The 54,931-nt window shown below is 69.1% G+C and carries 53 protein-coding genes (1 of these 53 cut by a window edge); 20 read left to right on the top strand and 33 right to left on the bottom strand.

Translation table 11 applies throughout. The features are described 5' to 3' along the window. Positions 1 to 791, top strand: the 3' portion of a protein-coding gene (locus DA1_RS25785; protein ID WP_034389913.1) for a LysR family transcriptional regulator. 106 nt of this gene lie to the left of the window's left edge; 791 of the gene's 897 nt are visible here — the last part of the coding sequence; its start codon lies beyond the left edge, outside the window; it ends in the stop codon at positions 789 to 791. 9 nt (positions 792 to 800) lie between these two features. Here DA1_RS25785 and DA1_RS25780 read toward each other — a convergent pair whose 3' ends face one another. After that, a complete protein-coding gene (locus tag DA1_RS25780) occupies positions 801 to 1,712 on the bottom strand; it encodes a LysR substrate-binding domain-containing protein (RefSeq protein WP_034389911.1) in 912 nt (303 codons plus the stop codon). A gap of 96 nt (positions 1,713 to 1,808) precedes the next feature. Between DA1_RS25780 and DA1_RS25775 the strand changes: the two genes are divergently transcribed. Further along, a complete protein-coding gene (locus tag DA1_RS25775) occupies positions 1,809 to 2,615 on the top strand; it encodes an aminotransferase class IV family protein (protein WP_034398093.1) in 807 nt (268 codons plus the stop codon). Between the two features lie 63 nt (positions 2,616 to 2,678). Here the strand turns inward: DA1_RS25775 and trxA are convergent, their stop codons facing one another. Next, positions 2,679 to 3,635, bottom strand: a complete 957-nt coding sequence (gene trxA / locus DA1_RS25770; RefSeq protein ID WP_012202925.1) for a thioredoxin — start codon at positions 3,633 to 3,635, stop codon at positions 2,679 to 2,681. Positions 3,636 to 3,910: 275 nt separating this feature from the next. Between trxA and DA1_RS25765 the strand changes: the two genes are divergently transcribed. From DA1_RS25765 to DA1_RS25745, 5 genes are all read left to right on the top strand, one after another. Beyond that, positions 3,911 to 4,897 (top strand): ABC transporter ATP-binding protein, encoded by a 987-nt coding sequence (locus DA1_RS25765; protein ID WP_034389909.1) that lies wholly within the window; start codon positions 3,911 to 3,913, stop codon positions 4,895 to 4,897. Then, positions 4,894 to 6,282 (top strand): hypothetical protein, encoded by a 1,389-nt coding sequence (locus tag DA1_RS25760; RefSeq protein WP_034389907.1) that lies wholly within the window; start codon positions 4,894 to 4,896, stop codon positions 6,280 to 6,282. Before DA1_RS25765 ends, DA1_RS25760 begins: the two co-directional genes overlap by 4 nt. An 83-nt stretch (positions 6,283 to 6,365) precedes the next feature. After that, entirely contained in the window at positions 6,366 to 6,863 is a 498-nt protein-coding gene (gene purE, locus DA1_RS25755) for a 5-(carboxyamino)imidazole ribonucleotide mutase (RefSeq protein WP_012202922.1), read from the top strand. Then, a complete protein-coding gene (locus DA1_RS25750; protein WP_034389905.1) occupies positions 6,860 to 8,023 on the top strand; it encodes a 5-(carboxyamino)imidazole ribonucleotide synthase in 1,164 nt (387 codons plus the stop codon). The genes purE and DA1_RS25750 overlap by 4 nt, the downstream gene beginning before the upstream one ends. Before the next feature lie 11 nt (positions 8,024 to 8,034). Beyond that, positions 8,035 to 9,033: an L-threonylcarbamoyladenylate synthase gene (locus DA1_RS25745; protein ID WP_034389903.1), complete on the top strand. Its 999-nt coding sequence runs from the start codon at positions 8,035 to 8,037 to the stop codon at positions 9,031 to 9,033. 15 nt (positions 9,034 to 9,048) lie between these two features. Here DA1_RS25745 and DA1_RS25740 read toward each other — a convergent pair whose 3' ends face one another. Beyond that, positions 9,049 to 9,945, bottom strand: coding sequence for a MurR/RpiR family transcriptional regulator (locus DA1_RS25740; protein WP_034389901.1), 897 nt, complete (start codon positions 9,943 to 9,945; stop codon positions 9,049 to 9,051). Positions 9,946 to 10,045: 100 nt separating this feature from the next. Here DA1_RS25740 and DA1_RS25735 point away from each other — a divergent pair, with 100 nt between their 5' ends. Genes DA1_RS25735 through DA1_RS25720 form a run of 4 tightly spaced genes read left to right on the top strand, consistent with a single transcriptional unit; the run spans position 10,046 to position 14,906 of the window. Then, positions 10,046 to 12,019: a bifunctional 5-dehydro-2-deoxygluconokinase/5-dehydro-2-deoxyphosphogluconate aldolase gene (locus DA1_RS25735; protein WP_034389897.1), complete on the top strand. Its 1,974-nt coding sequence runs from the start codon at positions 10,046 to 10,048 to the stop codon at positions 12,017 to 12,019. Continuing rightward, positions 12,016 to 12,819 (top strand): 5-deoxy-glucuronate isomerase, encoded by an 804-nt coding sequence (gene iolB, locus DA1_RS25730; RefSeq protein WP_034389896.1) that lies wholly within the window; start codon positions 12,016 to 12,018, stop codon positions 12,817 to 12,819. Before DA1_RS25735 ends, iolB begins: the two co-directional genes overlap by 4 nt. 44 nt (positions 12,820 to 12,863) lie before the next feature. Beyond that, the gene (locus DA1_RS25725) at positions 12,864 to 13,883 is read left to right on the top strand and encodes a Bug family tripartite tricarboxylate transporter substrate binding protein (protein ID WP_034398091.1); all 1,020 of its coding nucleotides are present in this window, start codon (positions 12,864 to 12,866) and stop codon (positions 13,881 to 13,883) included. A 42-nt stretch (positions 13,884 to 13,925) separates the two neighbouring features. Beyond that, positions 13,926 to 14,906, top strand: coding sequence for a Bug family tripartite tricarboxylate transporter substrate binding protein (locus DA1_RS25720; RefSeq protein WP_034389895.1), 981 nt, complete (start codon positions 13,926 to 13,928; stop codon positions 14,904 to 14,906). A gap of 10 nt (positions 14,907 to 14,916) precedes the next feature. Here the strand turns inward: DA1_RS25720 and DA1_RS25715 are convergent, their stop codons facing one another. Further along, positions 14,917 to 15,891, bottom strand: coding sequence for a LysR family transcriptional regulator (locus DA1_RS25715; RefSeq protein WP_034398090.1), 975 nt, complete (start codon positions 15,889 to 15,891; stop codon positions 14,917 to 14,919). Positions 15,892 to 15,973: 82 nt separating this feature from the next. On the opposite strand from DA1_RS25715, the gene DA1_RS25710 reads away from it, so the two are divergent. Beyond that, positions 15,974 to 17,512: a CoA-acylating methylmalonate-semialdehyde dehydrogenase gene (locus DA1_RS25710; protein ID WP_034389893.1), complete on the top strand. Its 1,539-nt coding sequence runs from the start codon at positions 15,974 to 15,976 to the stop codon at positions 17,510 to 17,512. A gap of 64 nt (positions 17,513 to 17,576) precedes the next feature. Here DA1_RS25710 and DA1_RS25705 read toward each other — a convergent pair whose 3' ends face one another. The 3 genes from DA1_RS25705 to dacB form a co-directional block, all read right to left on the bottom strand. Next, a complete protein-coding gene (locus DA1_RS25705; protein ID WP_034389891.1) occupies positions 17,577 to 18,248 on the bottom strand; it encodes an OmpW/AlkL family protein in 672 nt (223 codons plus the stop codon). A 31-nt stretch (positions 18,249 to 18,279) separates the two neighbouring features. Continuing rightward, complete coding sequence (locus tag DA1_RS25700) at positions 18,280 to 19,413, bottom strand: SGNH/GDSL hydrolase family protein (RefSeq protein WP_034389890.1); 1,134 nt, start codon at positions 19,411 to 19,413, stop codon at positions 18,280 to 18,282. Between the two features lie 252 nt (positions 19,414 to 19,665). Next, a complete protein-coding gene (gene dacB / locus DA1_RS25695; protein ID WP_373861126.1) occupies positions 19,666 to 21,138 on the bottom strand; it encodes a D-alanyl-D-alanine carboxypeptidase/D-alanyl-D-alanine endopeptidase in 1,473 nt (490 codons plus the stop codon). A 165-nt stretch (positions 21,139 to 21,303) separates the two neighbouring features. Here dacB and tsaB point away from each other — a divergent pair, with 165 nt between their 5' ends. The 4 genes from tsaB to corA all read left to right on the top strand — a co-directional run bounded on the left by tsaB (position 21,304) and on the right by corA (position 24,681). Beyond that, entirely contained in the window at positions 21,304 to 22,044 is a 741-nt protein-coding gene (tsaB, locus tag DA1_RS25690; RefSeq protein ID WP_034398089.1) for a tRNA (adenosine(37)-N6)-threonylcarbamoyltransferase complex dimerization subunit type 1 TsaB, read from the top strand. Next, entirely contained in the window at positions 22,041 to 22,571 is a 531-nt protein-coding gene (gene rimI / locus DA1_RS25685) for a ribosomal protein S18-alanine N-acetyltransferase (protein ID WP_034389888.1), read from the top strand. The genes tsaB and rimI overlap by 4 nt, the downstream gene beginning before the upstream one ends. Next, a complete protein-coding gene (locus tag DA1_RS25680) occupies positions 22,562 to 23,521 on the top strand; it encodes a uracil-DNA glycosylase family protein (RefSeq protein ID WP_034389887.1) in 960 nt (319 codons plus the stop codon). Before rimI ends, DA1_RS25680 begins: the two co-directional genes overlap by 10 nt. A gap of 173 nt (positions 23,522 to 23,694) precedes the next feature. Beyond that, positions 23,695 to 24,681, top strand: a complete 987-nt coding sequence (gene corA / locus DA1_RS25675; protein WP_013804498.1) for a magnesium/cobalt transporter CorA — start codon at positions 23,695 to 23,697, stop codon at positions 24,679 to 24,681. 33 nt (positions 24,682 to 24,714) lie between these two features. Here corA and DA1_RS25670 read toward each other — a convergent pair whose 3' ends face one another. The 3 genes from DA1_RS25670 to DA1_RS25660 are packed head-to-tail and all read right to left on the bottom strand — an operon-like array spanning position 24,715 to position 26,945. Next, positions 24,715 to 25,110, bottom strand: coding sequence for a RidA family protein (locus DA1_RS25670; RefSeq protein ID WP_034389886.1), 396 nt, complete (start codon positions 25,108 to 25,110; stop codon positions 24,715 to 24,717). Next, a complete protein-coding gene (locus DA1_RS25665; RefSeq protein ID WP_034389885.1) occupies positions 25,100 to 26,242 on the bottom strand; it encodes a DSD1 family PLP-dependent enzyme in 1,143 nt (380 codons plus the stop codon). The genes DA1_RS25670 and DA1_RS25665 overlap by 11 nt, the downstream gene beginning before the upstream one ends. Before the next feature lie 28 nt (positions 26,243 to 26,270). Then, complete coding sequence (locus DA1_RS25660; RefSeq protein ID WP_034389884.1) at positions 26,271 to 26,945, bottom strand: HAD family hydrolase; 675 nt, start codon at positions 26,943 to 26,945, stop codon at positions 26,271 to 26,273. Between the two features lie 72 nt (positions 26,946 to 27,017). Here DA1_RS25660 and DA1_RS25655 point away from each other — a divergent pair, with 72 nt between their 5' ends. Continuing rightward, positions 27,018 to 27,926: a LysR family transcriptional regulator gene (locus DA1_RS25655; RefSeq protein ID WP_012202900.1), complete on the top strand. Its 909-nt coding sequence runs from the start codon at positions 27,018 to 27,020 to the stop codon at positions 27,924 to 27,926. A 6-nt stretch (positions 27,927 to 27,932) separates the two neighbouring features. On the opposite strand, the gene DA1_RS25650 is transcribed toward DA1_RS25655, so the two are convergent. From DA1_RS25650 to DA1_RS25590, 12 genes are all read right to left on the bottom strand, one after another. After that, positions 27,933 to 29,228, bottom strand: coding sequence for an MFS transporter (locus tag DA1_RS25650; RefSeq protein ID WP_034389883.1), 1,296 nt, complete (start codon positions 29,226 to 29,228; stop codon positions 27,933 to 27,935). A 29-nt stretch (positions 29,229 to 29,257) separates the two neighbouring features. Next, positions 29,258 to 30,325, bottom strand: coding sequence for a porin (locus DA1_RS25645; protein WP_013804504.1), 1,068 nt, complete (start codon positions 30,323 to 30,325; stop codon positions 29,258 to 29,260). 81 nt (positions 30,326 to 30,406) lie between these two features. Continuing rightward, positions 30,407 to 31,366 (bottom strand): PDR/VanB family oxidoreductase, encoded by a 960-nt coding sequence (locus tag DA1_RS25640; RefSeq protein WP_012202897.1) that lies wholly within the window; start codon positions 31,364 to 31,366, stop codon positions 30,407 to 30,409. After that, complete coding sequence (locus DA1_RS25635; protein WP_034389882.1) at positions 31,363 to 32,388, bottom strand: Rieske 2Fe-2S domain-containing protein; 1,026 nt, start codon at positions 32,386 to 32,388, stop codon at positions 31,363 to 31,365. Before DA1_RS25635 ends, DA1_RS25640 begins: the two co-directional genes overlap by 4 nt. 24 nt (positions 32,389 to 32,412) lie before the next feature. Further along, entirely contained in the window at positions 32,413 to 32,634 is a 222-nt protein-coding gene (locus DA1_RS25630; protein ID WP_012202895.1) for a recombinase-like helix-turn-helix domain-containing protein, read from the bottom strand. A gap of 184 nt (positions 32,635 to 32,818) precedes the next feature. Then, a complete protein-coding gene (locus DA1_RS25620) occupies positions 32,819 to 33,796 on the bottom strand; it encodes a Bug family tripartite tricarboxylate transporter substrate binding protein (RefSeq protein WP_034389881.1) in 978 nt (325 codons plus the stop codon). Between the two features lie 52 nt (positions 33,797 to 33,848). Beyond that, complete coding sequence (locus DA1_RS25615) at positions 33,849 to 34,811, bottom strand: VOC family protein (RefSeq protein WP_013804506.1); 963 nt, start codon at positions 34,809 to 34,811, stop codon at positions 33,849 to 33,851. 11 nt (positions 34,812 to 34,822) lie between these two features. After that, positions 34,823 to 36,298: an aldehyde dehydrogenase gene (locus tag DA1_RS25610; RefSeq protein WP_034389880.1), complete on the bottom strand. Its 1,476-nt coding sequence runs from the start codon at positions 36,296 to 36,298 to the stop codon at positions 34,823 to 34,825. A 35-nt stretch (positions 36,299 to 36,333) separates the two neighbouring features. Further along, a complete protein-coding gene (locus DA1_RS25605; protein WP_034389878.1) occupies positions 36,334 to 38,040 on the bottom strand; it encodes a thiamine pyrophosphate-binding protein in 1,707 nt (568 codons plus the stop codon). Between the two features lie 34 nt (positions 38,041 to 38,074). After that, entirely contained in the window at positions 38,075 to 38,872 is a 798-nt protein-coding gene (locus DA1_RS25600; protein WP_034389877.1) for an SDR family oxidoreductase, read from the bottom strand. Then, positions 38,865 to 39,752: an IclR family transcriptional regulator gene (locus DA1_RS25595; protein ID WP_034389876.1), complete on the bottom strand. Its 888-nt coding sequence runs from the start codon at positions 39,750 to 39,752 to the stop codon at positions 38,865 to 38,867. The genes DA1_RS25600 and DA1_RS25595 overlap by 8 nt, the downstream gene beginning before the upstream one ends. A 12-nt stretch (positions 39,753 to 39,764) precedes the next feature. Next, positions 39,765 to 40,535: an SDR family oxidoreductase gene (locus DA1_RS25590; protein WP_012202888.1), complete on the bottom strand. Its 771-nt coding sequence runs from the start codon at positions 40,533 to 40,535 to the stop codon at positions 39,765 to 39,767. A 653-nt stretch (positions 40,536 to 41,188) separates the two neighbouring features. On the opposite strand from DA1_RS25590, the gene DA1_RS25585 reads away from it, so the two are divergent. Beyond that, the gene (locus DA1_RS25585) at positions 41,189 to 41,437 is read left to right on the top strand and encodes a hypothetical protein (protein WP_034389875.1); all 249 of its coding nucleotides are present in this window, start codon (positions 41,189 to 41,191) and stop codon (positions 41,435 to 41,437) included. Between the two features lie 392 nt (positions 41,438 to 41,829). Here the strand turns inward: DA1_RS25585 and DA1_RS25580 are convergent, their stop codons facing one another. The 9 genes from DA1_RS25580 to DA1_RS25540 form a co-directional block, all read right to left on the bottom strand. Then, entirely contained in the window at positions 41,830 to 42,585 is a 756-nt protein-coding gene (locus DA1_RS25580) for a 5'-methylthioadenosine/adenosylhomocysteine nucleosidase (RefSeq protein ID WP_034389873.1), read from the bottom strand. A gap of 111 nt (positions 42,586 to 42,696) precedes the next feature. Continuing rightward, positions 42,697 to 43,494 carry an aspartate dehydrogenase gene (locus DA1_RS25575; protein WP_034389872.1) on the bottom strand — a complete coding sequence of 266 codons (798 nt, stop codon included), beginning with the start codon at positions 43,492 to 43,494 and terminating at the stop codon, positions 42,697 to 42,699. Positions 43,495 to 43,548: 54 nt separating this feature from the next. Beyond that, a complete protein-coding gene (locus DA1_RS25570) occupies positions 43,549 to 44,355 on the bottom strand; it encodes an IclR family transcriptional regulator (protein ID WP_012202883.1) in 807 nt (268 codons plus the stop codon). Between the two features lie 22 nt (positions 44,356 to 44,377). Further along, entirely contained in the window at positions 44,378 to 45,232 is an 855-nt protein-coding gene (locus DA1_RS25565) for an alpha/beta fold hydrolase (RefSeq protein WP_034389871.1), read from the bottom strand. Positions 45,233 to 45,246: 14 nt separating this feature from the next. After that, on the bottom strand, positions 45,247 to 45,777 hold the full coding sequence (locus DA1_RS25560; protein ID WP_012202881.1) for a cupin domain-containing protein: 531 nt from the start codon (positions 45,775 to 45,777) through the stop codon (positions 45,247 to 45,249). A gap of 182 nt (positions 45,778 to 45,959) precedes the next feature. After that, complete coding sequence (locus DA1_RS25555) at positions 45,960 to 47,156, bottom strand: MFS transporter (protein WP_034398088.1); 1,197 nt, start codon at positions 47,154 to 47,156, stop codon at positions 45,960 to 45,962. A 22-nt stretch (positions 47,157 to 47,178) separates the two neighbouring features. After that, positions 47,179 to 48,063 carry an NAD(P)-dependent oxidoreductase gene (locus DA1_RS25550; protein ID WP_016449823.1) on the bottom strand — a complete coding sequence of 295 codons (885 nt, stop codon included), beginning with the start codon at positions 48,061 to 48,063 and terminating at the stop codon, positions 47,179 to 47,181. Between the two features lie 136 nt (positions 48,064 to 48,199). Further along, positions 48,200 to 48,790: a TetR/AcrR family transcriptional regulator gene (locus DA1_RS25545; RefSeq protein WP_013804518.1), complete on the bottom strand. Its 591-nt coding sequence runs from the start codon at positions 48,788 to 48,790 to the stop codon at positions 48,200 to 48,202. 81 nt (positions 48,791 to 48,871) lie between these two features. After that, entirely contained in the window at positions 48,872 to 49,363 is a 492-nt protein-coding gene (locus DA1_RS25540) for an Lrp/AsnC family transcriptional regulator (protein WP_016449824.1), read from the bottom strand. Positions 49,364 to 49,506: 143 nt separating this feature from the next. Between DA1_RS25540 and DA1_RS25535 the strand changes: the two genes are divergently transcribed. Further along, positions 49,507 to 50,952: a hypothetical protein gene (locus DA1_RS25535; protein WP_034398085.1), complete on the top strand. Its 1,446-nt coding sequence runs from the start codon at positions 49,507 to 49,509 to the stop codon at positions 50,950 to 50,952. 68 nt (positions 50,953 to 51,020) lie between these two features. On the opposite strand, the gene DA1_RS25530 is transcribed toward DA1_RS25535, so the two are convergent. Together DA1_RS25530 and dkgB are read right to left on the bottom strand one after the other, a co-directional pair. Beyond that, entirely contained in the window at positions 51,021 to 52,700 is a 1,680-nt protein-coding gene (locus DA1_RS25530) for a long-chain-fatty-acid--CoA ligase (protein WP_034389869.1), read from the bottom strand. Positions 52,701 to 52,859: 159 nt separating this feature from the next. Then, positions 52,860 to 53,681 (bottom strand): 2,5-didehydrogluconate reductase DkgB, encoded by an 822-nt coding sequence (dkgB, locus tag DA1_RS25525; protein ID WP_034389868.1) that lies wholly within the window; start codon positions 53,679 to 53,681, stop codon positions 52,860 to 52,862. Between the two features lie 141 nt (positions 53,682 to 53,822). Here dkgB and DA1_RS25520 point away from each other — a divergent pair, with 141 nt between their 5' ends. Then, positions 53,823 to 54,716, top strand: coding sequence for a LysR family transcriptional regulator (locus tag DA1_RS25520; RefSeq protein ID WP_034389866.1), 894 nt, complete (start codon positions 53,823 to 53,825; stop codon positions 54,714 to 54,716). The last annotated feature ends 215 nt before the right edge of the window (positions 54,717 to 54,931 follow it).

Genomic DNA, 54,931 nt, shown 5'->3' with positions numbered 1-54,931 from the left:
GCCTGCACATCCAGGAGCTGGAAGCGCGCCTGGACACACCGCTGCTGGTGCGCGGCAAGCGAAAGGCGCAGCTGACGCCCGCAGGCGCTCTGCTGGCCGAAGGCGGACGCCGCCTGCTGGCCGACAGCGAGGCCCTGCTGCGCCAGGTGCGCAAGCGTGCCGAGGGCTTTGGCGCCAGCGTGCGCATAGGCGCCTCGGCCGGCGTCAGCCCCTTGCTTTTGCCCGAACTGCTGCAATGGCTGGCCGAGCACGCGCCCGGCGTGGAACTGCGCCTGGAAGTCGTGAGCTCCGCCCAGGCCATGCAGCGCCTGGCGACTGGCCACCTGGACCTGGCCCTGGTCGGGCTGCCCCAGCCCGTGCCTTCAGGCCTTGAAATGCGCGCCTGGCGCAACGACCCCATGGAGCTGTTCGCCCCGCCGCAGATGCCGCTGCCCGACCAGATCACGCCCGAATGGCTCAACGCCCAGCCCTGGATAGGCTTTGCCGCCGGCACCCAGATGCACCGCCTGCTGTCCCAATGGTTCGCCCAGGCGGGCCTGCTGCCCCAGCCACGCATGGAAATGAGCTTTCCCGAAGGCATACGCGCCCTGGTCGCCGCCGGCCACGGCCCCACGGTCCTGCCGCGCGAGGAGCCCATGGACGCCGTCAGCCGCACCCTGCAGCAGCGCGGACTCAGCCCCGCCCTGACACGCCCGCTGGGACTGGCCTGCCGCAGCGCCGCGCAACAAGACCCGGCCGTGCAGGCCGTGGTGCGCGGGTTGATGCGATTTGCCGATCCCGTACGGCAGTAGGCGTAGGCGCTACAGCCCGGCCTCCTGCAGCACCCACGCACGCAGCGCCTCGATGGCCGGCTGGCCCTGGCTGCGCCGGGGGTAAAGCAGGTGGTAGGCGTAGGCCGGGCCCAGGCCCACGGCGATGTCGAACAGGCGCATCAGGCGGCCACGGGCCAGGTCTTCGGCCACCAGGTCCTGCTCGACCAGGCCCACGGCGCCGCCGTCCAGCACGGCCTGCACGACGTGGCTGGAGTCGGTGAAGGCGATGCAGCGGCCTGCGTCCAGGCCCTCCACGCCGGCCGCCGCCATCCACATCGGCCAGTTCGGCCAGACCTGGCTGTCCACCCTGCAATCGACATGGCACAGCGTGTGCGCCAGCAGGTCAACAGGCCGCGCCAGCGGCGGGCCGGACTGCAGCAGGGCCGGGCTGCAGACGGGGATCACCCTGGCATCGAGCAGGCGCACCGCCAGGGTGTGCGGATCACGGCCGGTGCCGAAGCGGATGGCGGCGTCGATGTCATCGGCGTCGAAGTCGCGCACCTCGTCGCAGATGTCGAAGCTCAGTTCGATCTGCGGATGCGCGGCGCGAAAGCGCGGCAGCCGGGGCAGCAGCCACTGCGTGGCAAAGCGCGCGCCCAGCGACAGGCGCAGCCGCGTCTCGCCCCGGGCCAGCTGGCGGGCACGGCCGGTGGCGCGCCGCAGCAGGCCCAGCGCCTCGGCCGTGGCCTCCAGCAGCACGCTGCCTGCGGGCGTGAGCTGCATGCTGCGGCTGTTGCGCGTGAAGAGGACTAGGCCCAGCTGTTCCTCCATCTCCTTGATCTGGTGGCTGACCGCCGCCGGGGTCAGCCCCAACTCGTCGGCCGCGCGCGTGAAGTTCAGGTGGCGCCCTGCAGCCTCGAAGCTGCGCAGGGCGCGCGTGCCGGGTGGAAGCTGGCGCATGGATCTTCAAATTTTTCTTGATAAAGCCCCGAATACTACTTGCTTCCTCTTTTGGGACCGCCATCGAACAATCAAGAAAACTGGATGGATGAACCCATGGAAACCGCCTCTTTCTTCACCAGCCTTATCGATGGGCAGCCCGCTACGGCGGCCGAACTCGCCGCCCTGGCCTTTGCCGGCCATGCCCATTTCACGGCCATGCAGGTGCGCGGCGGCCGGCTGCGCGGGCTGGACCTGCATCTGCAGCGTCTGCGCCAGGCCTCGCTGGAGCTGTACGGCCAGGCCTTGTCCGATGACGATGTCCAGGCACAGCTGCGGGCGGCGCTTGCCAACGGTCCGCAGGATGTGTCGCTGACCGCCACGGTGTACTCGCCTGCCGGTGAATTCACGGCCGCCGATGCACGGCCGCGCATGCTGGTGCGCACCTCGGCACCCGCCTCGGGCCCCGCCGCGCCCTTGAGCCTGGCGCTGTTCGAGCATGAGCGCATGCTGCCCCACCTCAAGCATGTGGGCGAGGTGGCCAAGACGCATCTGCTGCGCCGCGCCGTAGCCCAGGGCTTTGACGACGCCGCATTTGCCGACCGCCACGGCCGCATTGGCGAGGCCACCATCTGGAACCTGGCCTTCTGGGATGGAGATGCCGTGGTCTGGCCGCGCGCCCAGGTGCTGCCGGGCACGACCGAGTCCATGCTGCGGCGCCAGTTGCAGCGCCTGGGCGTGGCGCAACGCCAGGCCGTGCTGACCCGGGCCGACCTGCCATCCCTGGCCGGCGCCGTGGTGATGAATTCGTGGTCCCCGGGCATTCCGGTCAGGCGCCTGGCCGATGTGCATCTGCCCGATGCGCCCGGCTTCGTGCAGTTGCTGCACCGCGCGCATGCGGCCGAGGAACCGGTTGCGCCCTGAGCCCTCGCCATGAAAAAGGGAGCCGCAAGGCTCCCCCGTCTCTTCACCCGTGCAGCGCCGGTCTCAGTTCAGCGCCATGCTGAGCTTGCGGCGGTAGCTGTTGACCAGTTGCGTGGCTTCGTCCTGCTCGGCGCCAGCCTTGCCCAGCAGCTCGATGCCGCCGCTGCTCTTGCCGGGGATGGCGTCCTGCTTCTTGGGCTTCGGGGGCGTGAGCAGCTCCAGGATGCCCACGTAGAGCTTGCGCGCGGCCTGGCCGTTCCAATCCTTGTCGCGCATGATGATTTCCAGCAGTTCGTCCATGCTGGCGGCCCATTGGCCTTCGGCGGCCAGGGCCCGGGCCTTGCCGAAGCGGGTGTCGAAGTCGCGCTTGTTCTGCGCGATGACGGCGTCGAACTGCGCAAACTCCCAGTTGCCACGCTCGTCGTTGTGCACGAACAGCATGCACTGCAGCCACTGGTTGAGCGCCTCGAAGCGCGTGGCCTGGGGAATGCGCTTGAGCGGCTCGGCCAGCAGGGCGCCGGCCTCTTCGTAGCCGCCCGTGGCGATCAGCAGGCGCACGTAGTCGAAGCGCGCATCGTCGTTGGCCGGGTCGGCGGCCAGGGCGTCGGCCAGCTTTTGCAGGGCGGCCTGGGTGTCGCCGGCTTCCAGCAACTGGTGGGCCTCGTCGGCTTCGGCCTCGGCGGCCAGCTCGCCTTCCGAGGGCAGGTGCTTGTCGAGGAACTCGCGCAGCTTGCCTTCGGGCTGGGCGCCCATGAAGCCGTCCACGGGGCGGCCGCCCATCATCAGAATGCAGGTCGGGATGGAGCGGATGCCGAACATGCCGGCCAGTTGCTGCTCCTGGTCGGAGTCGATCTTGACCAGCTTGAAGCGGCCTTCGTAGGCCACTTCGAGCTTTTCCAGGATGGGGCCCAGCGTCTTGCACGGGCCGCACCAGGGCGCCCAGAAGTCGACGAGCACCGGCACCTGCATGGAGGCGGCGACGACTTCGGCTTCGAAATTCTCAATGGTGACATCAATCATGTGATCAGACCCTGTGGCAAGGCGCGCGGCCAGGGCGCGCGGACTGTGGCGGTTCGGAGTTCGGCGGCCGAATGCCTCCGATACGGACCGTGTGATTCTCCAGCAATTCCAAGGCCCAGGGCGTGAACGCCCTGGGCGGCAGCCACCCCAGATGGGAGCAGGCTGCGCGCATTTCAAGCCGCCCGGCCGAGGGCGCGGCGCGGCAGCGCTGGGCTATATTGGCGCGCTGTGCCGCCATTGCGGCCTGCCATCAACGCAATGAGGGAGGGCTCGCCTTGATCAAGGTTTCGCAGCTGGTGTTCGAGTACCCAGGCCACCGCGCGCTCGATGGCGTCAGCGTCCATATCGCCGCAGGCACCGTCACGGCCCTGGTGGGGCCCAACGGCGCCGGAAAATCCACGCTGATGCGCTGCATCGCCGGGCTGGACCAGCCGCTGTCGGGCCAGGTCGAGGTGCATGGCATTGCGGTGCAGGAGCAGCCCCGCGAAGTGCACCGGCACCTGGGCTATCTGTCGGATTTCTTCGGCCTCTATGACCGCCTGAGCGTGCGGCGCTGCCTGCAGTACGCGGCCCTGTCCATGGGCGCGCCCCCGTCCGAGGCGCCCCAGCGCGTGGCGCACGTGGCCGGGCAGCTGGGCCTGGCCGATCTGCTGGAGCGCCTGCCCACCGAGCTGTCTCGCGGCCAGCGCCAGCGCGTGGCCATTGGCCAGGCCATCGTCCACCAGCCGCGCGTGCTGCTGCTGGACGAGCCGGCCAGCGGCCTGGACCCCGAGGCCCGCGCCAGCCTGTCCCAGCTGATGCGGGCGCTGCAGGCCCAGGGCATGACCCTGATCGTCTCCAGCCACATCCTCAGCGAACTCGACGAGTACTGCACCCACATCCTGAGCCTGCGCGGCGGCCGCGTGGAAAGCCACGAGGCCCTGCACGGCGGCATTCAGGCGCCGGCCGCCGGCGGCGATGTGCCGCTGGCGCTGTACGCGCTGGAGCTGGCACCGCCCCCGGGCGCCTCGGCCGGGTCGCTGGCGCGGCAGCTGCACCAGGTCCTTCCCGACACCCCTGTGCCGCCGCCCGATGACCAGGGCCTGGTGCATCTGCAGCTTTGGCTGCCCACGCCGCCGCGCGAACGCGCCGATCTGCTGGCACGCCTGGTTGGCGCCGGCCTGCCCGTGGCCAGCCTGGCGCCTGTGCGCGAGCGCCTGCAGGACCGCTACGCACGCGGCCTGCAGGCCGCAGCCCCCCTCACCCCTGCGGAGCAGCCATGACGCACAACCCGGAATTCCAGCGCCAACTCTGGCTCAACTGGCGGCCCGCCCAACTGGGCTGGAGCCTGCTGCTCACCGCCTTGCTGCTGGCCACGCCAATGGTTCTGGTCCAGCCCGAAGACCGCCTGCATGCCCTGCTGGTCGCTGCCCTGATCGGCATGTGGATCGCCGCGGCCGGCCTGGGCAGCGTGCTGGCCGGGCGCGGCCTCAACGAAGAGGCGCACCAGCACACCTGGGACTGGCAGCGCCTGTCGGCCCTGACGCCCTGGCAGATGGCCTGGGGCAAGCTGCTGGGCGCCCCGCTGGCGGCCTGGCTGTACATGCTGTGGTGCGCGCTTGCCGTGCTGGCCACCTCGGCGGGCCAGCCGGGCGGGCTGGCCTGGGGCGTGCACGCCGTGCTGCAGGCCGTGCTGTGGGGCCTGGCCCTGCAGGCCTGGAGCATGCACTCCGTGCTCATGGGCTGGGGGCCGAAGGAGCAGCCCGCGCGCCGCATCCGCTTCGTGCTGGTGCCGCTGCTGTTCGTGATGGTGCTGCCCGGACCCATCCTGGGCCGGTTGACCGAGCAGCTGGGCCGCGAAGAAGGCCGCCCTGTGCTGTGGTGGTCCGTGCCGCTGCACGGGCGCGGCGCCATCTACCTGTTCGGCGCCATCGCGCTGGGGCTGGGCCTGCTGGCCCTGTGGCGGCTGCTGTGCACGCGGCTGGATGTGCGCACCCTGCCCTGGGCCTGGCCGCTGGGCCTGTGCGTGGCGGGCCTGGCCTTTGGAGGCATGCACCTCGATGCAATGCAGTTGCAGGGCCCCGGCCCGGCCTCTTTCTTCGCTTGGACCACCGGGCTGGCGCTGGCGGGCACGGCCTATGTCTGCCTGCACGGCATGGACGAGGGCCTGCGCAGCTGGCGCCAGGTGCAGTGGTGCGTGCTGCAGGGGCGCTGGCGTGGCGCGCTCGAAGCGCTGCCGCTGTGGCCCGTGAGCTGGCTGCTGGCCGTGCTGGCCTGCGCGCTGTGGCTGCTGTGGCCCGCGGGCGGCCAGCCCATCGTGCCGGGCGCGGCCCAACTGGCGGCGCTGGCCACGGCGCAGTTGCTGCGCGATGCCGCGCTGGCCACGGGCTTTTCCCTGCTGGCCGGGCGCATCAAGTCGCCGCTGGCCGCGTTTGCCGTCACCTGGCTGCTGGTCAACATCGTGCTGCCGCTGCTGGCCTTTGGCCTGGCCGGGGCCGATGCCGCCGTGCTGGCCCAACCGCTGGCAGCCGGCCTGACAAAGCCCGTCACCAGCGGAATGTGGCTGTCGCTGGCCGTGCAGGTGGGGCTGGCCCTGGCCTGGCTGACCCATGTGTTTCGCCAGCGCGTGCTGGGTTTTGCGCGCGAGCAGCACACGGCTGTGCGGTGATTTGGCGCATGGATTACGCGAATTAGGACTAAAAAAGTAAAATCGCGGGTTCCACTAGGCCGGGCCGCAGGCGCCCTCACGACATGAACTCCATCCAGATCGGTGTGGTCATGGGCTCCAGCAGCGACTGGGAGACCATGCAGCACGCAGTTGCCATTCTTCAGCAATTTGGCATCGCCCATGAAGCCCAGGTCGTCTCGGCCCACCGCATGCCCGACGACATGTTCGCCTACGCCGAGGCCGCTGCCGGCCGGGGCCTGAAGGCCATCATCGCGGGTGCGGGGGGCGCTGCCCACTTGCCCGGCATGATTGCCGCCAAGACCGTGGTGCCCGTGCTCGGCGTGCCCGTGGCCAGCCGCCACCTGCAGGGAGTGGACTCGCTGCACTCCATCGTGCAGATGCCCAAGGGCGTGCCCGTGGCCACCTTCGCCATCGGCGCGGCCGGTGCGGCCAATGCGGCCCTCTTCGCCGTGGCCCTGCTGGCCAATGAGGACCCGGCCCTGCGCACCAGGCTCGAAGCCTTCCGCGCCGAGCAGACCGCCGCAGCGCGCGCGATGACGCTTCCCCCGGTGGCCGTATGAGCGCAGATGTGATCCTGCCGGGCGCCACGCTGGGCGTGCTGGGTGGCGGCCAGCTGGGCCGCATGTTCGTGCAATCGGCCCAGGCCATGGGCTATTTCACGGCCGTGCTCGACGCCGACCCGACCAGCCCTGCCGGCCTGGTCAGCCACCACCACATCCGTACCGGCTACGAAGACCCGCAGGGTCTGGCCGAACTGGCGCGCCTGTCGGCCGCCGTCACCACCGAATTCGAGAACGTGCCCGCCGCGGCGCTGAACCTGCTGGCCGCCCAGCGGCCGGTCTCGCCGGCTGGCTCCTCCGTGGCCATTGCCCAGGACCGCGCCCAGGAGAAGGCCCACTTCGTGCGCTGCGGCGTGCCCTGCGCGCCCTATGCGGTGATCGAGACGCCCGCCCAGCTGGCGGCCGTGCACGCCAGCCTGCTGCCCGGCATCCTCAAGACCGCCCGCATGGGCTACGACGGCAAGGGCCAGGTGCGCGTGAAGAACGCCGCCGAGCTGGCCACCGCCTGGGAGCAACTGGGCCGCGTGGCCTGCGTGCTGGAAAAAATGCTGCCGCTGGCCCATGAATGCTCGGTCATCGTGGCGCGCGGCCGTGACGGCTCCATGGTCAACCTGCCCGTGCAGCGCAACCTGCACCGCGAAGGCATCCTCTCCGTCACCGAGGTCTACGAAGGCAACCTGCCGCAGGCCCAGGTCGAGCAGGCGCTGGCCGCCGCGCGTTCCGTGGCCGACGGCCTGGACTACGTGGGCGTTCTCTGCGTCGAATTCTTCGTGCTGCAGGACGGCATGCTCGTGGTCAACGAGATCGCGCCGCGCCCGCACAACAGCGGCCACTACAGCCAGAACGCCTGCGATGTCTCGCAGTTCGAGCTGCAGGTGCGCTGCATGACCGGCCTGCCGCTGACGCAGCCGCGCCAGCACAGCCCGTCCATCATGCTGAACCTGCTGGGCGACCTGTGGTTCAAGGACGGCGAACAGGCCAAGGCGCCGGCCTGGGACCAGGTCCTGGCCCTGCCCGGCTGTCACCTGCACCTGTACGGCAAGCACGACGCCAAGCGCGGCCGCAAGATGGGCCACCTGAACGTCACCGGACCCACGCCCGAAGCGGTGCGCGCTGTGGCGCTGCAGGCCGCTGCCATCCTGGGCATAGAGCCGTTCTGAAGGCCCACGCGATGATTCTTGATGGAACGCTGGCGGCCTCTGTCCAGGCCGCCGCACAGGCGCTGCAGCGCGGCGAACTGCTGGGCCTGCCCACGGAAACCGTCTACGGCCTAGCGGCCGACGCCGACAACGACGCGGCCGTCGCGCAGATCTTCACCGCCAAGGGCAGGCCGCCCAACCATCCGCTCATCGTGCATGTGGCCGACAGCGGCGCCATCACGCGCTACGCACGTGAAGTGCCGCTGTTCGCGCAGCAGCTGATCGACGCCTTCTGGCCCGGCCCGCTGACCCTGATCCTGCCGCGCCTGCCCCAGGCCGCCCGGGCCTCGACCGGCGGCCAGGACAGCGTGGGCCTGCGCTGCCCCTCCCATCCCGTCGCCCATGCCGTGCTGGCCGCCTGCCAGCAGCTGCAGCCGCCCGTCTGGGGCGTGTCGGCGCCCAGCGCCAACAAGTTCGGCCGCGTCAGCCCCACCACGGCGGCCCATGTGGCCGGCGAGTTCGGCGACACGCTGCTGGTGCTGGACGGCGGCGCCTGCGAAGTGGGGATTGAATCGACCATCGTGGACTGCACGCGCGGCGTGCCCGTGCTGCTGCGCCCCGGCGCCATCACGCGCGACGATATCGAGCGCGCCTGCGGCCAGCGCCCCCTGTCCAAGGAAGAGCTGCAGGAAAACACGCCACGCGCCTCCGGCACCCTGCTGGCCCACTACGCGCCCAACGCCCAGGTGCGCCTCATGGACGCAAAGCAGCTGCAGGCCGGGCTGGACGTGCTGGGCGCCGACGCCAGGAACCTGGCCGTCTACCACCGCACACCGCTGCGCACTGCATCGCGCGCCGTCACGCTGCGCGCCATGCCCGCCGACGCCGCCGCCACCGCGCGCGAGCTGTTCGGCGCCCTGCGCGACTTCGATGAAGTCGGCGCCAGGCTGATCTGGATCGAGACCCCGCCCGACACGCCGGACTGGGAAGGCGTGCGCGACCGGCTGCTGCGCGCGGCGGCGGCCGGCTGACACCAACACCCTCTTCTAAGGCTTGCGGGACGGCTCGTACGCCAGCTCCATCCGGTAGGCCAGCGCCAGGAACAGCGACTGCGCCAGGGTCAGCGTGCTGGTCAGCGAGCGAAAGCCGAAAGTGGCTGCGTCCTGGGCCAGCAAGGTGACGGTGGCGCGGGATGCCAGGGGGCTGAGCTGGCTGTCGGTCAGCGCCAGCAGGCGCGCGCCGCGTGCCAGGGCCGCGTCCACCATTTCCAGCGTTTCGGGCGCATAGGGCTCGAAGGAGACGGCCAGCATCACGTCGCCGGGCGCCAGCGCGCGCAGCTCGCCCTTTTGCATGGCGCCCAGGCCGTGCAGCCAGTGCACGGGCTTTTCGGTGTGCTGCAGCGCATAGGCCAGGTAGGCGCCGACGGGGAAGGCCCGGCGCGAGGCGGCCAGCCACAGCGAGGGGGCATCCAGCATGAGGTCCACCGCCGCCTCGAACTGCTCGGGCGGCAGACCGCGCTGCAGGGCCTGCAGGCTTTCGATGCTGCCTTCGATGACCTCGTGCGCCAGGCGCGCGCTGCTGCGTGGCTCGTTGCCCGAGGCGATCAGGCCCCGGATGCGATCCTGGTAGTCATGCTGGGCCGAGAGCTGGCGCGCCGCATCGGCGCGGAACAGCGCCTGCAGTTCCGAGTACCCCGAGAACCCGAAATGCTTGGCAAAGCGCACCACGGCCGAAGGCTGCACGCCACATTGCTCGGCCGTGGCCTGGATGCCGTCGAAGGCCAGGCGATCACCCTGCATTTCCACATGGCGGCCGATGGCCTTGAGCTGGCGGCTCAGGGCCTCGAAGCCTTCGCGCAGCACGGTGAGGAAGGCGGCGCGGTCAGCGTAGGGGCCGGCCAGCGAGGGGGCGCCTGCATCGCCAAGGGTTTTTCTATTTTTCATATATATGGAAAACTTTTTCTATTTCGATCTATGATCGCATGCACGCAACGATTATGGACAGGCCCGCACGTGGGTGTCCGCAACGCACAGGCCTATGACGATGAGCATGCTGAACTTTCCCTCCGACCGGCCGCTGGACGTGGCCTGCCTGGGCCGACTGGCCGTGGACCTTTACGCGCAGCAGATCGGCTGCAGCCTGAAGGAGGCCAGCAGCTTTGCCAAGTACCTGGGCGGCTCCTCGGGCAACATGGCTTTCGGCACGGCGCGCCTGGGGCTGCGCTCGGCCATGATTTCGCGCGTGGGCGATGAACAAAATGGCCGCTTCCTGGTCGAGACGCTGCGCCGCGAGGGCTGCGACACCAGCCAGGTGCAGGTCGATGCCCAGCGCCTGACCGGCATGGTGCTGCTGGGCATCAAGGACCAGGAGACCTTCCCCCTGCTCTTCGCCCGCGAGAACTGCGCCGACATGGCCCTGGACGCCGCAGCCATCAGCGAGGCGTTCCTGGCCCGCTGCCGCTGCCTGGCCATCACGGGCACCCACCTGAGCGCACCCGGCGTGCTGGCCGCCAGCCGCAAGGCACTGGAGATGGCTGGCCGCCACGGCCTGGTGCGCGTGCTGGACATCGACTACCGGCCCGTGCTGTGGGGCCTGGCCGGACGGGGCGATGGCGAGACACGCTATGTGGCCAGCGCCGAGGTCAGCCGCAGGCTGCAGGCCGAGCTGGGCCAGTTCGAACTCATCATCGGCACCGAAGAGGAATGGCTGATCGCCGGCGGCGTGGAGGGCGACCTGATCGCCAGCCTGCGCCGCGTGCGCGAATGCAGCCGCGCCGTCTTCGTGGTCAAGCGCGGGCCGCTGGGCTGCTCGCTGATCGAGGGCGAGGTGCCCGATGCGATCGCCGATGCGCCCACGGTGCTGGGCGAGCGCGTGGAAGTGCTCAATGTGCTGGGCGCGGGCGATGCCTTTGCCTCGGGCCTGCTGTCCGGGCTGCTGCGCGGCAAGAGCCTGGAGGAATCTGCGGCGATTGCCAACGCCTGCGGAGCCATCGTGGTCTCGCGCCATGGCTGCGCGCCGGCCATGCCCACGCAGGCCGAGCTGGCGCACTGGTTCTCGGGCCACCGCCATCCGCGTCCCGACCAGGACCCCGAGCTGTCCCACCTGCACCGCGTCAGCCGGGCGCGGCCGCAGTGGCCCGCGCTGTGCGTGCTGGCCTATGACCACCGCAGCCAGTTCGACGATCTGGCGCGCGAGGCCGGCGCAGCGCCCGCGCGGCTGCGCCCGCTCAAGCGGCTGATCAACGAGGTGGTCGCCCAGGTCGAGCGCGATCCGGGCAACGCGGGCCGCATGGGCGTGCTGATCGACGGCCGCCATCACCTGGGCGAGGCCGCGCTGCACGACGCCACGGGACGCGGCTGGTGGATAGGCCGGCCCATCGAGCTGCCGGGCTCGCGCCCGCTGCGCTTTGACGGCACGGACTCGCTGGCTTCCGAGCTGCTGCACTGGCCGCAAAGCCATACCGTCAAATGCCTGGTCTTCTACCACCCCGACGACACGCCCGCACTGCGCGCCGAGCAGGATGCCTGGCTGCAGCAGGTCTGGACCGCCACGCGCGCCAGCGGCCATGAGCTGCTGCTGGAAGTGATCCCGCCAAAGGACACCCTGGCACCCGACGACCGGGGCGAGGCCGTGCTGCGCGCCATACGCCATTTCTACGACCTGGGCCTCAAGCCCGAATGGTGGAAGGTCGGCACCATGGCGCGCGAGAACTGGGAGGCGCTGGACGCCCTGGTGAACGAACGCGATCCCTGGTGCCGGGGCGCCGTGATCCTGGGCCTGTCCCAGCCCGTGGAGCAACTGGTGCAGGGCTTTGCCCAGGCGCGGGCGCCCGTGGTCAAGGGTTTCATGATCGGCCGCAGCGTCTGGGCCGGACCCGCGCTGCAGTGGCTGCGCAACGAGCTGGACGACGCCGCGCTGCGCGATGCCGTCGCCGCCAACTTCCGCGCGCTGATCGCGGGCTGGGATGCCAGCCGCGTGGCCGCGCGCCAGGACATCACCGAAGGAGCCGCGGCATGAGCCTTCTCGTCAAGGCCGCGCCCGGCCGCGTCGTCACAGACATCACGCCCGCCAGCGCGGGTTGGAAGCACATCCACTTCAAGGCCCTGCGGCTGCAGGCAGGCGAGGTGGAGGCACTGTCCACCGGCCCGCTCGAATACTGCATCACCGTGCTCACCGGCCAGGTGGATGTGCAGGTCGGCAGCCAGGCGTTCAGCGCCCTGGGCAGCCGCGCCAGCGTGTTCGAGGAGGGTGCGCCCACGGCCGTCTACGTGCCGCCCGGCCAAAGCCTGCGCATCACGGCGCGCGGCCCGGCCGACATTGCCTTGAGCGCCGCACCCGCCACGGGCCGCCACGCCACGCGCGTGATCGCGCCCGAAAGCATGCGCCGCAGCGTGCGCGGCCAGGGCAGCAACACGCGCCATGTCTGCGACATCCTGCCCGAGACCGAGGCGGCCGAGTCCCTGCTGGTGGTCGAGGTCATCACGCCCGCAGGCAACTCGTCCAGCTATCCGCCGCACAAGCACGACAGCGCCGACCCCGCCGCGCCGGACGCCGAGACCGTGCTGGAGGAAACCTACTTCCACCTGCTCAACCCCAGCCAGGGCTTTGCCTTCCAGCGCGTCTACACCGATGACCGCAGCATCGACGAAGCCATGGCGGTGGAGCACCGCGACACCGTGATGGTGCCGCGCGGCTACCACCCCTGCGTGGCCCCGCACGGCTACGACCTCTACTACCTCAACACCATGGCCGGGCCCGAGCGGCGCTGGGCCTTCCGCAACGACCCCGCGCACGAATGGATGCTGCGGCCGCGCTGAAGCACGGCGCAACAGACACCCATAAAAACCACCGGAGACAAAAAATGCTGTTCAACCCAATGGCCCTGCACCGCCAGGCCTGGCTTTCCTGCGCCCTGCTGACGCTGGGCATGGGCACCGCCCAGGCGCAATCCACCCCAGCCCCGTCCTCCCAGAGTGCGCCAGCCTGGCCCACCCAGCCCGTCAAATGGGTGGTGCCCTACGCACCGGGCGGCACCACCGACGTGATCGCCCGCCAGCTGGCCGTGCAGATGGGCAAGGACCTGGGCCAGCCCGTGGTGGTGGACAACCGTCCCGGCGCGGCCAGCATCATCGGCGCCACGCTGATCGCACGCGCCCCGGCCGATGGCTACACGCTGGGCACGGCCGACTCAGGCACGCTGGCCTTCAACCCCGCCATGTATGCGCGCCTGAGCTATGACGCGGGCAAGGACTTCAGCTACATCGGCGGCCTGGGCCGCATGCCGCTAGTGCTGGCCGTGCATCCGTCCTTCCCTGCGAAGAATGTGCAGGAATTCCTGGCGATGGCGCGCAAGGAGCCGGGCGGCATCTCCTCGGCCTCGTCGGGCCCGGGCTCGCCGCTGCACGTGGCACTGGAGCTGTTCAAGCAGCGCACGGGCACCCAGATCCTGCACGTGGCCTACAAGGGCTCGGCCCCGGCGCTGCAGGACCTTATGGCGGGACAGATCCAGTCCATGTTCGTGGACCTGCCGCCCAGCATCTCGGCCATCCGCGCGGGCAAGCTGCGCGTGCTGGCCGTGGCCACGCCCCAGCGCCTGCCCATCCTGCCCGACGTACCCACCATGGCCGAAGCCGGCGTGCCCGGCTTCGAAGCCTATGCCTGGCAGGGCTTCGTCGGCCCCGCCCACCTGAGCCCCGCGCTCACCGAGCGCCTGAACAAAAGCCTGGCCACCGCCCTGCGCCACCCCGAAACGCGTGCCAAGCTCGAAGAGATCGGCATACAGCCCATGGAGATGACGCCGCAGCAGTTCGCAGGCTTCGTGCGCTCGGAACAGGCGCTGTGGAGCGGCGTGATCAAGGCCGCCAACATCAAAATGGATTGAAGCACAGACATCGCCACATAACAAAGATCCCGGAGACAAGCCATGACCCTCGCATCCCGCCGCCAATTCATCCACTCGCTGGCCGCCCTGGCCGCAACGCCGGTCCTGCCCGCCATGGCGCAGGCACCGGCCGGCGCCTGGCCCCAGCGCCCCATTGAACTCATCGTGCCCTTTGCCGCTGGCGGCGGCACCGACGTGCTGGCACGCGCGCTGGCCGAGGTGGCGCGCAAGCACCTGCCGCAGGACCTGATCGTGCTCAACCGCGCAGGCGCCAGCGGCGCCGTGGGCTGGACCGAACTGGCCAATGCCCGGCCGGACGGCTACAAGATCGGCATCATCACCGTCGAGCTGACCATGATCCCGCACATGGGGCTGACCAAGATCAGCTCCGACGCCGTGCTGCCCGTGGCACGCCTGAATGCCGACCCCGCCACCATCGCCGTGCGTGCCGACTCGCCCTATCGCAGCATCGAGGAACTGATCGCCGCCGCGCGCAAGGACGAGGCCGCCGTGCGCATCGGCAATGCCGGCCCGGGCTCGCTGGGCCACCTGGCCGCCGCCGCGCTGCAGGACAAGGCGGGCGTGAAGTTCAACCACGCGCCCTACCGCGGCGCCAACCCTGCCGTGCTCGACCTGCTGGGCGGCCACATCGAGGCCGTGGCCGTCACGCCCGTGGAGGTGGCCACCTATGTGGCGGCCGGCAAGATCCGCCCGCTGGCCATCATGGCCGAGCAGCGCATACAGGCCGGCTGGGAAGCCGTGCCCACGCTCAAGGAGCGCGGCATCGACCTGCTCATCGGCGGCTGGCGCGGCCTGGCCGTGCCCCGCAACACGCCCGACGCCGTGGTCCAGACCCTGCGCAAGGCCATGGCCCTGACCCTCAAGGACCCCGCCCTGCGCGAAACCATGGCCAAGCAGAACATGGGCGAGGGCTACCTGGACCAGCCCGAATTCAAGGCCGTGATCGACCGCGACAACGCGGTGTTCAAGCAATTGGTGGACAAGCTGGGGATCAAGGCCTGAGGGGCCACCCTCAGCGAATGAACCCCGCCGCAAACGACGCCCGCAGGAACTCCACGAACACCGCCACCGCGCGCGGCACGTGGCTGGCGTAGGGGCGTATCGCGAACAGGTGTTCGCCGAAGGCATCAACGGGCCGCCAGCCGGGCAGCACCTCGCGCAGATGGCCGGAGGCCAGGCCCGATTGGGCGCTGAAGTCGGGCACCAGGGCGATGCCCAGGCCTGCCATGGCGGCGTCGCGCAGCATTTCGCTGTTGTTGGCGGCAAAGCCGCCGGCCACGGGCACGACGGTGCGTACTGCGTCTGCACTGGCGTCTGCACCGGCGTCCGCACCGGCATCGGCGGGCACGAAGCTCCAGGCCATGGCGCCCTGGGTGCGCGGGTAGTGCAGGCACTGGTGCGCGGCCAGGTCCTGCGGGGTGGCCGGGGTGCCGTGCGCGGCCAGGTAGTCCGTGCTGGCCACCAGCAGCGAGCGCGTGGGCGCCAGCGCCCAGGCCACATGGGTTTCGGGCGGGGTGGAGGCATGGCGCACGGCGATGTCGAAGCCCTCCATCGCCAGCGAGCGCAGGTGGTCAGACAGGTCCAGCTCCAGCCGGATCTGCGGATGGGCGCGCAGGAAGGCCGGCAGCCGGGGCATGAGCTGCTGGCGCGAGAAGGCCACGGGCGCGGTCACGCGCAGCAGGCCGCGCGGCTCGGCAGCCAGGTCGCGCACGCCCGCAAAGCTGTCGGCGATGTGCTCGAAGGCGCCGCGCGTCTCGTCCACCAGGCGCTGCCCCGCTTCGGTCAGGCGCACGCTGCGCGTGGTGCGTGTGACCAGGGCCACGCCGGCCGCGCGCTCCAGCTCGGCCACGCGCTGGCTCATGGCCGCCTTGCTCACGCCCAGGCGCGCGGCGGCCGAGGTGAAGCTGCCTTGCTGCTCCAGCACGACCAGCCAGTGCAGGTGGCTCCACAAGGCCTCGGCCTTGGCATCGGGTTTTTCATTTGCCATGCAGGGATTGTTCAGCAAAATGAACAATCAATTCAAGCGCAGCGCCTAGGCAGGCCGAAGGCGCACTCCTAGACTGGCTGGCATGAACACCGCAAACACCTCCTTCGCTTCCATCGTCCATTACGTCAACGGCCAGCGCACGGCAGGTGCCAGCGGCCGCGAGCAGGACGTGACCAACCCGGCCACCGGCCAGGTCACGGGCCGCGTGGCCCTGGCCTCGCGCGCCGATGTCGATGCCGCCGTGGCGGCCGCCCAGGCGGCCTTCCCCAAGTGGGCCGACACGCCGCCGCTGCGCCGGGCGCGCGTGATGTTCCGCTTCCTCGAACTGCTCAACCAGCACAAGGACGAACTGGCCCACGCCATCACGGCCGAGCACGGCAAGGTCTTCACCGATGCGCAGGGCGAGGTCAGCCGCGGCATCGACATCGTGGAGTTCGCCTGCGGCATCCCGCAGCTGCTCAAGGGCGATTTCACCGACCAGGTCTCCACCGGCATCGACAACTGGACGCTGCGCCAGCCGCTGGGCGTGGTGGCGGGCGTGACGCCGTTCAACTTCCCCGTGATGGTGCCGATGTGGATGTTCCCGGTGGCCATTGCGGCGGGCAACACCTTCGTGCTCAAGCCCAGCCCCATCGATCCCACGCCCTCGCTGCTGATCGCCGACCTGCTCAAGCAGGCCGGCCTGCCCGACGGCGTGTTCAACGTGGTCCAGGGCGACAAGGAAGCAGTGGATGCGCTGATCGAGCATCCCCAGGTGAAGGCCGTGAGCTTTGTCGGCTCCACGCCCATTGCCAACTACATCTATGAGACGGGCGCGCGCCACGGCAAGCGCGTGCAGGCCCTGGGCGGCGCCAAGAACCACATGGTGGTCATGCCCGATGCCGATATCGAGCAGGCCGTGGACGCACTGATCGGCGCCGGCTACGGCTCGGCCGGCGAGCGCTGCATGGCCATCAGCGTGGCCGTGCTGGTGGGCGATGTGGCCGACCAGCTGCTGCCGCGCCTGATCGAGCGCACCAAGGCGCTGAAGGTGCTGGACGGCGAGGACCTGGCCGCGGAAATGGGCCCCATCGTGACGCGCGCCGCGCACGAGCGCATCAGCGGCTACATCGACCTGGGCGTCAAGGAAGGCGCGCAGTTGCTGGTCGATGGCCGGGGCTTCGACGGCAAGGCGGCCGGCGCCGCCACGGGCACCGACACCTCGGGCGGCTTCTGGCTGGGCGGCACGCTGTTCGACCATGTCACGCCCGACATGCGCATCTACAAGGAAGAGATCTTCGGCCCCGTGCTGGCCGTGGTGCGCGCCAAGGACTTCGCCGAGGCCGTGCAGCTGGTCAACGACCATGAGTTCGGCAACGGCGTGGCCTGCTTCACACGCGACGGCAATGTGGCGCGCGAGTTCGGCCGCCGCATCGAGGTCGGCATGGTCGGCATCAACGTGCCGATTCCCGTTCCCATGGCCTGGCACGGCTTCGGCGGCTGGAAGCGCAGCCTGTTCGGCGACATGCACGCCTACGGCGAGGAAGGCGTGCGCTTCTACACCCGCCAAAAGAGCATCATGCAGCGCTGGCCCGAGAGCACGCCCAAGGGCGCGGAATTCGTGATGCCCACGGCCAAGTAGGCGCAGGCCCGCTCCATGAAAAAACCAGCCCGCGGGCTGGTTTTTCTTTGGGGACTGCGACCTGTCAGAAGCGGTATCCGATGCCGATGGCGTAGACGTTGGGATTGAGCTTGAGCGACACGCTCTGGCCCGAGGACAGGTGTGCCGTGGTCTTCAGGAAGCTTTTGTAGTAGGCCACGTCCAGGAACCAGCGCTCGTTGAAGTTGTAGACGAAGCCGATCTGCGGCGTCAGGCCCCACTTGCTGTCCACCGAGGCCGTGGTGGGGTTGGCCAGCGTGCCGCCGGTCAGGCCGTTGAGGGAGGCCGTGGTGCGCTCGCCGAAGAACTTGGCATAGGTCACGCCCAGGCCCAGGTAGGGGCGGAAGGCGGAGTTGGCCTCGCCGAAGCGGTACTGCGCGAACACGGTGGCGGGCAGCACCTTGGTGCGGCCGAGCTTGCCCGTGCCGGAGATGGCGCCATCGCCCACGAAGTCGTGCTTGAACGGCAGGCCCACGGGCACGTCGATGGCCCAGTTGTTGGTGACCATGTAGGTCACGCCGCCCGTGAGCTGGCTGTTGGCCTTCACGTCCACGCGGGTGTCGGGGAAGCTGGGCGTGCTCAGCCAGCCGCTGCTGGTCTGGGGATCGATGCGCGTGGCGCCCAGGCGCACGCTCCAGGTGCCGGCGGACTGGGCGGTGGCGGCCATGCAGGCCGTGGCCATGGCCACGGCGGCGGTGATACGCAGGAATGTCTTCATGGATGTGTCTCCTCGTGCTGCGTGTCTGCTATCACAGCCAGCCTGCGCGGGCCAGGGTGCGGGAGGCCAGCTGGCTCATTTGCTGGTGGCCATAGGGCGTGGGGTGGAAGCTGTCGGCAAAGGCATAGCTCTTCCACCAGTTGGCGCTGGTCTCGCCCACGGGAATGGAGGCGGACAGCGCGGCCTCGGTGCAGGTCGGGAAGCTGTAGGTGGGCAGGCCGTCGGCGCCCACGCCGGTGGCAGGGCAGGCCGCCTTTTTCACGTTGGTGTAGGCGTACTGGGCGGGGTCAGCCATCTGCTGGCGGAACTCGCTGTAGAAGTCGATGATGGCCACGCGGCTCTCGCCCGCGAAGCCGGCCGCGACCTGCTGGTTGAAGGCCTTGACCCAGCCGTCGAACACGGTCTCCAGCTGCGCGGCGGCGGCCGAGCCCTGCTGCTGGGCCACGGACTGCAGCACCAGCTGGAAGCGCGGCGTCAGCGTGATGGCGGGCACGTTGAGGATGGCCACGCGCGTGGCGCCCTTGCCCAGCACATTGGTCTGGATGCTGGAGACAAAGCCCTTGGCCAGGTTCTGCATGTATAGGCCACCGGCCTGGGCCATGCCGGTCTGGCCCTGCTGCAGCAGCGCGCCCAGCGTGGCCGCGTCGATCTTGGTGGACAGCAGCGCCTTGAAGTTGGCGCCCTGGTCCCTGGAAGCGGCCAGGAAGGCGCCGATCACATCGGCCGCGTCATTGGCGCCACCGTCGATCACGGCCAGGTCATCGGCCGTGAAGCCTGCCGCGCCGGCCAGCAGGATCTGCTGCGTGATGGAGATGGGCGCCGTGGGCGCGCTGGTGTAGTTGATGCGGCCGCCGCCCACGGCGTAGTTGTTGCACGAGGTGTTGGGCGTGAAGGCCGTGCCGTTGAAGCGCGGGCACAGGGAGATGTTGTACAGGCCCGCCACGCGCTCGGCCCAGACCTGGTTGGAGCCTGCGCCCGTCAGCGTGGCGTTCTGCACGGTGAACTTGTAGCCGAAGGTGCCGCTGTCGGAGAGGCTGTCGCCCATCACCTTGACGGAAGTGATCTTGGCGCGGGGAGTGGTGTCGGCGCCGCTGCCGCCGCCGCAAGCGGCCAGCAGGCCGGCCGTGGCCAGAGCGGCCGCGAGGATTCGATAACGATTTGCCAAGATGGAATCTCCGTGAAGTGTTATGAATAGCACGACCGTGCTTTTTTGCTAAAGCCATCGTAACGACACTTGCGCATTGGCGACACCGGGCAACTACGGATAGAAATCGCACGCCGACAAGGCAATTCGCACGCGGGCGAACAGACGATAAGGACCGCCGCATGGCCCGTGGGTAGGACAACGTCCTTGCTGGAAAAACAATGAAAAAGGGCCTGCGAAAGCAGGCCCTGCACAAGACGCGAAGGCGCCCGATCAGCGGTCGCGCGCCGTCCAGTCCACCAGCGCATCCCAGGCCGCGCGCGCGGCCGGGGCGTTGGTGTGGTTGGCCATGGCCACCAGCACGTAGCGGCGGCCGCTGGCCCCGTCCACATAGCCGGCCAGGGCCGAGGCATCGCGCAGCGTGCCGGTCTTCAGATGCGCCATGCCCTGGGCCCGGCTGAGGCTGCGGCGCAGCGTGCCATCCACGCCGACGATGGGCATGGAGGCCACGAACTCCGGCATCACCGGCGAGGCCCAGGCCTGCTGCAGCATGCGGCCCAGGCCGGAGGCGGTGATGCGCGCCTCGCGGCTCAGGCCGGCGCCGTTGTCGGCCACGGGCTGATCGGCCGCGCCCCAGCGCGCCTGCCACCACTGGCCCAGGGCCTGGCGCGAGGACTCGAAGCTGGCCACGCCCGTACGCTGCATGCCCATGGTCAGGAACACCTGCTGGGCCATGACGTTGTTGCTGTACTTGTTGATGTCGCGCACCACCTCGGCCAGCGAAGGCGATTCGCTCTGGAATGCTGGCTGCAGCCCGGTCGGCACGCGGCCGTCGTGCACGGTGCCGGTGAGCTTGCCGCCCAGCTCGCGCCACATGCCCTCGATGGCGCGGGCCGCGAAGGCCTCGGGCTGGGCCGGCGCCAGCGACCAGCTCTTGTCGCCGCAACTGGCCGGGAACGGGCCGGCAAAGGCGATGCGCAGCGGGTCGGCCATGTCCAGCTGCAGCCGGGCGCGCCAGTCGCCGCATTCGCTGCCGGCCGGCGCCAGTGGCACGGTTTCCTGCTGCTGGATGCCGGCCAGCGGCGGATCGTATTGCAGCCGCGCCACGCCCGCCGCCGCGTCGGGCGTGAAGCCCACGGTCACGGCCTTGTAGTTGACCAGCAGCGCGTCGGGCGCCACGTTGTAGGGGCGCCAGGGTTCGTTGTCGAAGGTGGCCGCGTCATGGCCGCTCACGGAAAACGCGCTGCGGTCCAGCACGATGTCGCCCACGATGACCTTGATGCCCATGCCCTGCAGGCGGCGCAGCATCAGCCACAGCCGCTCCATCACGAGCTTGGGATCGCCCTGGCCCTGGATGTACAGCGGCCCGCGCAGCACGCCGTCCTGCACCGGCCCGCCCAGGAAGACGGGCGTGCGCCAGACATGTGCGGGACCCAGCTGGTCCAGCGCCGCATAGGTGGTGACCAGCTTCATGACCGAGGCGGGGTTCATGGCCACATGGCTTTGCCAGTCCAGGCGCGGGGCAGCCCGGCCATCGACCTCGACCACCAGGGCCGAGACCGCGTCGCGCGGCAGCTTGGCGCGCGCAAGCGCCGCCTCCACGGCCGGGGGCAGCCGGCTTTCGCGTGCAGTCTTGGTGGACAGCGAGGCCGGCGAAGTGGGCGCATCTGCCTGGGCGCTTGCCACGCCGGGCAGGACAGACGCCGCCAGCAGCGCGGCCGCCAAGCCCCGGCGTGAACGCGGCATTCCGAGTGAGAAGGCGGAGGAAATCGAGGAAATAAGGGAAGAAGACGGCGAAAGATGCAACATGGCCGGCAAGTCTACGCCGGTCATTGCAGCCCTGCCGGGCGCGGGACGGGCGGGGCACCGATAATCCTGCACTTGCTGCGGCACCGCCGCCTGCCCCAAGCCATGAATCTTCTTGCCCTAGACACCAGTACCGACACCCTCTCCATCGCCGTGCAGCGCGGCGATGCCGTCTGGGAGCACAGCGGCCCCGGCGGCCCGCAGACCTCGACCGAGCTGATCCCCGCCATCCTGGCGCTGATGGCCCAGGCCGGCCTGGAATTCGCCGAGCTGCAGGCCATCGTCTTCGGCCGGGGTCCGGGCTCGTTCACGGGCCTGCGCACGGCCTGCTCCGTGGCCCAGGGGCTGGCCTTTGCCGCCCGCGTGCCCGTGCTGCCCATGGACAGCCTGCTGGCCGTGGCCGAGCAGGCCCGCATGCAATACGGCTGCACCGACCTCATCGCCGTGATCGATGCGCGCATGAACGAGGTCTATCACGCCGCCTATCACTGGAGCGACGGCCGCTGGAACGACATTGGCGAGCAAAGCGGCGACTTCGGCCTGTGCGCGCCCGAGGCCCTGCAACTGCCGCCCGGCACCGTGGTGGCCGGCAACGCCCTGGCCGCCTACGGCGAGCGCCTGGCGCCCCAGGCCAGCCACCTGGCCGCCCTGCCCACCGCCGCCGCCATGCTGCGCCTGGCCCCGGCCCTGCTGGCGGCCGACCGCGCCTTGCCGGCCGACCAGGCCCTGCCGCGCTACATCCGCGATAAAGTCGCGCAGACCACGGCCGAGCGGGAGGCTGCCAAGGCGGCCGCCGCGCTGGCCCTGGCCACGCCCACCCCAGAGGCCACCCCGCCCGCACCATGAGCACGCACACGCCACAGCCCTCGCGGCCGCAGCCGCCCCTGACCGACGCCCCGGCTCCGGCGCCGGAGCGGGACAGCGTGCGCTTCGAGCCGCTGAACGTGCTGTGGCTGGACATGCTGCTGCCTGTGGAGCAGCAGGCCTACTCGCATCCCTGGTCCCGTGGCAACTTCATCGATGCCATGGCGGCCGGCAATGAAGCGCAGCTGCTGGTCGATGCCCGGGGCGAACTGGTGGGCTACTTCGTCGCCATGATCGTGCTCGACGAGGTCCACCTGCTCAACATCACCGTGGCCCCGTCGCGCCAGCGCCAGGGCTGGGCCCGCATCCTGCTGGACGCGCTGGCCCTGTGGGCGCGCCAGCGCAAGGCCCAATGGATCTGGCTGGAAGTGCGCGAGAGCAATGTCCGCGCACGCAGCATCTACGCCGCGCATGGCTACCAGGAGGTGGGCCTGCGCAAGAACTACTACCCCATGCACGACGGCCCGCGCGAGCATGCCGTGCTCATGAGCCTCAAGCTATGGCCCTGAATCTAGACACCCGCCAGCGGGCCATGCTGCACGCCATGGGCATCACCGTCTGGCTGCCCGAGCCCGAGACCGCACCCGCCGTGCTGTCCGAGGCCCTGGCTGCGCCCGCCGATGCGCCTGCAGCGGCGCCCCTGGCAGATCCGCTGGCGGCCCGCCCCGTGCCGCCGCCCGTGCAGGAGGCGCCCTCCCCGGCGCCTGCTGCACCGGCGCCTGTCGCCGCGCCAACGCCCGCACGCGTTCAGGTGCCTGTTCAGGCGCCTGTCCAGGCGCCACCGCCTCCCGCACCCGTGCATGCCTCTCCCGCCCCCGTCATTCCCGAACGCGAACGCCCGCCGCGCCGCTACGTGCAGCAGCCCGTGGCCGGCGCCCCCGGGCTGGGCTGGCGGCTGGGCCCCGTACGGCCCGTGTATGCGGCAACCCCGCCTGCCGGTGATGGCGGCGAAGGCGGCTGGCTGATCCTGCTGGAGCCGCCCGCCAACTCGCTGCCCCTGCCACCCGCCCAGCGCCCCGGCCCCGACTGCGCGCGCACCGCGCTCGAAGGCGACGCGGCCCGGCTGCTGGACAACATGCTGCGCGCGCTGAACCTGCAGGACCATCCGCGCCTGTACAGCGCCGCCCTGCACCGCGTGCAGCCTGCGGCCGAAGGACAGGAGGCGCCCGAGGTCCCGGCGCTGCAGCCATCGCTGGAGGCGCTGCTGCGCGATCTGCGCCCGGCCTGCGTGCTGGTGCTGGGGCTGGCCACGGCGCGCGCCGTGCTGCAGCGCCAGGAGGCGCTGGGCCGCCTGCGTGCCGAGCCGCACCGCATTGCGGGCGTGCCCGCCGTGGTCAGCTACGACCCCAACTACCTGCTGCGCGCCCCCCAGGCCAAGGCCGGCGCCTGGGCCGACCTGTGCCATGCCCAGGCTTTTGTGACAGGCCGCCAGATGCCCCCTGGAGCCGCTTCCGAATAGCGCAGCCGGCCCGCATGCTGCAGCGCAACGCTGCATAATCCAACGCTTTGCATCTTGGAGAAAGCTCCGTGGAAACCTACCCCAGTTGGTAGCTTTCAACTCCCGGTTGGCCTGTGGGGTTGAAAGCACCTCCGATACCCCGCACGCCTGAGAAGAACACCTGGAGTGAGCCTATGCTCAACATCTTTACGCTGGCCAATGGCCGCCTGGTTCAAGAAGAGATCGAGTCGCTGGAGGAGCTGTCCCGCTTCAAGCCGATCTGGGTGGACCTGGAGTCGCCCACGGTCGAGGAAAAGCGCTGGATCAAGCAGCACTACGAGCTGTCCATCCCCGAGGATGCGATGGACGACGACATCGAGGAATCCGCCCGCTTCTACGAGGAAGACAACGGCGAGCTGCACATCCGCAGCGACTTCCTGATCGACGATGACGAGGACCCGCGTTCGGTGCGCGTGGCCTTCATCGTCAACGAGCACAACAAGAACCTGCGCAGCTGCGGCGTGCTTTTCTCCATCCACGACGAGGACGTGCCCGTCTTTCGCCTGCTGCGCATGCGCGCGCGCCGCGCGCCGGGCCTGATCGACGAGGCCAAGGACGTGCTGCTCAAGCTCTTCGACGCCGACGCCGAATACTCGGCCGACACGCTGGAGCGCATCTACGACGACCTCGAAAAAGCCAGCCAGATGGTGCTGTCCGGCGACGTGACCGACGACGTGGCCCGCGAGGTGCTGGGCGCCATTGCGCGCCAGGAAGACTTGAACGGCCGCATCCGCCGCAACGTCATGGACACGCGCCGCGCCGTCAGCTTCATGATGCGTTCCAAGATGCTCAATGCCGAGCAGTTCGAGGAAGCGCGCCAGATCCTGCGCGACATCGAATCGCTGGACAGCCACACGGCCTTCCTCTTCGACAAGATCAACTTCCTGATGGATGCCACGGTCGGCTTCATCAACATCAACCAGAACAAGATCATCAAGATCTTCTCGGTGGCCAGCGTGGCCCTGCTGCCGCCCACGCTGATCGCCAGCGTCTACGGCATGAACTTCAAGTTCATGCCCGAGCTGGAATGGGAGTTCGGCTACGTCTACGTCATCGGGCTCATGGTGCTCAGCGCCGTGGGGCCCATGCTCTACTTCCGCAAGCGCGGCTGGCTGAAGTAGCGGCAGCCGGCCCCCCCGGGCCGGAACGCCTTCTCAGGCCAGCGCCACGGCCTCGATCTCCACCTTCAACCCGAAATGCAGCGCCCCCGTGGGCACCACGGCGCGCGCGGGCCGGTGCGCGCCGGCCCAGTCCGCGTAGATGCGGTCAAAGGCCGGCCAGTGCGCCATGTCGTCCAGGTACACGCGCACCTGCAGCAGCCGCGGCACGCCGCTGCCGGCCAGCTCCAGCGCCGCTGCCAGGTTGGCCAGCGCCTGCCGGGCCTGGTCCTCGAAACCGGCATCCACCAGGCGCGTGCCGTCGGGCCGTATGGGCAGCTGCCCTGACACGAAGACCAGCCCCTGGCCCGTGGCCGTGTGGCTGTAGTGGCCGCCCGGCGCAGGCAGGTTCGGCGATGCATGGCGCAGATCTATCCCGCTTTCACCAGCCATGGAGCCGCTCCCAGGTTTGCACCGAGCCATCTGCCGCCAGCGCCTGGTAGGCCGGGAACTGCGCGCCCGTGGCGCAGGCATGGTTGGGCAGGATGCGCAGCCGCGTGCCCAGGGGAAAGCGCGTGGCGATGTCGGCCTCCGCCGCGCCATCGGCCCGGGCCAGAATGCCGTGCTCCTGGTTGGCGCCCGTGAGCACGAAGCCCGGCATCACCAGCCCCTGCAGGTCGCAGACCTGGCCGTAGCCGAAATCCTGTTTCTGCCGGGCCGTTCCGCGGTCGCGGCTCATGGCCATCCAGCCCGCATCCACGATGGCCCAGCCCTTGTCGGCCTGGTGGCCGATCACGGTGGCCAGCACCGACAGCGCCACGTCCTCGGCCGTGCACACGCCGATGTTGCGCATCACCAGGTCGAAGAACACGTAGACGCCTGCGCGCACCTCGGTCACACCGTCCAGCCGGCTGGCCGCCAGCGCCGTGGGCGTGGAGCCCACGCTGACCACGGGGCACGGCAGGCCGGCCGCGCGCAGGGCCTCGGCGGCCTGCACGCAGCCGGCGCGCTCGCGCTCGGCCAGCGCCTGCAGCGCCTCGGGCGTATCCAGCTCGTAGCTGGAGCCCGCATGCGTGAGCACACCGCCCAGGCGCATGCCGCCGTCGTGCAGCGTGCGGCCAATGGCCAGCAGCAGCGGCGTGTCGTCTGCGCCCACGCCGGAGCGGTGGCCGTCGGTGTCGATCTCTATCCACACCTCGAAGGCCTCGCCCTGCTCGCGGCCGAACGCGGCAATGGCCTGGGCCGCCGCCACGCTGTCCACGATGAGCTTGAGGTCGCAGCCGCGCCGGCGCAGTTGCAGGGCCTGCGGCAGGCGGTGCGGCGCCATGCTCACGGCATACAGGATGTCGGTGGTGCCTGCCGCAAAGAACTGCTCGGCCTCCTTCAGGGTGGAGACCGTGATGCCCGAGGCCCCGGCCGCACGCTGCGCGGCGGCCACGGGCACGCTCTTGCTGGTCTTCACATGGGGGCGCAGGCGCACGCCCTGCGCGTCCATGCGCTGCTGCATGCGGGCGATGTTGCGCTGCATGCGGTCGAGGTCGATCACGGCAGCGGGCGTGTCCAGCGTCAAAAGAGTGTCTTGCATGGCGGCTCCTGAAAGAGACTTGGCACAGTCAGCGGCCTGCGGCAAAGCCGCGCAGCCAGGGCAAGGCGGGGGCCAGCGTGGAAGCTTCAGCTTCGGCGGCAGGCGCTCCATCGGGCCGCGACAGACCCACGCGGTTGTGCCAGAAGGTGCGCAGGCCCACGGCCGAGGTGCCGAACAGGTCATAGCCCGAACCGGCCACAAAGGCGGCCTGGTCCGCAGGCAGCCCCAGCCGGTCCAGCGCCAGCTGGTAGGGCCGGGGGTCGGGCTTGTAGAAGCCTGCTGCTTCCGAGGTGACCACCACATCCCAATCCACGCCCAGCAGCGCGGCGGCACGCTGACCCAGGCGCTCGGAGCAATTGGTCACCACGGCCAGGCGGCAGTGCGGGCGCAGGGCGGCCAGCAACTCGCGCGCGCCATCCCAGGGCTGCAGCTGGTCCCATTGCGCCTCCAGCCGGTCGGCGGCCGAGGCGGGCAGGCCCCGGTTGCGGGCCGCCTCGCGCACCAGGTCTTCATAGGGCTGGTAGGCGCCGCAGCCATAGGTCAGGCGCAGGTACTCGGCGCGCCAGTCGCGCCCTGCGGCCTCGCTGCCGGCAGCGCTGTTCCATACCGTCCAGGAGTCGAGCAAGGCGGTCAGCAGGTCGAAAAGCACGGCACGGGGCCAGGCGGCGGCGGTCGGTTCCGTCAGTGGGGCTGGGGTGTTCATGGCCTGGAACTGTACGGATGGAACCTGTGCCCGTGGTTAAATCCGCCGTCATCAATCGTTAAGGCAAATTGAATGATTGCCATCGAAGACCTGCAGCTTGCCGCCGCCCTGCTGCGCGAAAGCTCGCTGAGCGCCGCAGCCCGTGCGCTCGATGTGACGCCGCCTGCCCTGTCCATGCGGCTGCGCCGGCTGGAGGCAGAACTGGGCCTGTCCCTGGCCAACCGCAGCGCGCGGCGCCTGGCGCTGACGCCCGAGGGCGAGCGCTTCGCCCGCGAGGCCGTGCGGCTGCTGGGCCAGATCGAGGAGCTGCGCGACTCGCTGCACGGCGATGCCCGCCAGCTGGGCGGCACGCTGCGCATTGCCGCGCCCTTTGGCTACGGGCGCAGCCGGCTGGCCCCGGCCCTGGTGCCCTTCACGCGCCAGCACCCGCAACTGAAACTGCAGCTGGACCTGCGCGAAACGCCCTTCCCCGACCGCCACGATGCCGACGCCGTGGTCCACATCGGCGCGGTGCGCGACTCCTCCTGGGTGGCGCGCGAACTGGCCGCCAATGACCGCTGGCTGTGCGCCAGCCCCGACTACCTGCGCCGCCACGGCACGCCCGCCACGCCGCGCGAATTGCTGGAGCACGCCTGCATCTGCATCCGCGAGAACGAGGAAGACGTGACGCTGTGGCACCTGCGCCCGGCCGCCAGCCGGCGTGCCGCGGACGGCCAGACCCTGCGCGTGACGCCGTCCTACGTCACCAACGACGGCGGCGTGGCCCGCCACTGGGCCGAGCAGGGCCTGGGCCTGGTGCTGCGTTCGCAATGGGACATGGAGCAGGCCGTTGCCGAGGGCCGGCTGGTGCGCGTGCTGCCGGACTGGCATTTCGGCAGCGCGCCCGTCACCCTGCTGGTGCCCACGCGCAAGGGCCGCACGGCGCGCGTGCAGGCCCTGGTGACGTTTCTGGAGCAGTGCGCCGCAGCGGGTGCGCTGTAGTGCAGGTCAGGCCGTGCGCGCGGACCTGTCCCGGGCATCGCTGGCACTGTCGGCGCCCTGGCGGCGCTCGCGCAGCCACAGCACCAGGCCGCAGACCATGACCACCAGCTGCGTGCCCACCAGCAGGCTGAAGCCTGCGACGAACCCGCCACCGGCCGAATGCGAGGTCCAGCCGATGACGGCCCCCATGAGCGCAGGCATGAAGCCCGCCACCAGGGTCGCCGTGCCGTTGACGACGCCGTAGGCGCTGGCCACATGCTCGGGCCGCGCGCAGTACTGCACGGTGCTGGGGATGGCCGGGCTCATCAGGCCCCAGCAGAAGTTGGCGGCGATCAGGCAGTAGGCCGCCGCGTAGCGGTCTTCCATGTGGATGGCCAGCCAGATGGCCAGCGCCAGGCCCAGGCTGCCGCCGACGAAGATCAGCGGCACCTGGCGGCGCGGCAGGCGGTCGATGACGATGCCGCCGACCAGCACGGCCAGCACCGTGGCGTACTGCGGCAGCGAGGCCAGCCAGCCCATCTCGCGCAGCGAAAAGCCGCGCGACTCCAGATAGGCCGGCAGCCAGTTGCTGCTGCCCCAGAGGTAGGAGAAGAAGGCCGCCGACAGCACGGCCACCAGCACCAGATAGCGCGTGTGCATGGCGCCGCGCACGATCTGGCCGACCTGTCCCACCGCCTCGCCCAGCGAGCGCGGGCGCGGCATGCCGGTGTCCACGCGGGGCATGCGGATGAAGGCCAGCACCAGCGGGATGCCGATGGCCACATTGATCAGCCCCAGCACGTGGAACGAGGTCTGCCAGTCATGGCCGGCCACCAGGTAGCCGATCAGCGGGTAGCCCACCGCCAGCCCCAGTCCCGTGCCCATGTTCACGAAGGAGTTGGGCAGGCCGTTCTCGTGGCTCTGGAAATGCGCCTTGATGTAGCTGCCCGCCAGCGAGTACAGCGGCCCTTCGGAGATGCCCAGCAGGATGCGCGAGGCCAGCAGCAGGCCATAGCTGTTCATGGCCGGGGACAGAAAGGACACGGCGCCCCACAGCAGCAGGCCGACCACCAGGCTTCGGCGCACGCCGAAGAGCGCCGCGCAAAACGGCGTCAACACGAAGGAAGAAACGCCGTAGCCCACCATGAAGGCCGTGGCCAGCAGGCCCTGGCGCGTGCGGTCGTCGTGCGTCAGCCCGATGTGGTCCAGGAATCCCTGGTCGAGGATGAGGATCGAAAGGTTGATCCGGTCCACATAGGAGATGGCGACGATGATGAAGAGGCTGATCACCCCCCACCAGCGGGCCGCACGCATATCTTTCATGGCAAGTCTCTATCGCCCGATGGGCTGTATCAGAAGAAGTGGCGCACGCCCACCTCGAAGCCGGAGGAGCGGCCGCCCAGCGTGGTGCCCGGGGCCGACAGGCCCTGCACGCCGATGGACTTGGCCGCGCCGTCCTTGTTCTTGAGGAAGGCCACCGTGCCGTAGACCTGGGTGCGCTTGGACAGGTTGTGCCCGTAGCCCACGCTGATCTTGTTCCAGTCGGCATTGCTGCCGTCGGTGTTGTAGTGGCCGTAGGAGGCCTTGAACTCGCCCATGCCCACGGGCGCGGTCACGCCCAGCTGCAGGGCGGTGACCTTGAGGGCGCCACGCTTTTCGCTGGCCCACAGCAGCATGGGCTTGGCCACGCCGAAGTCCCAGCTCAGGCCCACGTTGCTGGCCGTGAGGTTGGTCGCATCGCTGTCGCCATAGAACTTGCCCGTGGCCAGTGCGCCGTTGAAGGGGCCCTGGCGGTAGCCGAAGCGCAGGCCGCGGTAGTCGCCCTGGTTCTTGTTGGGCGCGCTGCGCGCCTGCTCGCCCATGGCCACCTGCACCTGGCCGTAGAAGCCGCCCAGGTTCTGCGGCAGGAAGTAGCTGACCGCGTTGCTGATCTGGATGGGCGCGCCGCCCGTGGCCGTGCCCGTGCCGGGAATGCCCAGCATGGTGAAGCCCATGGTGCCGCCCACGCCGTTGGTGAGGAAGGGGTCGAAGATCAGCGTGCTCAGGAAGGTGGCCGAGTCATCGCGGCCCAGGCGCACTTCGCCGAAGTCGCCCGACAGGCTCACGGTGGAGCGGCGGTTGAAGCTCAGGCCGCCACCGCTGGCCTTGCCCGAGCCGCTGTCCACGTCCATGCCCGCCTCCAGCCAGAAGCCCGCGCGCAGGCCGCCGCCCAGCTCTTCCGTGCCGCGAAAGCCGAGGCGGCTGATGTTGGCGCCGCCCGTGGACAGGCCGGTCTTGGAGGGGCCGGAACCGTTCAGGTGCGTGACGCCGACATCGACGACGCCGAAGATCTCGACCTTGGACTGCGCCGAAGCGGCACCGGGCAAGGACGCCAGGCAGGCTAGCGCCACGCCCAGCATGGGCGTATGGATGGTTTTCATGGGGTTGTCTCCTCTGGGGGTGGTGGCTTGGGGGGTGGCTTGGGGGTGGTGGGTTGTTGCCTTGCAGGTCTGATTGCCTGCTCAGATATCCAGGACCAGTCGCTCGCTCTTGCAGCCGGAAACGCAGACCATCATCACTTTGTTGCTGGCCTTTTCCTTGGGGCTGAGCACCGAGTCGCGGTGGTCCGGAATGCCTTCGAGCACGCGCGTCTCGCAGGAGCCGCAGACGCCTTCGCAGCAGCTGTGGTCCATCTGGATGCCGGCATCCAGCAGGGTGTCGAGCAGCGACTTCTCGGGCGTGATCTCGATGAAGCGGCCGCTGCGCTTGAGCTCCACCGTGTAGTTGCTGCGCGCGTCGTCGGCGGCCTTGACCTCCACGGGCGTGAAGCGCTCGACGTGGGCGTTGGCGTGGCCCAGCTCGGCGCAGAACTTCTCGAAGGCGTCCAGCATGGGCGTGGGGCCGCAGGCGTAGTGGTGCGTGCCCGCATCGGGCTGCCGTTGGGCCAGCAGCGCGCGCAGGTCGGGCGGGCCACCGGCCTCGCTGTCGAAGTGCAGGTGCAGCGGCATGCCCAGCGCCTGCAGCTCTTCCAGGAAGGCCGCGCCCTTGCGCTCGCGGGCGAAGTACAGCATCTCGAACGAGCGGCCCTGGCCCTTGAGCCGGCGCGCCATGCACAGCAGCGGCGTGATGCCGATGCCGCCGGCCACCAGCACGGTGTGCGCGGCGCTTTCATCCAGCGCGAAATGGTTGCGCGGCTCGGAGATGGTGATGGGCATGCCCACGCGCAGCGACTCGTGCACGCAGCGCGAGCCGCCGCGGCTGGCGCGGTCGCGCAGCACGCCGACCACGTAGCGGTGGCGCTCTTCGCTGGGGTTGCTCAGCGAGTAGCTGCGCACCAGGCCGTTGGGCAGGTGCAGATCGATGTGCGAGCCCGGCGTGAAGGCGGGAAGCTCTCCGCCCGCCACGGGCCGCAGGTCCACGCTGATGGTGTCCTGGGCCTCGAAGCGCAGCGTGTGCACGAAGGCCTGGAGGTTGGTGCTCATGATGCGGCGCCTTCGTCGATCTGCTCCTGGGCCAGGCGGCGCAGGTGGCGGCGCAGGCGCACCAGGCCGATGTCGTGCTGGTAGAGGTTCTCGCGCTCGTTGGCGTCCAGCTCCATCTGCTCCATCATGATCCGGTCCTGCTCCAGCACGGCCCAGTGGCGCGCCTCCAGGCGGTTGCGGTACAGGAAGCGCCAGGTGTCGCGCATCCAGCCCTGCACCTTGCGGCAGCGCCAGAAGAACACGGAGCACAGGTCGGCGCTGATGGGCGTGACGCAGGCCACGATGGCGAAGTTGCCGCCGGGGCCGCCGGTCTTGGGGTACGGAATCTCCAGGCGCATCCAGTGCACGCCCGTGCTGCCCCACTCGGTCCAGTCGAAGTTCACGCCGCGCTGGCCCACCTTCTCGAAGACGAAGCCGTCATCGGTCTCGCGCACCTGGAACGTGGCCTTGCTGTCGCCCTCGGCCATGGAGTGCGACTGCTTGTGCAGGAAGGTGCCGTGCATGGGGTCCATGACGTTGTCCAGCGCATAGCGGTAGTCGCTGCGCCACTCGGCATAGCACAGGAAGTTGGAGTACTCGGGCGAGGTCAGCTCCTCGGGCAGCGTGAACTCGGGCGCCTCGTCAACGGCCTTGTCGCTGTTGTAGAGAAAGATGGCGCCATGGGCCTCGCGCGCATGGAAGGCCAGCGCCGCGCGCGAGCCTTCGAGCTTGCAGCCGGGGCTGCCGGGCACCTTGGTCACCGTGCCGTCGCCGCGCACTTCCACGCCGTGGTAGGGGCAAGCCAGGCGGTCGCCCAGGATCACGCCCTGCGACAGCGGCGCACCGCGGTGCGGGCAATGGTCTTCCAGCGCGTGGACTTGGCCGGCGGCATCGCGCCACAGCGCGATCTTGCGGCCGAAGCGGCGCACCGACACGGGCTGGGTCTTCACGAAGTCCGAGGGGCAGACCGCGTACCAGAGGTTCTTCAGGCCTTTGTTGAGCAGGCCGTCCACCGGATCGATGGTGATGGTTTGTACGTTCATGGGGCTCTCCAGTCCTGCTCGGTATCAATAGCCCAGCCGCGCCATCAGCGCCTGGAAGCTGTCTTCGGTCCAGGCCTGCCCGTTTTCGCCGGCGGGGCCGCTGCGGTTGAGATAGGCCACCAGTTCGGGCAGGGTCTGCACGCCTTCGCCGAAGGCGCGTTCGATGGAATCGCCCAGCAGGTCTTCCATCAGGGTGGGGGCACGTTCGCGCGCCTGGTGCGGCTCGAGATAGCGATCAGCGGCCATGGTTCTCTCCTTCGAAAACTGTCTTGAATCGTGGTTCGGCTTCATTGCCCGGAGCGTCGCCCGCCACCCGTATCGCGCGAAACCGGCGCAGCCCGACCTCAGGGACACCGAGGAAGGGCCGCCCCGCACCGAGGGTGTCGTCCCCCTTGGGGGAAGGCGCGAAGCGACTCAGGGGGTAGGTCATTTAGTCAGCGCGGATATCCAGGTCTTTGATGAGCTTGCCGAAGCGATTGAAATCGGCGGCATTCGTCTTTTCCAGGCGCGCGGGCTCGCCGCCTGCGGGCAGCGCGCCGAAGGTGGCCATCTTGGAGACCACGTCGGGCATCTTCAGGATCTCGTTGAGGTGCGTGTTCAGCAGCTTCACGGTCTCGGGCGACATGCCCTTGGGGCCGAACAGGCCCTGCCATGCGGACACTTCCACGTCCTTGACGCCCAGCTCGGCCAGGGTGGGCACATTGGGGGCCAGCGCGCTGCGCTGGCTGTCGGCCACGGCCAGGGCGGTGACCTTGCCGCCGACGTAGGGCGCGATCGGGCCCCAGGTCATGAAGGTCGTGGGCACATGGCCGCCGATCAGGTCGTTGACGGCGGGTGCCACGCCCTTGTAGGGGATGTGGGCGATGCGCGTGCCGGCGGCGCGGTTGAACATCTCACCCAGGATGTGCATGGGCGAGCCGCTGCCGGGGCTGGCGTAGGTCAGGCCGTCGCGCTTGCCCTGGGCGATCAGGGTCTTCATGTCCTTGATGCCCGAGGCCTGGTTGGTGGCCACGAACATGGGCTGCACGCTGGTCTGCACGATGGGCGTGAAGCCGTGCAGCACGTCGTAGCTGGAGCCCGAGGCCGTCTTGAGCACGAACTGCGCGATGGCGAAGGTATTGGGCGCCAGCAGCAGGGTGTAGCCGTCCGGCGCGGCCTTGGCCACATGCACGCTGCCGATGGTGCCGCTGGCGCCGGGGCGGTTGTCCACCAGCACGGGCTGGCCCAGGCGCGTGGACAGCTTCTCGGCATACAGGCGCGCCATGGCATCGGTGTCGCCACCGGCCGGATAGGCCACGATGATGGTGATGGGCTTGGCCGGATAGGCCTGGGCCATCGCGGTGCCGGACAGCGTGGCTGCAGCCAGGAATGCAGCGGCAAGAGAAACCTGGCGACGTGTCTTGTTCATGGTGGGGGCCGTGGGGTGGTTGGGTTGTGGGGGTAGGCCGTCAGGCGCGGTCTCAATGCCGCTTGTCGGTGATGAATTTCCCGTCGCTGGTACCCACGCCCTTTTGGCGCCGGGTGTTGCCGTCGATGCCGCCATCGATGGCCCATTCGGCAAACACCGTGGGGCCGGGCTCGAACTCGCGCGGCTGCCAGTCGGCGGTGAGCTGGTCCTCATCGGCGTAGTACTCGACCAGAGCGCCGGCCGGATTGCGGAAGTACCAGAAATAGGCCGAGGACACGGGATGGCGGCCCGGACCCAGCTGGGTATCCCAGCCGCAGCGCGAGATGTGCATGCCGCCGCCGAAGACCTCGTGGATGTCGCGCACCGTGAAGGCCACGTGGTTCAGGCCCGCGTCCTTGGCCGGGCGCTGCAGCAGGAAGATGTCGTGGTGGCCGCCGTCGGGTGCGCAGCGCAGGAAGGCGCCGCGCTCGGGGTAGCGGTCCGAGGCCGCGAAGCCGAAGTTGTCCACGTAGAAGCGCTCGCAGGCCTGCACGTCCTTGACGAAGAACACCACATGGCCGACCTCGATGGGCTGGGCGCGTTCGTAGGCGGGGCTGGCCTGGTTGACGCGGTCCTTGCGGTTCCAGGTGTTGTAGGCGGCGCCTTGCACATCCACATCACGCTTTTGCGTGACCTGCAGGCGCACGGACAGGCCGTTGGGGTCGGTGCAGCCTATGCGCCCCTGGCCCTGTGTGAAGCCCGGCAGCGCGGCGATGCGACCGGCGTACAGCGCAAGGTCCGCCTCGCTTTCCACACCCCAGACCACTTCGCGCAGCGTGGGGCCGGCCTCGATGGCGGGCGGCAGATCGGGATGGTCCACGGCGGCCACGATCACGCGGCAGCCGTTGAGGGTCTCGAACACCAGCCTGTCGTCCGCTTCCTGGACCAGCGCCAGGCCCCAGTCCAGGAAAAAGCGGCGGCAGGTGGCCAGGTCGTCCGCGCCGTAGGTGATTTCGTCTATGCCCAGTACGCTCATGTCGTGCTCCTTCAATTTGCCCAAGCGATGGGGCTCTCGTTCAAGCCCCAGTACATGCTCTTTTGCTCCATGTACTGCTGTATGCCCAGCCGTCCCTTCTCGCGGCCCAGGCCGCTGTCGCGCCAGCCGCCGAAGGGCGTGGAGATGGAGAACTGCTTGTAGGTGTTGATCCAGACCGTGCCGGCCTGCACGGCGCGGCCAATGCGCCAGGCGCTCTTGTAGTCGCGCGTCCAGATGCCGGCGGCCAGCGCGTAGACGCTGTCGTTGGCCTGGGCAAGCAGGTCGTCCTCGTTGTCGAAGGGCATGGCCACGAGCACGGGGCCGAAGATTTCCTGCTGGCAGATCTGCCAGTCGTTCTTCACGCCGTCGATGATGGTCGGGCGGTAGTAGTAGCCACGCTCGAACTGCGCGCCCTCGGGCCGCTGGCCGCCCGTGAGCAGCCGGCCGCCCTCGGACAGGCCCAGGGCCACATAGCTCTCTATGGATTCGCGGTGCTTGGCGGTGATCAGCGGCCCCATCTGCGTGCGCTCGTCGGCCGGGTCGCCCACCTGCAGCGCGGCGGCCTTGGCCGTGAGGCGCTGCATGAATTCGGCATGCAGGCTGCGCGCCACGAACAGGCGCGAGCCCGCGATGCACGACTCGCCCGAGGAGCTGAAGATGCCGTAGAGCACGCCGTTGACGGCATGGTCGATGTCGGCATCGGCCAGCACCATGGTGGCCGACTTGCCGCCCAGCTCCAGCGAGACCGGCATCATCTTGTCGGCCGCGATGTGGGCGATGTGCTTGCCCGTGGACGTGCCGCCCGTGAACGACACGCGCTTGACCAGCGGATGCTTGGTGATGGCATCGCCAATCACCGAGCCACGGCCCGGCAGCACGCTGACCAGGCCCTTGGGCACGCCGGCCTCTTCGCAGATCCTGGCCAGCTCCAGCGCCAGCAGCGGCGTGGCCTCGGCGGGCTTGACGACCACGGCGTTGCCGGCGGCCAGCGCCGGAGCGAGCTTTTGCGCCTCGCTGGCGATCGGCGAGTTCCACGGCGTGATGGCCGCCACCACGCCCATGGGCTCGTACACGCTCATGGTCATGAAGTCGCCGCGCGAGGGCGTGATGGTTTCCTCCATGGTCTCGCAGGCCGCTGCAAAGAACTGGAAGGTGGCGGCGGCGCTGGCCACCAGCATGCGTGTTTCCTTGATGGGCTTGCCGTTGTCCAGGCGCTGCAGCTGGGCCAGGGGCTCGGCGCGCTCGCGGATCAGCTGGGCCACGCGGTGCAGCACGGCCGCGCGCTCATGGGGCTTTTTCTGGGCCCAGCCGCTGGTGCGGAAGGCGTGGTCGGCCTTCTGGATGGCCTCCTCCACATCCTCCAGGCTGGGCGCGCGCAGGCGGCCCACCACTTCGCCGGTGGCGGGATAGAGCGTGGTGGATTCGCCACCGCCGCCCAGGCGCCATTCGCCGGCGATATTGATGGGGAGCAGTTCCAGGTTCGACATGGTGAGCCTCTCTCGTTCGTTCGAATCCAGCCGCCTCAGGCGGCCTTGGTGGCCGTGGTGGTGGCCGGAATCTGGTCCAGCTTGTTCACGGGCGGGCCCGAGAACGTGGCCTTGAAATTGCCGATGGCGCGCATGTCGATCTCCAGCAGGAAGGGGCCCTTCTTCGTCCAGGCCGACTGCAGCACCGCCGGCAGCTCCTTGAGGTCTTGCACGCGGGCATGGGGCAGCTGGATGGAGGCGCACAGCTGCGCGTAGTCGGGCGTGTGCAGCTCCACATAGCAGCGGCGGCCGCCGTAGGAGGCGTCCTGGATGTTCTGGATCACGCCATAGCGCTGGTCGTTCATCAGCACGATCAGGGTGTCGCACTCTTCCTGCACCAGCGTGGCCAGCTCGCCCAGGTTCAGGATGAAGCCGCCATCGCCCGCCAGGCCCAGCGTCTTGCGGCCCGAGCCGCTGACCGCCGCGCCCACGGCCGCGCCGATGGCCATGGGCATGCCCATGCCGATGCCGCCGCCCGTGGCGTGCACGCCCGCGTTGGGCTCGAAAAAGCGCAGCTCGCGGTTGCCCCAGGTGCTGTTGGAGACGGTCACGTCACGCACCCAGTTGAAGTTGCGGCCCACGGCCTTTTGCAGCTCCTGCACCAGCACGCTGTACGGGCCCAGGCCGTCGCGCATGGTGGCCACGGCCTCGTCGTGCACCTGGCGCAGGTCGGCCAGCAGCTCGGGGTCGGCCTTGTAGCCGCGCGCCTCCAGCCGGTCGGCCAGGCCTGTCAGCGCCAAGGCCGAGTCGCCGCAGACAAAGCCGTCATCGGCGTAGCAGCGGCCCTGCTGGGCGGCGTCCACATCGATGCGCAGCAGCGGGCGCGGCAGCTTCAGTTCGTACTTCAGCGTCTCATTGCTGCGCAGGCGCGTGCCCACGGCCAGCATGGCGTCGCAGCGCTGGTAGAAGGCCTCCACGGGCTTTTGGATGTTGTAGGCGCCCAGCGAGGCCGGATCGTCCTCGGCCACGATGCCGCGGCCCTGGCCCGTGCTGACGATGCCGAAGCCCAGCGCCTTCAGGCGCTGCACGGCAGCGACTGCGTGGCGTGCGCCGCCACCCAGCCACAGCAGCGGGCGGCGTGCCTTGGCCAGCGTGTCGGCCAGCGCATCCAGCGATGCCTCGCTGGGGGCCAGCACGGCCACCGGCAGCGGCGACAGGTCGGCCGGCATGTCGATCACGGTCTGCTGGATGTCGATGGGAATCTCCACGCTCACCGGCCCCGTGGGCGCGGTCATGGCGGTCTGCACGGCAGCCTTCAGGGTGGACAGGCAGGTCTCGGCGCTGCGCACGCGGAACGCCGCCTTGGACACGGCGCCCAGCATGGTCAGCTGGTCAGGCGCCTCGTGGATGTACGACAGCTTCTGGTCCAGGTACTGCGTCTCGATCTGGCCCGTGATGTGCAGCAGCGGCGTGCCGGCCGTATAGGCCTCCACCAGGCTGCCGGCGATGTTGCCGGCGGCCGGGCCGGTGCTGGTGATGCACACGCCCAGGCTGGAGGTGGAACGCGCGCAGGCATCGGCCATATTGCCGGCCCCGGCCTCGCCGCGCGCCATCACGAAGCGGACATGGCCGCGCGCATTCATCGCGTCCAGGATGGGCATGTTGTGGATGGAGATCACCCCGAACGCGGCCTGCACGCCGCAGTGTTCGAGGAACTGGGCCACAACGGCGCCGACGGTGATTTTGGATGCGGAAGAAGTCATGTTCTGCTTTGAATCGGGTGAAGGGGCTGGAGCACTACGCTTGCCGTGCAAGGCCACCGGAGACGTCGATGTGGCTGCCGGTCGTGTAGGAGGACAGGGGCGTGGCGAGATAGAAGATGGCGCGTGCGGCCTCGTCGGGCGAGCCCAGGCGGCCCAGCGGAATGGACTTCTTGCGGGCGAGGTCGGCGCTCCAGGCGTTCCAGTCCTGGCTGCGGTCCTCGCGCGCCTCGAAGCGGCGGCGCCACTGGCCGGACTCGATCAGGCCGACCAGGATGCCGTTGACGCGCACGCCCTTGGGCGCGAACTCGGTGGCCATGGAGCGCACCAGGTTCTTGAGGCCGGCGCGCGCGGCCGAGGTGGCCACCATGTGCGGCTCGGGCTGCGAGGCCAGCAGCGAATTGACGCAGACGATGGCCGGCTCAGCCATGCGCTCGAGCTGCGGCAAAAAGGCGCGCGTGGGATGCAGCACCGAGAAGAACTTCAGGTGCAGCTCCTCGGTCCAGGCCGCATCGTCGGTGCTGGCAAACGTCGAGACCCGGCCCTGGCCCGCGTTGTTCACGAGGATGGAGGCCGGACCCAGCGCAGCCTCGCTGTCGCGCGCGAATTGCTGCACCTGGGCGGCGTCGAGCACGTCGCAGGCCTGGGCGAACAGGCGGGCCTCGGGATGGCGTCCGCGCAGTTGCTGCACGGCCTGCTCCAGGCGTTCGGCGCTGCGCCCGCACAGGGCGACACGCGCGCCCTGCGACAGCAGCAGATCGACCGTGGCCAGGCCAATGCCCGAAGAGCCGCCGGTGACGACGGCCGTGGTGTCCTTGAGTTGGGAATCAAACATGGCCGCCTCCTGCGCGCCGGGAATTGAGGGAAAGCAGCTGTGCCGTCTGCGTCTGCGTTTGCGGGCGGTAGTTCAGCAGCTCGGACAGCTCGGCCGCCGCGTCGCAGACGCCGGCGATCAGGGTCTCGGCACGGCCCTCCTCCACATGGGGCGCGGGGACCGTCGTGCCCAGCGCCGCCACCACGCGGCCGCTGTGGTCGCGCACGGGGGCGGCGATGGTGCAGATGGAGCTTTCGTAGAAGCCCTCGCTGAACACATGGCCGCGCTCGCGGTCGGCCTCGACCAGGTTGAACAGGTCCAGCACCGTGCGCGGCGTCTTGGGCGTGTGCGCTTCCAGGTGGTCTTCGGGATAGAGCGCGCGCAGCTCGGGCAGGGACAGGTCGGCCAACAGCACGCGGCCCAGGGCCGTGGCATGGGCGGGCAGGCGCGTGCCCACACGCACCGAACTGGTCAGCGGCGTGGGCGGCGTGACCTTGGCCACGTAGACGATGGAACGGCCATCGCGCACCACGATGTTGCAGGGATAGCGGATCTCGCCGCACAGCCGCGCGATCACGGGCTGGCCCAGCTCGGTCAGGTCCATGGACGACAGGAACTCGAAGCCCAGGCGCAGCACGGACAGGCCCAGCCGGTAGTCATTGCTGCCCTCGGCACGCTGCAGAAAGCCCATGGCCTCCAGCGTGTTGAGCATGCGGAAAATCGTGGCGCGCGGCAGCTGCAGGCGGCGGGCCAGCTCGGGCGCGCCCAGCGTGGCATTGCCGCGCCCGAACTCCTGCAGCAGGCGCAGGCCGCGCTCCAGCGCGGGCACCATGTACTTGTCGGCGCCGTTGTCCGCGCTCTCGGCGCTCTCGGCATTCCCGGAAGGGGTGGTGTCGGTCATGGCGAAACCCCTTCAATTCATGACGAAGCCGCCGTTGACGGGCAGCACCTGCCCCGTCACGAAGCGCGCGCCATCGGACAGCGCATAGGCCACGGCGCCCGACACATCCTCGGGCCGCTGCTCGCGCTGCAGCGCACGCTGGTCGATGTACAGGCGGTGGCGGTGCTCGGGCACGTACTCCGTGGCCTCCACCAGCACCAGGCCCGGCGCCACGGCGTTGATGGTGATGCCGTCGGCGCCCAGCTCGCGCGCCATGGAACGCGTCATGGCCATCACCGCGCCCTTGCTGGCCACATAGGCCATCAGGTTGGGGGCGCCCCACATCGCGGTGTCGGACGCCAGGTTGACGATGGCGCCCCGGCCGCTGTCGCGCAGCGCGGCGCGGCAGGCCCGCGTCATCAGCCAAACGCCGCGCACGTTCACGTTCATCACCTGGTCCCACTTGTCCAGATCGATGTCGTCCATGCCCTTGCCGCCCGAATCGGTCACGGCCGCGTTGTTCACCAGGCCGTCCAGCCCGCCCAGCGCCTGCACGGCCTGCTGCGCGCAGCGCTCTATCGACTCCGGATTGCCGGCATCCAGCCCGAAGCCATGGGCCTCGAAGCCCTGCGCACGCAGCCGGGCCACGGACTCGGCCAGCAGCTCCTCGCGCAGATCGGCCATGGCGACACGCGCGCCCTGCTCGCAAAAGGCCTTGGCGAACGCAAAGCCCAGGCCGCGCGCCGAGCCTGTGACGAGGATGCGGCGGCCGGCAAGCTGGCCTGTGGAGGGCGTGGTGTTCATGGCGTACCTCAATCGAAGGGGGTTTGTGTCTGTTTCAAATTTGAAATGACACTTTTTTCTTGAAACAAGCGTGAGTTTAGGACTGATGGGGCGGGGGGGGATTGGGGAAAACACGGAGGGGTGTGGGAAATGGATGACAGAGGTGTGTCTGGGTGTGTTTTGGATGGGGCTTTTTATGGCTTGTGAGGACATGCCCGCCCTGTGGGCGGGGGCCGGGTTTCGGCCCGGCGGCCGACCGCAGCGAGCCAGATGACGAAGCAGTCCTGTCCTTCGGCAGGACTGCAACCCCGCAACCACCACGCCGCAGGCGCGTTCATACGGGGAGTGGGTGCGGGCGGTCGCTTCGCTCGGCCTGGGGTTTGAGGCGGGGTTGTGGAATGCCTCTATGATTTCGGTGGCCCCCTGTTCCGGGGCTGGTGCTTGAAAACACCATCAACACACAGCGGCAGAGCCTCCCCGAAAGAGAGGCCTCGTCACGTCTGAACACTTGGACAGTGGGCATCGCACCCGCACGTCCACACGGTTTTGGATGGGATGGGGCTACCCGCAAGGCTGCCCGCACGTCTGTGTGCGTGTTTTCAACATCCCATCCACCCTTTCTGCGCTTGAAAACGCAGGTCGGGTGTTTCCGTCTCGCACAGGAGTACGAAAACATGAACGATCAGCGCACCGCTCTTCCCACGCGCGCCAGCTTCGAGCAACTGGCTCGCACCATCACCGACACCAATGGATGGGTACAGGAAGGCTGCAACGAAATATGGGCCCTGGCCCAACTTGCATTGGCCAGCCTCAATGCACCAGAAGACTTGCGACGTCCGCAAGCCATGGCTCACGCACTGCGCGCCATCCGCGACGGCGCTGAGTCACTGGCCGACTATGTGCAAGGCGAAGCCAGAGCGTAGGTTGCGACCACACTCAAAGCCCATAGCCACGAGTGCGGCCACATCCGGCCGAGCGCAGCGAAGGCCCGAGCAAACTCCCCGTATGTCAGCGCCTGCGTCGGGCCGCCTGCGGGGTTGCAAGCCTGCCGAAGGACAGGCTTGCTTCGTCATCTGACTCGCCGTGATTGTCTGAACGTAGCGCGCAGCGCGAAGTGAGTTTCACGGCGAACCCCGCAGGTGGCCCGACGCAGGTTGCCCCGTAGCGCAGCGAAGGGGTCGCGGACATTCGGGGTGCTTTTCTTTGCCTACTTTCTTGTAGCAAGACAAGAAAGTAGGTCGGCCGCCGGGCCGAAACCCGGCCTCGAAAAACACCCCCCGGCAGGGTCAAAAAACGCCCCCACCAGCGTCAAAAATCAAACAGCAAGCCGCCGCAAAAACCCATCAACAACCCGCAACGCATACCGACTCGCCACCACCCTCACAAACTCTGCAAAGTCCACATGCGCACTGTCATCCGCCCGATCAGAAACCGTCCGCATGGCCGCAAACGGCACGCCATAGTCCAGGCAAGCCTGCGCCACCGCAGCCCCTTCCATCTCCACCGCCAGCACCTCATGCCCTGCAGCACGCAGGCCGTGCGCCAGCGCGGAAGAAGCGCCCGCCGTGCCCACGAACTGGTCACCGCTGGCAATCAGCCCCTGGTGCGCGCGCGGCGCCGTGGTGGCGTGGGCGGCGCGCAGGTCTTCGCCCGCCTCGGCCACGCAGGCCTGGGCAGCGGCCAGCAGCGCGGCCGTCATTTCGGGGTCGCAGGGCAGGCGCGTGCGGCCGTAGCCGGGCATTTCCCAGCGCGGGAAGATGGGCGAGGCGTCCAGGTCGTGCTGCAGGTATTCGTCGGCCACGACGACATCGCCCACGCGCACGCCTTCGCCCAGGCCACCGGCGACGCCGGTGAAGGCGATGCGGCGTACGCCGAAGCGCTCGATCAGCGCCGTGGCCGTGGTGGCCGCTGCCACCTTGCCTATGCCCGACAGCGCGCAGACCACGTCGTGCCCATGCAGGCGCCCGCGCCAGAACATGCGGCCGGCGTGGGCCGTGCCCTGGGCGTCGGACAGGGCATGGACCAGGCCTTCCTGTTCCTGCGGCAGGGCACTGAGGATGGCGATGGTCATGGTGGCTTCTCTTTCAACGTTTCAACGGCACAGGCAAAAAGCAAAGGCGGCCCGGGGGCCGCCTGCGGGGCGAAAGTGCCCATTGTGCCGCGAGCCTGTGCCCGGTGCGGCTCAGATGGCGATGGCCGTGGCCTGGTTGAGCACGGCGCGCACCACGCTGTAGACGGTGAGGGCCGAGGTCTTGGGGTTGGCCTCCAGCGGCTTGCCGCGCATGGTCAATTCCATGGAACCGAAGGCGCCGCGCGCGGCCACATGGTGCACGTTCTCGTCCACGGCCGGGTCGGCGTACAGGCGCACCGTGGTGCGGTCCAGGCCCATGCCGGCCAGCGACAGGGTGGCGGCCACGTTGGCGTTCTTGGGGTAGAGCTGGGCGGCCTCGCGTGCGCTGCCTTCGAAGATGCAGAAGGCTTCCTTGAGGCTGGCGAGGTCGCAGCGCTGTTCTGCGGGCGTGCCGGTCCAGGCCAGGGGCGGCTTGCGGCCGGTGTAGACCACTTCGTCCAGGCCGCCGATGCGGGCTGCGGCCAGCGCATCCACGCCGCCGATGGCGCCCGACAGCAATTGCACCTGGGTGCCTCCGGCCTCGGCCGCGGCCTGCACGGCCTCGGCCATGCCGGGGGCGCTGAGTGCGCCGATGGAGGCCACGACGGCAGGAATGCCGCGCTGCAGGGCGGGCAGCACATGCTCTTCGATGGCGGTATGGCCTGCGCATTCGACGATGAGGTCTGGCCGGTCTTCGGCCGCCAGCGCAGGCAGCGCGTGGGCCTGGGGCGCATGCCGGGCCAGGGTGGCGCGCACGGCGTCCGTCACTTCGGGCACAAGCACCCAGCCCACCTGCACCGCGGCATGGCCCTTGAGCAGTTCGAGCACGCTGGCGCCAATCGCACCGCAGCCAATCACAGCAATATTCATCGTCATTTCTTTCTGAGCAAGAACGCGCTGAAGGCCGGTGGGGGCACCGTCTCCTCAGCGCAGAAAACCAGGATGCTGGGTGCGCAGGTGGCCCGTCAGTTCGACGGCGGCCTCGCGCACCTGTTCCACCCAGTGCGCCATACGCCCGGGTGCGATTTCGGTAAAGGCCACGGCCATGCCCAGGCCCGCGATGATGCGGCCCTGCGCATCGCGCACGGGTGCGGCAATGCTGGAGACGCCGGGCTCGTAGAAGCCCTCGCCCATGGCGTAGCCGCGCTCGCGGTCCTGCAGCAGCAGCTGCTGCAGTTGCTGCACGTCACGCGGCGTGCTTTCCGAGAATTGCGGCAGTTCGCTGCCGCCGAAGAGTTCGCGCAGTTGGTCTGCGTCCATGTCCTGCAGCAGGGCGCGGCCCAGCACGGTGGCATGGGCCGGCAGGCGCGAGCCCACGCGCACGGCGCCCTGGAAGGCGCCGGCCGGCGCAATGCGCGCCACGTAGACCACGGAGGTGCCGTCCAGCAGCGCCAGGTTGGTGGTGAAGCCCAGGCGCTCGCACAGCGCCTGCAGCACGGGCTCGGCCAGCTGAGCCAGCGGCTGGGTGGACAGGTAGTCGTAGCCCAGGCGCAGCACGGACAGGCCCAGCCGGTACTCGGTGCCCGAGCGTTGCAGATACCCCATGTTCTCCAGCGTCGTCAGCATCCGGAACACCGTGGAACGCGGCAGCGCCAGGGTGCGCGCCAGGTCGGGCGCGCTCCACACGGGCTGCGAAGGCGTGAAGCAGGCCAGCAGGCGCAGGCCGCGCTCCAGCGCGGGGACGGTGTAGCGGTCGTTGTCGTTCGAGAGGGTTTCGGAGGTGTCGCTCATCGCAATTCGGGCCGGTAGGCCATCAGGTCAGCAGGGGGGCCAGCCTCTGTGCGACATCCGCAGGTTGTTCGACGACAGAGGCATGGCCGGCTGCCGCAAGCGTAACGTACCGCGCGCCCAGCCTTGCGGCCCAGGCCGCGCAGGCGGCGGGCGGCGTGACCACGTCGTGCTCGCCCACCCAGACCTCGACCGGCATGGCCAGTTGCCCCGCCGCCTGCCCCAGGTCGCTGCCGCACAGCAGCTCCACGGCCTGGGCGTAGCCGGCAGCATGCAGGCGCGCCGTGTTCCAGCGCACCCATTGGCGCACGGGCTCGGGCGCGGCGGGCGAGACCAGGCGCTGGTCGATGGCGGCGGCCAGGCCTTCGATGCCTTTTTCCTGCAGGGCCGCAAGACGGCCCTGGCGTACCTTGGCCTGCTGCTCGCCCATGCCGGGTGCGCCATAGCCGCCAGCGGGGCTGATCAGCACCAGTTGCCGCACGCGCCCGGCACCAGCCTGCACCGCCCAGGGCGTGCCCATGAGCGCACCCAGCGAGTGACCCACCAGCAGGCAGCGGCGTACGCCCAGCGCCTGCAGCGACTGCTCCAGCACGCGGGCGTAGTCGGCGCCCGTGGGCGCGTCGGGTGCCAGCGGCGTGGAGCGGCCATAGCCGGGCGCGTCCCAGGCCAGCACGCGCGTGCGCGGTGCCAGCGCCAGGGCCACGTCCATCCAGGACGCGGCGCCCGAGCTGATGCCGTGCAGCATCACCACGGCAAAGTCCGAGGCCGTGTCGCCGGCCTCGCGCCAGGCGACCTGAGCGCCACCGGGCAGGGCGATGAGGTGTTCGGGGAACTGCGCCTGAAGGCGCTGTTCCATGCGCTGCAGCGTCTGCGCGGTCATGGCAGGCCCGCTACTCAACGTTTGATTTTTGCCAGAGGGTGCTCGGGCGGGTATGTGGGCGTGATGGGCTTCTTGGCGCCCAGCATCACGCACATCAGCGCGTCTTCGTCGCCGATGTTGATTTCCTCGCGGTACACGCCGGGCGGCACGGAGACCACGTCGCGGTCGGTGAGGATGGTCTCGAAGCGCTGGCCGTCCTTCTCCAGCACGAGCTTGAGCTTGCCGCGGATCAGGAAGAAGACTTCCTCCACATCGGTGTGCAGGTGCGAGGGGCCTTCATTGCCGGCCGGGATGACCATGGTGGAGAAGGTGAAGTTCTCGGACGGGATGGTGTTGCTGTCCGCAGCCACGCCCGTGCCGCCCGTGCCGATGTAGCGCATCTGGCCACGGCGGTACTTGGGGTCGAAGTCGGCCTGGAACTTCAGCGCGTCGAAGTCGTACTTGCGCGTGGAAAACCGCGCCACGCGCGACTCCATCCATTGTTCGAAGCTGGAGCCTTCGGGCTGATCCCAGGTGCGGGGCGTGTTCTGAGCGGATTCGGACATGTGTCTCTCCATCAACGTCGGTGGATCATGGCGGGGAAGGCGCCATTTGTTTTATCCATGAATCACAGTTCATGGGGTAAAACAATTATAGGAAGATTGATCGCACGCAACAAGGGCCACATGCGCAGCGGCATGTGGCCCCTTTGCGGCCCGTCTGTTGAGGGAACAGTGATGGCAGTGCCTCAGGCAGCCATGCTGCGCCGCCCAGGCCGAAAGCCCGCATGGCTGGCCGGCCAGACCACGGACAGGCAGGCCAGTGCCAACACCGCCAGCGCCCAGGGCAAGGCGGAGGCACCCCGCCAGCCCAGCAGCAGTCCGCCGGCCACGCCGCCGCTCGCCACGGCCATGTTGAAGACCGTCACCAGCATGGACTGGGCCACGTCGGCGCCCTCGCCTGCCGCGTCGGCCAGCGCGGTCTGCAGCAGCGTGGGTGCGCCGCCAAAGCTCAGCCCCCAGGCCGCAACCCCGATCAGAACGGCCACGGCCGACTGCCCGGCCAGCCCCAGCACCAGCGCAGACACGGCAAACAAGGCCAGGCTCAGCACGGTGAGTGCGCGCAACCAGCGGTCCACCAGCAGGCCCGTGAGCCAGATGCCGGCAATGGCCGCAAGGCCGAACAGCAGCAGCACCCCATCCACCCTTTGCCCCAGACCCGCCGAAGCCAGGAACGGCGCGATGAAGGTGTAGAGCATGTTGTGGGCCAGCATCCAGCCGAACAGCGCCAGCAGCACGGGACGCACGCCGGGCACGAGCAGGATGCGCGCCACGGGCTGACGTTGGTGCGCCGTCTGCCCGGCGTAATCCGGCACACCCAGCCGCACCCAGGCCAGCAGCAGCAGGCAAAGCGCGGACAGCGCCCAGAACACGCCGCGCCAATCGAACAGGCTGCCCAGCCAGGCGCCCAGCGGCACGCCGGCCGCCAGGGCCAACGGCTGGCCCACACCCGCCACGGCCAGTGCACGCCCCTGCAGATGCGGCGGCACCATGCGCCGCGCATAGCCGGCCACCAGCCCCCAGATCACGCCGGCAGCCATGCCTGCGGCAAAGCGGGCGACCAGAGTCAGGCCGTAGTGGTCGGACAGCGCAGTGAGGCTGTTGAACAGCAGCAGCCCGCCCACCGCCGCCATGAACAGCGGCCGGCGCCTGAGGCTGCGCGTGGCGACCACGACGGGAATGGCGGCCAGTACCGAACCCAGCGCGTACAGCGTGACCATCTGGCCGGCCATGGCTTCGGACACTGCCAGTCCCGTGCCGATCTGCGGCAGCAGGCCGGCCGGCAGGGTCTCGGTCATGATGGCCAGAAAGCCTGCCATCGCCAGGGCCAGCAGCCTGCCCAGCGGCAGGCCTGTGTCGCCAGAGGTGTCCATGGGCTGGTTCATTGCCTTTTCCTCGCTGCGCATCTCAGGCATGGGAAGCTGGATGGGATGCCAGGTGGGATGCCGCCATGTCCTTGTCGCCATGCCCGGCGGCCAGCGCGCGCTCGAAGCGGCGCAGCCCGGCCTGGGCACCATCCAGCAGCAGGCCTGCGCCGGCGGCGGCATCGGCCACCAGTTGAGCGTCCTTGACGGCATTGGCCACGGTGAAGCTGGCGTCGTAGCGGCCTGACAGCATGGCAGCGGCCTTGGCCTGGAAGAAGCCGCTGTCCATGGGCCCGCCCGTGACGGCATCGACCACCAGGGCCGGCTCTATGTCCAGCCCCTTGGCCAGCGCCAGGCTTTCGGCCAGGCCATGCGTGAGTGCGAAGGCCCAGTGGTTGAGCGCCAGCTTGAGCCGGCTGGCGGCGCCTGCCTGCTGCGCAATCCACAGGCTGCGTTTGCCAATGGCATCGAACACCGGCTGCACCTGGCCGCGCTGCGCCAGCGGGCCTGCGGCCAGGATGACCAGCTGGCCCTGCTCGGCCGGCTGGCGCGTGCCCTGAACGGGGCAGTCGTAGAACACCAGGCCATGCCGATCGGCGAACTGCGCCAGCGGCGCGATGGCGTCCACACCCACCGTGCTCAATTGCAGCCACAGTGTGCCCGGCTGCAATGCTGGCGCTGCAGCCTGCATGGCCTGCAGCACGGCCGGCCCGTCCTTGAGCACAGTGACGACGATGCGGGCGCCACGCACGGCGTCGGCCGCATCGCCACAGGCCTGAACGCCGTCGGCCGCAAGGGCCTGGGCCTTGGCGGCCGTCCGGTTCCAGGCGCGGACGGTGAAGCCCTTGCGTTGCAGGTTGCGCGCGACGGGCGCACCGATCAGGCCCGTGCCGAGCACGGCAATGGTGGTTTGAAGGTTTGAATGCATGAGAACTCCAGGGTGATGAGAGAGTGAAACAGACACGGAAAACTGAAATCCGGATTACTGGAACGATCATTCCAATTCAAGGAAAATAAAAACCCGCAACGGCACGACATGCGGGCGGCGGGTGGCGGGTGGCCGGCTATTGCGCCTGCAGCGCCATGTCGACCACGTCGACCACATCCATCAGGCACTGGCGGCGCTGCGGCGCGCTGCTGCCCTTGCCCAGCACGCGCAGTCCCTGCACGGTGTTCAGGACGAAGCGCGCCAGGGCGCGCGGCTTTTTGCTGTCGGTGATATCGCCTTCCTGCTGGCCGCGCAGGATGAGCTTTTCCAGCGCCTTTTGCAGGCGCTGGAAGTTGCCGGCCACCCTCTCGGCCACGGCCTCGTCATGGCCGGCCAGCTCCAGCGCGGCATTGGCGACCAGGCAGCCACGGCGCCCGGCATCGCTCAATTCGTCCTGCACGATGCGCAGCAGCAGCTGCCGCACCAAGTCCCGGGCGCGTCCCGGTCCGGACAGCAGTTCCACGTTGGAGGTGGTCACGGCCTCATAGCGGCGCAGCGCATGCTGGAACAGCCCCTGCTTGTTCTCGAAGGTGCCGTACAGGCTGCTGCGCGACAGGCCCGTGCCGTCCACCAGGTCCTGCACCGAGGTGGCCGCGTAACCGCGCTGCCAGAACACCTGCATGGCGGCGTCTGCGATGTCATCGGGGTCGAAGTCCTTGGTGCGCATGGTGGCTCATTGAATTGGAACGATCATTCCATTCAATGTAGGCGGCCGTTTCGCGGCTGTCAAGATTGCGCCAAAGGGCCTTCACTCGCAGGGAATTTCCAGCCCGACCTTCACGCGGTCCAGCGCCACGATGGTCTTGAACCATTTGACGTTGGGGTTCTCGGCAAACAGGCGCCGCGCCAGGGCCTCGTACTCCTGCATGGTGGCCACGGTGAGGACGAGCACGAAGTCCACCTCGCCCGTGACGTAGTAGCACTGCTGGACCTCGGGCACGGCGAAGTGCGACTTCATGGCGTTGAGCGCGTCGATGCTGGTGCGCTCGGTCATGACCTCCACGATGATGGTGATGGGCCGGCCCACGCGCGTGGGGTCCACGGTGGCGGCCTGGCCGGTGATCACGCCTTCGGCCTGCATGCGCTTGAGGCGGCGCTGCACGGCGGCCGTGGACAGGTTGACCTGCTCGGCCAGCAGGCGCAGCGGCACAGTGCTGTCGCGCTGGACGATGGCCAGGATGGCGCGGTCGAAGCCGTCCAGGTCGGCCAGGTGAGCAGGGTGGGCGGTGTGCTTGGTCATGGGAAGCGAGGACTTTTGGAGGGTGAGAAATTTTCTCGCAAACACCCCCAATTCAGAGACCAAAAAACAGGTGCCGCGAAATAGTATTTCGTCGTTTTCCGCATCCTTTGCATGCGGACCTGCCTGCCGAGAAAGCCCATCCCATGGCCACCCTGCTCCACCTGTCTCCCGTGTTTCTTGTGATGTCCATGCTCATGCTGCTGCGCCGCCCGCCCGTGCAGGCGGCCCTGGCCGGGGCCGCGCTGGTCGCCCTGCTGTGGCTGGCCGAGACCGGCTTGGCCGCCAGTGCCGCGCCTGCGGGGGCGGCGCTGGCCGCTGCGCGCGACACGGCCGTGCTGTTCCTGAGCACAGCCTTCGTGATCGTGCCGGGCCTGGGTTTCGTGATCCTCATCGAACGCATGGGTGTCAACCAGGCGCTGAGCCAGTGGGTGCGCTCGCTGGGCCTGGGGCCGGCCGATCAGGTGGTGTTCATCGTGCTGGGCCTGGCGCCACTGCTGGAGGCAATGACGGGCTTTGGCGTGTCGCTGATCGCCACCGTGCCGCTGCTGCTGAGCCTGTTCGAGCGGCGCGCCGCGCTGCGCATGGCGCTGGCGGGCATGGCCATCATGCCCTGGGGCACGCTGGGCCTGGCCACGGTGATCGGTGCCTCGCTGGCCCATGTGGACGCGGTCGCGCTGGCCGCTGTGTCCTCGCTGACCAGCGCGCCGGTGTTCCTGGTGCTGGGCGCCCTGTCCCTGCAGCTGGCCGGCGAGCGCGGTGCGCGGGCCTGGCTGCTGCTGGGCGGCTTCGGCCTGCTGTTCGTGGGCGTGCTGCATGGCATCAGCCGCTGGCTGGGCCCCGAGGTGGCGGGCGTGGGCGCGGGCTTTGCCGTGGCGCTGGGCATGCTGGTGCGCGCGCTGCTGCTGCGCGGCACGGCCCAGGCGGCACCCGGCTGGCCGCGACAGGCCTGGCCGTATCTGGCGCTCGCCCTTGCCATCGTGCTGCTCAAGCTGCTGGCCCTGGCCACGCAGTGGGACCAGCGCTGGATCGTGCAGGGCGCCCAGGTGGCCTGGAAGCCTCTGGCCTCCCCGGGCGTGGCGCTGACCCTGGTGCTGGCACTGCTGCTGGCGCGCGGGGCCGGCCGTGGCGTTGCCCTGGCTGGTGCTCTGGCCGCCCGCGCCAAGCGCCCGCTGCTGACCATCTTCTTCTTCCTGGCCATGTCCCAGATGATGGTCAAGGCCGGTTTCCTGTCCGGCCTGGTGCAGCTGCTGGCCGAGCTGGCGCCTGCGGCCCTGGCGCCCATCGTGGCGGCCTTCGGTGCGCTGGCCGGCTACATGACGGGCTCCAATGTGGGCGGCAACGCGATCTTCATGCCCGCCATCGCCCTGCTGCCCGAGTCCTCGCGCCTGCTGCTGGCCGCCGTGCACAACAGCGCCGCCGGGCATGCGGCGCTGGGCTCCCTGTCCGTCGTGATGCTGGTGCTGGGCCTGGCACGGACCACCGCGCAGGAAGAGGGCGAGCTGGTGCGCTTCGGCTTTGCGCTGGCCTGCCTCAATGCGGCGGCCGTGGCGCTGGCGGCGCTGGTCCTGGCGGGTCTGGGCGTGTTCTGAAGACGTGTTCCCTCCCAATGAAAAGAGGCGCCGCAGCGCCTCTTTGCAAACACGGCAAGCCGCCTGCGTTACTTGCTGTCGCGCAGCTCCCGGCGCAGGATCTTGCCGACCGGGGTCTTGGGCAGTTCGGTGCGGAATTCGATCACGCGGGGCCGCTTGTAGCCCGTGAGGTTGTCGTGGCAGAAATCGCGCACGGCCTGCTCGGTAAGGCTGTCGTCCCTGCGCACGATGACCAGCTTGACGGCCTCGCCGGTCTTCTCGTCGGGCACGCCGACCACAGCGCATTCGAGCACGCCGGGGCAGTTGGAGACCACGTCCTCCACTTCGTTGGGATAGACGTTGAAGCCGCTGACCAGGACCATGTCCTTCTTGCGGTCCACGATCTTGAAGTAGCCGCGCTCGTCCATGGTGCCGATGTCGCCGGTGCGAAAGTAGCCGTCGGCGGTGAAGACCTTGGCGGTTTCGTCGGGGCGCTGCCAGTAGGCGGCCATGACCTGCGGGCCCTTGATGGCGACCTCGCCGCGCTCGCCGATGGTGGTCACGTCGTTTCCTTCGTCATCGACGAGCTTCATCCAGGTGCTGGGCAGGGGCACGCCGATGGTGCCCGAGAACTCGGTGGAGTTGACGGGGTTGCAGCTGACCGAGGGACTGGTCTCCGACAGGCCGTAGCCCTCGCAGATGGGGCAGCCGGTCTTTTGCAGCCACAGCTGGGCCACGGCGCTTTGCACCGCCATGCCGCCGCCGACCGAGACCTTCAGGTGCGACCAGTCCACGGTATTGAAGTCCGGGTGGTTGGCCAGGCCGTTGAACAGCGTGCTCACGGCCGGGAAGCTGTGAAAGCGCTGCGTGGACAGTTCCTTGAGCGTGGCCTTGAGGTCGCGCGGATTGGGAATCAGGATGGTTTTGCCGCCCGTGCGCATGGACAGCATCATGTTCACCGTGAAGGCGAAGATGTGGTACAGCGGCAGCGCGCAGATGCTGGTGGGCTGCTCGCCGGCCGGCACCTTGCCCATGGCGGGCTGGTTCCAGGCCTCGGACTGCAGCACGTTGGCGATGATGTTGCTGTGCAGCAGCACCGCGCCCTTGCTGACGCCCGTGGTGCCGCCCGTGTACTGCAGCAGGGCCATGTCGGAGGCCTGCAACTGCGGCGCCTGGAAGGGCGAGCGCATGCCCTTGGCCAGCGCGTCGTTGAAGCGCACTGCCCCAGGCAGCGAAAACGGCGGCACCAGCTTCTTGACCTTGCGCACCACGTAATTGACGATGGCGCCCTTGAGCATGCCCAGCTGGTCGCCCATGGTGCACAACACCATGTGCTGCACCGGAGTGGCAGCCTTGCAGGCCTGCAGCGTATGGGCGAAGTTCTCGATGATGACGATGGCCTTGGCGCCCGAGTCCTTGAGCTGGTGCTCCAGCTCGCGCGCCGTGTACAGCGGGTTGACGTTGACCACCACGAAACCGGCGCGCAGCACGGCGGCCACGGCCACGGGGTACTGGGGCACGTTGGGCATCATCAGCGCCACGCGGTCGCCGCGCGCCAGGCCCAGGCTTTGCAGATAGGCAGCGAAGGCGCGGCTTTGCGCATCGACCTGCGAGTAGGTCAGCTCCTTGCCCATGAAGGAATAGGCCACACGGTCCGCGTAGCGGCTGAAGGCCTCCTCCATCAGGGCCACCAGCGAGGGGTATTGGGAGGGATCGATGTCGGCGGGCACACCTGCCGGATAGGCACCCAGCCATGGGCGGTCACTCATGCTGCTTGTCTCCTGGTTGTCTCGACTAATCGTGCATTCTCATAAAAAGCACGGTCGTTCGATACTGTGATAACCCTAGTACTACCCCTAGGGTCACCATTGCGTTGCTCCAGGTCAAAGCTCGCCGGGCCGCGCAGGCCCCCGATCACAGCACCCCGTTCAATCCCAGGCGGGAGCCAGGCCGTCTGGGCTGACCTGGCGGTCGCCGCGTTCCAGCGCGGCGATGCGCTGCATTTCTTCAGCGCCCAGCACCAGCTGGCAGCTGTCCAGGTTGGCCTGCAGGTGGGCGCGCTGGGTGGACGAGGGAATGACGGCATAGCCCATGGCCATGGCCCAGGCCAGCGCCACCTGGGCGGGCGTGGCGCCGTGGGCGGCGGCAATGTCGGCCAGCACGGGATCGGCCAGCAGCTTGCCGTAGCCCAGCGTCATGTACGAGGTGGTGTGAATGCCCTGCTGGCGTGCGAAGTCGGTGACGGCGCGGTTTTGCAGATAGGGGCTCAGTTCGATCTGGTTGGTGGCGATGTTCGCGGCGCCCACGGCGGCGATGGATTGCTGCAGCAGCGCGATGTTGAAGTTGGACACGCCGATGTGGCGCGTCAGCCCCTGCTCCCTGGCGCGCATGAGCGCGCCCAGGCTGTCCTCCAGCGGCACGCTGCGCGAGGGCCAGTGGATCAGCGTCAGCTCCACATGGTCGGTGCGCAGGGCTTCAAGGCTGCGCTCCAGGCTGGGGATCAGCGCGTCGGCGGACAGGTTCTCGGTCCAGATCTTGGTGGTGAGGAATAGCTGATCGCGCGACACGGCGCTGGCGGCGATGGCGGCACCCACATCGGCCTCATTGCCGTAGATCTGGGCGGTGTCGATGGCGCGGTAGCCCACCTCCAGGGCCTGGCCCACGGAGTGGCGCACCACCTCATCCTTGAGGCGGAAGGTGCCCAGGCCGAACGCGGGCACCACGGAAGCGAGAGAGGCAGTCGATGTCATGCAGGTCTTTCAAAAAAGCAAACAAGGCGCGGAACCACGCCCCGAAGACTGCAGTCTGGCGGGTTAACGCTTGCAGATAAAGCCTGGTATCTGCAGAAAATATTTGACGCTGCAGCAACAATTGCGCCAAGCTGGCGCCCCATGAAAACCACCCTGGACGAGTTGCAGGCCTTTCGCGCCGTGATCGACTGCGGCAGCATCACGGCGGCGGCCGAGCAGTTGGGACAGACCACCTCGGGCATCAGCCGCAGCCTGTCCCGCCTGGAGAAAAAACTGGCCACCACCCTGGTGCGGCGCACCACACGCAGCCTGGAACTGACCGAGGAAGGCGAGCGCTTCCTGGCCCGCGCGCGCGAGGTGCTGCAGGCTCTGGACGCGGCCGAGGAGGAGCTGGCCGCGCGGCGCCAGGCGCCGGCCGGGCTGCTGCGCGTCAACGCGGCCTCGCCCTTCATGCTGCATGCCATCGTGCCGCTGGTCGGCGAGTTCCGCGCGCTCTATCCGCTGATCACGCTGGAGCTGAACACCGATGACCTGCACATCGACCTGCTGGCCCAGCGCACCGACATCGCCATCCGCATCGGCGAGCTGCGCGATTCCACGCTGCATGCGCGGCTGCTGTGCCACAGCGTGCTGCGCGTGCTGGCCAGCCCCGCCTACCTGCAGGCCCATGGTCCCGTGGCGAGCGTGGCCGCGCTGGCGCGCCACCAGCGCATTGGCAACAGCCAGGTGCCCGGCCTGAACCACTGGCCGCTGCGCACGCCCGAGGGCGGCGACCGCTGGGATGCCGCGCCCCAGCTCACGGCCTCCAGCGGCGAGACCATGCGCCAGCTGGCCCTGGCCGGCCAGGGCGTGGTCTGCCTGGCCGACTTCATGACCGTGCGCGATCGCGCCCAGGGCGAGCTGGTGCAGGTGCTGGCGCGCGAGACCGTGCAGCAGCGCCAGCCCATCCACGCCGTCTACTACCGCAACACGGCGCTGGCCGCGCGCATCACGGCCTTCCTGGACTTTCTCGCGCAGCGCATGGCGCAGTCCTGAGGGCCCTGTGACGTCCGCCTGAACGCCTGAACGGCTTGATCGGCCCGTTCGGCTTGTGCATGCAGGGCGCTTGCATATGCGTTTTGCTTCGTTGCCGCAGGGCTGGCGGCTTTACAGAATCCGGGATTCGCCGCAGCAGGCATGGGCCGGCTGCGGCCGGAGACCGTCTTGCCCCACCTGATCGAAAGCTTTGCCGACATGGCGCCCTTCGTGGC

Origin of the sequence: Delftia acidovorans NBRC 14950 (assembly GCF_001598795.1) — a bacterium.
In the GTDB taxonomy this organism is placed as follows: domain Bacteria; phylum Pseudomonadota; class Gammaproteobacteria; order Burkholderiales; family Burkholderiaceae_C; genus Comamonas; species Comamonas acidovorans.
This window is presented reverse-complemented; position numbering and strand designations above follow the sequence as displayed.

Excerpts from the sequence above, each read along its gene's own strand:
- DA1_RS25660 (WP_034389884.1), bottom strand. The coding sequence starts at position 26,945 with ATGAACACCCCAGCCCCACTGACGGAACCGACCGCCGCCGCCTGGCCC.
- DA1_RS25705 (WP_034389891.1), bottom strand. The coding sequence starts at position 18,248 with ATGAAGACATTCCTGCGTATCACCGCCGCCGTGGCCATGGCCACGGCC.
- DA1_RS25560 (WP_012202881.1), bottom strand. The coding sequence starts at position 45,777 with ATGTCCGAATCCGCTCAGAACACGCCCCGCACCTGGGATCAGCCCGAA.
- DA1_RS25530 (WP_034389869.1), bottom strand. The coding sequence starts at position 52,700 with ATGAGTGACCGCCCATGGCTGGGTGCCTATCCGGCAGGTGTGCCCGCC.
- DA1_RS25595 (WP_034389876.1), bottom strand. The coding sequence starts at position 39,752 with ATGACCGACACCACCCCTTCCGGGAATGCCGAGAGCGCCGAGAGCGCG.
- DA1_RS25520 (WP_034389866.1), top strand. The coding sequence starts at position 53,823 with ATGAAAACCACCCTGGACGAGTTGCAGGCCTTTCGCGCCGTGATCGAC.
- DA1_RS25745 (WP_034389903.1), top strand. The coding sequence starts at position 8,035 with ATGATTCTTGATGGAACGCTGGCGGCCTCTGTCCAGGCCGCCGCACAG.
- DA1_RS25600 (WP_034389877.1), bottom strand. The coding sequence starts at position 38,872 with ATGTTTGATTCCCAACTCAAGGACACCACGGCCGTCGTCACCGGCGGC.
- DA1_RS25775 (WP_034398093.1), top strand. The coding sequence starts at position 1,809 with ATGGAAACCGCCTCTTTCTTCACCAGCCTTATCGATGGGCAGCCCGCT.
- DA1_RS25640 (WP_012202897.1), bottom strand. The coding sequence starts at position 31,366 with ATGAGCACCAACCTCCAGGCCTTCGTGCACACGCTGCGCTTCGAGGCC.
- DA1_RS25615 (WP_013804506.1), bottom strand. The coding sequence starts at position 34,811 with ATGAGCGTACTGGGCATAGACGAAATCACCTACGGCGCGGACGACCTG.
- rimI (WP_034389888.1), top strand. The coding sequence starts at position 22,041 with ATGAGCACGCACACGCCACAGCCCTCGCGGCCGCAGCCGCCCCTGACC.
- DA1_RS25750 (WP_034389905.1), top strand. The coding sequence starts at position 6,860 with ATGAGCGCAGATGTGATCCTGCCGGGCGCCACGCTGGGCGTGCTGGGT.
- DA1_RS25545 (WP_013804518.1), bottom strand. The coding sequence starts at position 48,790 with ATGCGCACCAAGGACTTCGACCCCGATGACATCGCAGACGCCGCCATG.
- DA1_RS25555 (WP_034398088.1), bottom strand. The coding sequence starts at position 47,156 with ATGAACCAGCCCATGGACACCTCTGGCGACACAGGCCTGCCGCTGGGC.
- iolB (WP_034389896.1), top strand. The coding sequence starts at position 12,016 with ATGAGCCTTCTCGTCAAGGCCGCGCCCGGCCGCGTCGTCACAGACATC.
- DA1_RS25665 (WP_034389885.1), bottom strand. The coding sequence starts at position 26,242 with ATGCAAGACACTCTTTTGACGCTGGACACGCCCGCTGCCGTGATCGAC.
- trxA (WP_012202925.1), bottom strand. The coding sequence starts at position 3,635 with ATGATTGATGTCACCATTGAGAATTTCGAAGCCGAAGTCGTCGCCGCC.
- DA1_RS25580 (WP_034389873.1), bottom strand. The coding sequence starts at position 42,585 with ATGACCATCGCCATCCTCAGTGCCCTGCCGCAGGAACAGGAAGGCCTG.
- DA1_RS25630 (WP_012202895.1), bottom strand. The coding sequence starts at position 32,634 with ATGGCCGCTGATCGCTATCTCGAGCCGCACCAGGCGCGCGAACGTGCC.
- dkgB (WP_034389868.1), bottom strand. The coding sequence starts at position 53,681 with ATGACATCGACTGCCTCTCTCGCTTCCGTGGTGCCCGCGTTCGGCCTG.
- DA1_RS25710 (WP_034389893.1), top strand. The coding sequence starts at position 15,974 with ATGAACACCGCAAACACCTCCTTCGCTTCCATCGTCCATTACGTCAAC.
- DA1_RS25715 (WP_034398090.1), bottom strand. The coding sequence starts at position 15,891 with ATGGCAAATGAAAAACCCGATGCCAAGGCCGAGGCCTTGTGGAGCCAC.
- DA1_RS25540 (WP_016449824.1), bottom strand. The coding sequence starts at position 49,363 with ATGACCAAGCACACCGCCCACCCTGCTCACCTGGCCGACCTGGACGGC.
- DA1_RS25740 (WP_034389901.1), bottom strand. The coding sequence starts at position 9,945 with ATGAAAAATAGAAAAACCCTTGGCGATGCAGGCGCCCCCTCGCTGGCC.
- DA1_RS25760 (WP_034389907.1), top strand. The coding sequence starts at position 4,894 with ATGACGCACAACCCGGAATTCCAGCGCCAACTCTGGCTCAACTGGCGG.
- DA1_RS25670 (WP_034389886.1), bottom strand. The coding sequence starts at position 25,110 with ATGGCTGGTGAAAGCGGGATAGATCTGCGCCATGCATCGCCGAACCTG.
- dacB (WP_373861126.1), bottom strand. The coding sequence starts at position 21,138 with ATGCCGCGTTCACGCCGGGGCTTGGCGGCCGCGCTGCTGGCGGCGTCT.
- DA1_RS25735 (WP_034389897.1), top strand. The coding sequence starts at position 10,046 with ATGAGCATGCTGAACTTTCCCTCCGACCGGCCGCTGGACGTGGCCTGC.
- corA (WP_013804498.1), top strand. The coding sequence starts at position 23,695 with ATGCTCAACATCTTTACGCTGGCCAATGGCCGCCTGGTTCAAGAAGAG.
- DA1_RS25680 (WP_034389887.1), top strand. The coding sequence starts at position 22,562 with ATGGCCCTGAATCTAGACACCCGCCAGCGGGCCATGCTGCACGCCATG.
- DA1_RS25550 (WP_016449823.1), bottom strand. The coding sequence starts at position 48,063 with ATGCATTCAAACCTTCAAACCACCATTGCCGTGCTCGGCACGGGCCTG.
- DA1_RS25565 (WP_034389871.1), bottom strand. The coding sequence starts at position 45,232 with ATGACCGCGCAGACGCTGCAGCGCATGGAACAGCGCCTTCAGGCGCAG.
- DA1_RS25610 (WP_034389880.1), bottom strand. The coding sequence starts at position 36,298 with ATGTCGAACCTGGAACTGCTCCCCATCAATATCGCCGGCGAATGGCGC.
- DA1_RS25725 (WP_034398091.1), top strand. The coding sequence starts at position 12,864 with ATGCTGTTCAACCCAATGGCCCTGCACCGCCAGGCCTGGCTTTCCTGC.
- purE (WP_012202922.1), top strand. The coding sequence starts at position 6,366 with ATGAACTCCATCCAGATCGGTGTGGTCATGGGCTCCAGCAGCGACTGG.
- DA1_RS25585 (WP_034389875.1), top strand. The coding sequence starts at position 41,189 with ATGAACGATCAGCGCACCGCTCTTCCCACGCGCGCCAGCTTCGAGCAA.
- DA1_RS25575 (WP_034389872.1), bottom strand. The coding sequence starts at position 43,494 with ATGAATATTGCTGTGATTGGCTGCGGTGCGATTGGCGCCAGCGTGCTC.
- DA1_RS25535 (WP_034398085.1), top strand. The coding sequence starts at position 49,507 with ATGGCCACCCTGCTCCACCTGTCTCCCGTGTTTCTTGTGATGTCCATG.
- DA1_RS25635 (WP_034389882.1), bottom strand. The coding sequence starts at position 32,388 with ATGAACGTACAAACCATCACCATCGATCCGGTGGACGGCCTGCTCAAC.
- DA1_RS25720 (WP_034389895.1), top strand. The coding sequence starts at position 13,926 with ATGACCCTCGCATCCCGCCGCCAATTCATCCACTCGCTGGCCGCCCTG.
- tsaB (WP_034398089.1), top strand. The coding sequence starts at position 21,304 with ATGAATCTTCTTGCCCTAGACACCAGTACCGACACCCTCTCCATCGCC.
- DA1_RS25620 (WP_034389881.1), bottom strand. The coding sequence starts at position 33,796 with ATGAACAAGACACGTCGCCAGGTTTCTCTTGCCGCTGCATTCCTGGCT.
- DA1_RS25605 (WP_034389878.1), bottom strand. The coding sequence starts at position 38,040 with ATGACTTCTTCCGCATCCAAAATCACCGTCGGCGCCGTTGTGGCCCAG.
- DA1_RS25590 (WP_012202888.1), bottom strand. The coding sequence starts at position 40,535 with ATGAACACCACGCCCTCCACAGGCCAGCTTGCCGGCCGCCGCATCCTC.
- DA1_RS25645 (WP_013804504.1), bottom strand. The coding sequence starts at position 30,325 with ATGAAAACCATCCATACGCCCATGCTGGGCGTGGCGCTAGCCTGCCTG.
- DA1_RS25650 (WP_034389883.1), bottom strand. The coding sequence starts at position 29,228 with ATGAAAGATATGCGTGCGGCCCGCTGGTGGGGGGTGATCAGCCTCTTC.
- DA1_RS25655 (WP_012202900.1), top strand. The coding sequence starts at position 27,018 with ATGATTGCCATCGAAGACCTGCAGCTTGCCGCCGCCCTGCTGCGCGAA.
- DA1_RS25570 (WP_012202883.1), bottom strand. The coding sequence starts at position 44,355 with ATGAGCGACACCTCCGAAACCCTCTCGAACGACAACGACCGCTACACC.
- DA1_RS25780 (WP_034389911.1), bottom strand. The coding sequence starts at position 1,712 with ATGCGCCAGCTTCCACCCGGCACGCGCGCCCTGCGCAGCTTCGAGGCT.